The sequence below is a fragment of the Candidatus Edwardsbacteria bacterium genome, assembly GCA_031082425.1.
GTDB lineage: Bacteria > Edwardsbacteria > AC1 > AC1 > EtOH8 > UBA2226.
The window spans coordinates 1-57,671 of record JAVHLB010000012.1; the positions used below are offsets into that span (position 1 = coordinate 1).

Here is a 57,671-nt window from a genome sequence, read left to right on the forward strand (position 1 = left end):
GCTTCCCTCCCCGCTGCGGGGAGGGAGTGTGGGTGGGGTCTGCCCGGTCAGAAAGAACAGAGAAAAGGTTTTTAGTTAATAAGTCATTATATAATATTTCATTTAAAGGTATATCATGTCCAAAAGACGCAATGAGACCATCGTGGGCATGGTGGTGCTTTCGGCCATCGCCCTTTTGATAATCGGACTGCTGTGGTTAAACCGGGTGGACATCGGACGCCAGAGCTACCTGGTGAGCGTGGCCTTCGAGGACGCCGGCGGCCTGCGGGGCGGCGACCCGGTGACGGTGTCCGGCTTCGACAAGGGCAAGGTGAAATCCATCGCGCTGAACCCCGCCAAACCCGGCGTGATAGCGGTGCTGATGGTGGACCACGACGTGGCCTTGAAGAAGGACGCCCAGTTCTGGCTGTCTGACGCCAGTCTGATGGGCGACAAGCGGATCGCGGTCTACCCCGGCAGCTCCAGCCAGCCTTTCGATCCCATGCAGACCGTCGACGGCGACCGCTCCCCCGGGCTGATGGAGACCATGGTCAAGATGGGCTATCTGGCCAACGAGGCCGCCCAGCTGATCGGCAGGATGAAGAACGACCTGGCCACCCCGGAGAACATCAAAAACATCTCCTCCGCCCTGAAGAATCTGGACCAGGCCTCTCAGCAGCTGAGCCTGATGGCCTCCCAGAACCGGGCCGTCATCACCGAGACGGTCAAGGACATGAATAAGCTGATCTCCCCCAACAGGGAAAAGCTGGACAGCACCATTCAGCACCTGGCCCGGGCCAGCGCCAGGATGGATTCCATTGCCGATAAGATAAACTCCGGCCAGGGCACCGCCGGGCAGTTGGTGAATAATAAGGAACTGTACGAGCAGTTGAACAAGACCAACAAGGACCTGCAGGCGCTGATAGCCGATATAAAGGCCAACCCTAAGAAGTATTTGACGGTGGAGATATTTTAAGGAGAAAGACTATGCCGAAAGACAAACCCAACAATACGCCTGACATTGTCGAAGCAAAAATCGACATTCAACAATATTGCAAGAACGAAGCTTTGAAAAACAAGGATGAATTGAGAGATTATTTTATACAGGAGTATCGACATAAGACCAATAAAACAAATACAATATTTAGCATTATTTTAGCTTTGCTTGGGCTGTTTATTGGTATAATTGGTACAAATTTCATTAAAGATTATATAAGTGCTAAGACAAAAGAATCAATGAATCAAGCTATTACACAAAGTATAGATAAATATGTGCAACCGAAAATTGATAGTGCCTTCACTTTACCCAATATCAAAAGTTTGGTTAAAACAGCAGCGAAAGAAAATGTAGATTCTATAGCGCGGCCTTTTATATTAAGTCAACTCGAACCTTATAAATATAGTCTAAAGAAAGCAAATATATTTGCATTACAGACATCTGCTATAGCAGGCAATAGAAAAGCTTATGAAGAGTTAATTACATTATCAAAATTAAATAATTCCTTTTCGATAGATGCCAATAATTCCATCAAAGCCGTTGTCATTGCTTTCAATGATTATGAAGACCCGATTATGTCTTACCCAATTTCTCGTAATGGAGAAGAGATAGCCCCTGATTCAATAATAAAAAATATAGATTTATATTTTAAATTATTAAAAGACCCAAGCACGAAGAAAGAAGAACGTAAAACATTGATCGGTTATTCACTATCGTTTAATGCTCCGGATGCAAATAAAAAAGAAATCTTAAGACAATGTGAAAATATATTAAAACAATCTCAATCAATGGATATTTGTGCTTCAGCTTGCTCTATATTAAAACGTACTGTTGGAAATAAAGCCCCTTTCATGGATTTTGATGCTTGGTTAAAAGTAATCGACGAAGAACTAAAAAAACGATAGCTTTTGTGAAAAACAAACTTATACCAAAAACCAATTTCGTCTACGATTCCTGTGGGCTTTGACCGCCCCCCTACCCCCCTCCGCTGCGGAGGGGGAATCCCAAAACCCCTTCCCCAATGGGGAAGGGGCAGGGGTTAGGTCGGCAATAAAATTAATTACGAGTAAATGAAAAACAAACTCATACAAAAGACCAATTTCGTCTGCCAGTCCTGCGGCTTCGAAAGCTCCAAGTGGCTGGGCAAGTGCCCGTCCTGCGGGGGCTGGAACACCTTCGTGGAGGAGATCAAGCGGGCCGACCTCCGGCCCGGCAAGAACAAGGCCTCCCGCCAGTCCGCCCCCACCCTGCCCCAGACCCTGAGGGAGATCGAGATCCGGGACGACCAGCGTTTGATGTCCGGCATCTCCGAGTTCGACCGGGTCACCGGCGGCGGCCTGGTATCCGGCTCGCTGACCCTGATCGGCGGCGATCCCGGCATCGGCAAGTCCACCCTGACCCTGCAATTGGTGGACCGGTTGGCGGCGTCCGGCCAAAAGGTCCTTTACGTCTCCGGAGAGGAATCCCCGGCCCAGATCAAGCTGAGAGCCCAAAGGCTGAAGGTTGACTCCGACAATCTATTATTGCTGTCCGAGACCATATTGGAGAGCGTCCTGGAGACGGTGCACAAATTGAAGCCTGACATCCTGGTGATGGATTCCATCCAGACCATCTACCGGGCCGACCTGGAATCGGCCCCCGGTTCGGTGGGCCAGGTGCGGGAATGCGGGGCAGAGCTGATGCGGCTGGCCAAGACCGCTAACCTGGCTACCATTCTGATAGGCCATGTCACCAAGGAAGGCGTCATCGCCGGGCCGCGCACCCTGGAGCACATGGTGGACACCGTGCTGTATCTGGAGGGCGAACGGCACCACGCCTACCGCATCCTTCGTTCGGTCAAGAACCGCTTCGGCTCCACCAACGAGATCGGGGTCTTCGAGATGCAGGAGGCCGGCATGGTCGAGGTGGCCAATCCCTCCCAGGTGTTCCTGTCGGAACGGACCCGGGAGATCCCGGGATCGGCCGTGGTCTGTTCGCTGGAGGGCACCCGGCCGCTGCTGGTGGAGATCCAGGCACTGGTGGCCCCGGCCTCATACGGCAACCCCCAGCGGGTGCCCACCGGATTCAACCATCGCCGCCTTTCGATGCTGCTGGCGGTGCTGGAACGCCGGGCCGGATTGAACCTGGGGATGCACGACGTTTTCGTCAATATCGCCGGGGGGTTAAAGCTGGATGAGCCGGCCATCGACCTGGGCATCGCCGCGGCGGTGGCCTCGGCCTTCAAGAACCAGAATGCCGACCCGGACACCGCGGTGGTGGGCGAGATCGGCCTGGGCGGGGAGATCCGCAGCGTGGGGCAGTTGGACAAGAGGATCAACGAAGCCCAGAAGCTGGGCTTTAAAAGGATGATCGTCCCGGCTCATAATATCAAGGACCGATATTCGGACAAGATCAAGCTGGTTGAGGTCCGCTACCTGTCCGATGCCCTCCAGGCTTTGATAGTTTAAGCAACAAATCTTTTTTTACCGCCAAGACGCGAAGCGCGCAAAGTTTTATTTTTTATAATTCCTCAGTATCCTCTGCGTCTCCACGGTTCAAGAAAGGAATTCATATGAAGATCCGAAAACTCACCATAAAAGATTATCCGGAGCTGATGAAGCTCTGGGCCCGGGCCAAACTGCCGGCCAAGCCCAAAGGGCGCGACAGCCGGGCCCACATCGCCAAGGAGATGAAACAGAACCCCGATTTTTTCATCGGGGCCTTCGATAAGGACCTGATGATCGGATCTGTCATCGCCTCGCACGACGGGCGCAAGGGCTGGCTCAACCGGGTGGCGGTGGGCCCGGACTACCGGGGCCAGGGCGTGGCCCAGGCCCTGACAGTGGCCGGAGAAAAGGCTTTAAGGAAGCACGGCATAAAGATATTCGGGCTTTTGATACATGAATACAACCAGGCCTCACTCAATCTGGCCAAGAAGATGGGCTACCTGGTCCATACCGATATTCTTTACCTGACCAAGCGCGACGGGGATCATATTTAGATGGCTTATGTTTCCTGCATCATAGTGGCCGCCGGGAGCGGTCTCAGACTGGGAGCCAAGATCCCCAAGGCTTTCGTCAAGATCAATGGCAAACCAATGCTGGAATATTCACTTGAAGCATATCAGGATTGCAAGCATATAAAGGAGATCATCCTGGTCAAGCCTCCCTCCCATCAGTTCAAGGGCCTGAAATATTTCGACCGGTTCTCCAAGCTGGCCGCCATAGTCTCCGGAGGCAAAGAAAGGCTGGACTCGGTCAGGGCCGGACTCAATGCCATCTCTCCCCAAACCGATATGGTGATGATCCACGATGCCGCCCGGCCCCTGATCAAACTTGAACAGATAACTTTGGTCATCGCGGCAATAAAAAAACACGGCGCGGCCATACTGGCCTCGCCGGTGACCGACACCATCAAGAGTGCCGACAAGCATATCGTCAAAAGAACAGTCGATCGTGCCGGATTATGGAAAGCTCAAACCCCCCAGGGGTTCAGAAAAGAGGTCCTGGAAAGGTCGCATTTTGATCAGAGGATAAGATCCGTGACCGACGACAGCCAGTTGGTGGAGATGATAAAAGGAAAGGTTTTCATCGTCCCCGGGGACGACAGCAACATTAAAATAACCACCCCCATAGACCTGGAGATAGCGTCATGCCTGTTAAAAAAGAAAAGATCCGCGTAGGTTTCGGCTACGACATTCACAGACTGGCCAAAGGCCGCCGTCTGATCCTGGGCGGGGTGCCCATCCCCTTCAAACTGGGCCTGCTGGGACATTCCGACGCCGACGTGCTGTGCCATGCTATTGCCGACAGCCTGCTGGGGGCGGTGGCCGCCGGGGATATCGGCACCCATTTCCCCAATACCGATAAAAGATTCAAGGACATCTCCAGCCTGCTTTTATTAAAAACCGTTGCCGCCATTCTGAAAAAACAGGATTATCGGATCGCGAACATCGACAGTATGATAATAGCCGAATCCCCCAAACTGGCACCGTATATCGAAAAGATGCGCGCCAATATAGCTGGATCTTTGGGTATCAAAACCGGCCAGGTTTCAATAAAGGCCACCACCAATGAGGGGCTGGGGGACATCGGAAGGGGCAATGGCATCTGCGCTTTTGCCAATGCGCTGGTGGAGAGGATAAAATGAATCTGGATCTGGAGGGGATCACCAAGTCATTCGCCGCCCAGGGCGGGCTGTGGGCCTACCTGACGGTTTTCGCCGCCACCTTCATCGAGGGCATCTTCCCGATCATCCCCAGCGACGTGGTGGTGCTGTTCTGCGCCCTGCTGGTGGCTAAAGGAACCCTCCATTGGCTGCCGCTGTTCCTATCGGCTTTTGTGGGCGGGGCTTTGGGGGCCTTGTTGGTCTACTGGATCGGGGTCAGCAAAGGCCGAGAATTCTTTCTGGCCAAACCCCGGTTTTTCCTCTCCCCCCAAAGATTGCTGGAGATGGAGGGCCATTTTAAGAAATACGGCAACATCATCCTGGCCCTCAACCGGGCGGTGATCGGCGGCCGGTCATTCGGGTTCCTGATCGCCGGGCTGACCGATTACCAGTTCAGAAAAGTGGTCATCTACGGCACCCCCGGCATCTTACTATGGTATGCCCTGGTGATCGCCCTGGGTATATACTTCGGAGAGCGGGCCAAGCAGATGGTCAACGGGATCGTCATGGTGGTGATGATCATCATGGCCCTGTCGGTGCTGTCCCTGCTGGTCACCAAGAAACTCTTTAAGTGACGGTTCTTTCCCCGGTAAAATAAAAAGGGTCTTGTATCGGATGATACAAGACCCTAACTTTTCCAACGATAACTACCTTACGGTGTCTTTCAGCTCTTTGCCAGGCTTGAAGGCGGGGACCTTCTTGGCGGCGATCTTGATTTCCTTGCCAGTCTGGGGATTCCTTCCGATTCTGGCTTTTCTCTTCTTGACGCTGAAGGTACCGAAACCAACCAGGGTAACGGAGTCGCCCTTCTTCAAAGCTTTGGCAATGTTGTCGATCACGGCGTTAACCGCGTTGCCAGCCTCTGCCTTGGTGCAGGTAACCTTGGCCACTGCTTCGATCAATTCGGCTTTGTTCACTACTTTATCCCTCCTTTCGTTTAATGAAATATAAGAATGTTAGTTCAAACTTAACGATAGTATAGCATTTGCGGGCATTACCGTCAAGTATTTTTTTTAAATATTTTCTTTACAGCATGTTCACCGGGTCGATGTCTACCGATAACCTTATTTTTTCGTTCCGGCCCGGGGCGATCCCCTCCAAAGCTTTTTTGATCTCCGATGGCGAGCCGGCCTTTAACATCAGCTGCCAGCGGAATCTCCCCTTGATCTTGGCCAGCGGGGCCGGGGCGGGGCCCAGAACCTCGGCCCGGCCGGCGCCGGATCTTATTTTTCCAGCGACACTATCGGCGAATTCCTCCAGCTCGGCCTGGCTGCCAGAGGTGAAGGTCAGCAGGGCCAGATGCCGGTGCGGCGGATAGCCGCACTCCTCCCGGCCCGCCAGTTCATGCTCGGCAAAGGAACAATAATCGTTCTCCCGGCACCATTTGACCACCGGATTATCGGGCATTCTGGTCTGGATGACCACCTTTCCCGGATGCCGCCCCCTCCCGGCCCGGCCCGCCATCTGCACCATCAGCTGGAAGGCCCGTTCGGCCGCCCGGAAATCGGGCAGCCCCAGGATGTCGTCCAGGTTTATTATCCCCACCAGCGAGACGTTGGGAAAGTGGTGCCCTTTGGAAATCATCTGGGTGCCCAGCAGGATCTGCGAGCCGCCTGACAGAAAATCCTGCAGTATCCGCTGGTGCTCCCCCTTGCGCCCGGTGGTGTCGGCGTCCATCCGGCTGATCCTTCCCTCCGGGAAAACGTTCTTCAACTCCGCCTCCAGCCGCTGGATGCCATAGCCCCGGTGCTCCAGCATCAGGCTGCCGCAGGCCGGGCAGGTTTCCGGCAGCCTGGCCTGGTATCCGCAGTAATGACACAGCACCGATTCCCCGCTGCGGTGATAGGTGAGGCTGACGCTGCAATTGGGACAGGTTATCAGGCTGCCGCATTTCCCGCACTGAAGATAAGGCGCGAACCCCCGGCGGTTAAGAAGGATCATCGCCTGGCGCCCGGCCTGCAGGCAGGCGCCGATCTCCCGGCCCAGCAGGGGCGAGATCAGGCGGTCCTCCCGGGGCAGTTTTTTAAGATCCACCACCTCCACCATCGGCAGGTCGGCTGACCCCACCCGTTTTTCCAGCCGGAACAGTTTGAACTTGCCAGTCTTGGCTTTGTAGTAGCTCTCCACCGAAGGGGTGGCCGATCCCATCAGCACCACGGCGCCGTTCTTCCGGGCCCGGATGATGGCCAGGTCCCTGGCATGGTACAGGGGGGCCAGGTCGGATTGCTTATAGCAGGCGTCGTGCTCCTCGTCTATCACTATCAGGCCCAGATCATCAAAGGGGGTGAAGACGGCCGACCTGGTGCCCACCACCACCCGGAAGTCTCCGCGCCTCACCGCTCTCCAGGCATCATAGCGTTCCCCGCTTCCCATTTCGCTGTGCCAGACCGCCACCTGGCCCAGCCGGGACCTTACCCGGTGCAGCATCTGCGAGGTCATCCCTATCTCCGGCACCAGTATCAGCACCTGGCGGCCCTGGGCCAGGGCCCGTTCGGCGGCCTTCAGGTAGATCTCGGTCTTGCCGCTGGAGGTGACCCCGGATATCAGGTTCACCGAGAACCTTTGGGAATTGATGTCCCTTGACACCGAATCCAACACTTGCTGCTGCTCGGCATTCAGGGTGACCTTGGCATCCTCCTCGGCCCAGCCCTGTTCCTCCTGTCCCCTGAATTTCTCCCGCCACTCCCAGCCGGCCAGGCCCAGGGCCACCAGCCTGAGGGCCGCAGGTCTTTTACTTTTGATGGCTGACGGAGGCACCGCCCCATTCTGTTCAAGGAGATCCAATAGTTCGGCCTGTCCTTTGGAGAGCTTCAAGCTTGTTTTATCGGCCGGGCTGCGGCCAGCCAGCCAGCGTTCCTTTCTGACCGCGATCCTGGCTTTCTGCCACACCGGCTCGGAAAACAGCAGCCCCCTCCGACAGTATTCCTCAATGCCCTTTTCGGCGGAGGGGGCGAATTTCTTCATAAGATACTGGTGCGACACCGCGCCCTTCTCGATTATATGATCCAGCATAGGTTCGGCCGGGATCGGGCCGGAATAATTTCCGTTGACCCAGACCATCCTCAGCTGTTTAGCATCCATCCCCGGTGGCAGCGCCGCCCGGATGGCCTCCCCCCATCCGCAGCGATAATATTTGGAGACCCACTCGGTCAGCTCCAGCATCTCGCGGCTGATGACCGGCTTAATATCTATCACCTCCAGAATGGGCTTGACCGGGAAATTGCAGGTTTCCTTCAGATGCACCACATATCCGATGGCCTCCCTTTTGCCCAAGGGCACCCGCACCCTGACCCCCACGGCATCCACCGGCAGGTGGCCGGGGATCAGGTAGGTGAAACAGCGGCCTTGGGGGATGGACAGCGCCACATCAGCGTATTTTAAACTTTTGCTTGACAAATTTGTTTTTTTAAATTAACCTTATGCCTTGAACCAGTATTTATTGATGGATAAAATGACAGCTAAATATTTCTTCTGGGCGGCCCTATTGGCCCTCCTAGCCATAGGAAGCGCCTGGGCCGACTTCGGCGACGGGCCCGGCGAATTCATCTTTCCCAGCGGGATAGCCCTGGACCGGGAGGGGAACATCTATGTCAGTGAGATCGGCAATGACCGCATCCAGAAGTTGGACGCCGACCAGCAATGGCTGAACAGCTGGGGCCGCTTCGGGCGGGACAGTGCCGACTTTGACGACCCCACAGCACTGGCCTTCGGTCCCGACGGCAGCCTGTATATCGTGGACAGCGGCAACCGGCGGGTGGTGGTCTGCGACACCGCGGGAAATATGCTGCGGCACATCCCTCTGCCGGATTCCTCAAAGCCCTGGGGCATTGCTTTCGCTGCCGAATATTTTTATGTTTCGGACCGTCATAACAACCAGATCTATCTTTTTAACCAGAACCGGAATCTGATCTCGACCCTGGGGCAGAGCGGACCCCTTAACGGGCAGTTCCTTCAGCCCAAGGGACTGGCGGTGGATGGAGAGGGACGGCTGTATGTGGTGGATGCCGGGAACAACCGGATCCAGGTTTTCTCGCCGGAGGGCATTTTCATCCGCAGTTGGGGCGGTTATGGCGAGGGCGAAGGCGAGTTCGACAATCCGGGGTGCATTTCCAGCGGACCCTCGGGCCAGCTGATGATCACCGACTCCGGCAACGACCGTTTTCAGGAATTCTCCGCCGAGGGTCTCTTTTCAAGCTACGGCGGAGGTCCCGGCACCGAACCCGGCCAGTTCCTGAATCCCAACGGCATCGCCATAGACAGCCGGGGCACCCTCTATATCGTGGACACCGATAACCACCGGATCCAGGTCTTCAGTTCCCAGTGAGATTGGCCCGCCTACCAGGACTCGAAGGACTGTCTTATGATCTCGGCCGCCAGATTTTCGGCGGCTTTTTTCATTCCGGACTCCTCATCGGATTGGCTGACCTGATAGGTGCCCCACCCGGAGAGGCTGGCCGACTCCCACAAAACCTTCCCGGCCGCCGATCTCAGCTTGGCTTTGGCGGCGACGGTGATCTTGTACTGGTTGACCTGCTCCTGGCTGGTGTATTCAAAAGGAGTCCGGGTATATCCGGTCACCGCCAGCTCCAGCACGGCCTCCGCCTTTTCCGGGTCGCTGACCTTGACCCGGCCGTCGTTGTTTACCGCCGTTATCATGGTGGTGGTCATGATCTCCGACAGGCGGTATTCGGCGGTGGTGTTCTCGACCACCGGTATCCCCACCGTCTGGAAATCCAGCCGCCCTCCGCTGAAGGAGTAACAACCGGACAGCAAGGCCAGAGCGCCGGCCGCCATAAATAATATTCTGCCCCTGGTCTTCATTCTCTCACCTGGTTAAAATTGCCAGATTCTCTATGTGATAGGTCTGGGGAAACATGTCCGCCAGAAGAAGTTTCTGCAGTTTGTATCCCCGGCCGACCAGCAAGGCCGCATCCCTGGCCAGGGTCGAGGGATTGCAGGACAGATAGGCGATCCGGGAGGGGTTCAGATTGGCGATTGCTTCGATGACCCCGGGGGCGGCCCCCTGTCGCGGCGGGTCCAGCACCAAAGCGTCGGCGGATTTCAGTTTGACCAGCTGGTCCTCGGCCCGGCCGCAGAGGAACTCACAGTTGCCGATATTGTTAAGTGCGGCGTTGACCCTGGCATCATCCACCGCCGGGGCGAACTCCTCGATGGCCGTCACCCTTTTGGCCTGCCCCGCCAGCTGCAGGGCGATGGACCCCATGCCGGAGTACAGATCGGCCACCTCATCGCCGGGCGACAGCTGCAGGCTTTCCTTAATGTTTTGATAAACCATCTCGCTGGTCCGAAGATTTGACTGCAGGAAGGAGCCGGGCGACAGGCGGTAGGTTATCTGGCCGATCCGTTCCGACAGATATTCCACCCCGCCCAGATGGTTCCAATTTTTGCCCAGGATGACGTTGCCGCTGGCAGGATTCACATTCTGCCAGACAGATTTTATGGTTGGGACTTCAGTCAGTATCCTGTGCGCTATCATATGGAGGTCCGGCTGATACCTGGTGACCAGTACCAGGGACAGGGCCTCTTCGCTTTTGCTGTACCGCAAGATCAGATGGCGCAGGTTTCCGCTGTGCCCGGCCGGGGCGCTGCCCTTCAGCCCGCTTTTGTTGATGACCTCCTTCACTTTGCAGAAGGCCTGGGTTATCGGTTCCTCCAGCAGTGGACACTCCTGGATGTCGACCAGGTCGTGGCTTTTTAGCCGGTAATATCCCATCCCGTTGCCGTTTTTTGAGGCCTGTACAGGGTACTGGGCCTTATTGCGGTAATGCCACTGGCCGGCCGGCGGCAAAACGGCTATCTCATCGATCTCGATCTTCCCCAGCCTTTTGAATATCTCCCGGGTTATGTTCGTCTTCTGCTCCAGCTGGTATTGATAGTCCATCATCTGCCACTGACAGCTGCCGCAGATCCCGAAATGCCTGCAGCCAGGCTTTACCCGGTGGTCCGACGGCTTTATTATCTCATAGACCTCCCCCCGGCTGTAGGTCTGGTGCGGCTCGGTTATCTTCACCTTGAGTTCGTCGCCCGGAACGCCGTAGGGCACGAAGACCGCCTGGCCCTGATGATGCCCCACCGCATCGCCGCCGTAGGCCAGATTCTCCAGGGAGATATTCAGGACCTGCCCGGCCCTCAGCATGAGTTCACCGGAACGATATCGGACATCATAACCAAAGCATCCTCGTTGTGATAATATTTTTTCCGGATGGCGACCGGCCGGAATCCGAAAATTTTGTAAAGTTCGATGGCCGCTTGGTTGGAGCTTCTGACCTCCAGGCTGGCAATCCGGCAGCCCAGCTGATATACCTGCTGCAGGATCTCCTGAAGCAGACGCCGGCCGTACCCCGTCCCCCTTTTTTCGGCAGCCACGGCGATGTTCCCCAGATGGAACTCGTCCAGCACCACCCAGCCGACGGCATAGCCGGCGACCTTCCCGTCGCTTTCCAGCACCAGAAATATCCGGCGGCCGTCCTGTTTCATCTCCTCCCGGAACATATTCTCCGACCAGGGGTCGGAAAATGAGCTTCTTTCGATATCCAGTATCTCCGGCAGATGCTCCGGCCGCATTTTGACGATTGTTACGTTCATTTTTTTATTATGGCATCGGCCGGCCGCACATAGAAAGCATCCAACTGCCGGGGGTCCACCGCCTGATCCTCCTGGTACAATCGGTGGGCCAAAACCGCCAGGCCGGAAAGTATCCTGCCCGAGGAGAGAAAATCCTCATCCTGCCGGATTTTAGTGGCAGAGGACCTGAACAGCTCCCTATAGTTTGCCTCACCGCTGCCGAACAGCAGGGCATCCTCCGGCAGCATTGCCAGCCATTTCTCCGGCCCGATGGACAGATAATCGCTTTCCCGGACCGGCTGACCATCCTTCATTTTATATAAGGCGGTGTAGATCTCTTTTTTCTTGGCATCGATCATGGGCGACAAATATGCTTCTTTTGTTTCCTGTGAGCCGGCCATCACATCCAGGGTGTTAAGGGAAAGGGCCGGCAGCTTCAGCCCGGCGGCCAGGCCTTTTACAAAAGCTATACCCACCCTCAATCCGGTAAAAGATCCCGGCCCGGTGGCCGCCGCCAGCAGTCCGATATCTGACAACTTGATATCATGGCTCTTAAGCAGTGCCCCCGTTTCTGCCGCCAGGATCTCGGAATGCCCGGCGCCGACCTCCCGGGAAAGCCCCGCCAGCACCTTCCCCTGGCGGCAGACGGCGATATTGAGGTAGATCCCGCTGGTATCCAGGCACAGATACATCATAAAATGTCCCAATCCATCGGGAATCCGCCGACCGGGGTCATTTTGAATTCCCTTTCCTCCGGTGATCTGATGGTGATGAAAATATCCAGCCTGTCCCGGGGAAGCTGGTTTCCGGCATTCTCCGGCCATTCTATCAGCACCAGACCCTGTCCGTAGAGATATTCCTCATACCCGATGTTAAGCAATTCAGACGGCGATCTCAACCGGTACAGATCGAAATGATAAATGGGATGCTTGGCGGTGTATTCGTTGAGCAGGGTGAAGCTGGGGCTGACCACCGGCTCCTGCACCCCCCAGCCCCGGCAGATGCCCTGGGCCAGGCAGGTCTTGCCCGATCCCAGGTTGCCGAAAAGGCAGACCACCTGTCCGGGCTTGAGGTGGGCCGAAAGTTTCTGGCCGAAATCTTTTGTTTCCTGGGGGGAATGGGTGATTATAAATAATGTATTGCTTTTATCCGCCATGTTCTTAATTCGATTGTTTTAACCGGAATCCCCGATCCCCATTTCATCAGGACAAGTTTCTCGGGAATGATATATGGTTTAGTATGTTTAGCTGATCCTCATTTCGGAGTCATCACCGCCACCGGCAGGATCATCTCCTCCATGGATATCCCGCCGTGCTGGAAGGTGCCCTCGTACCGCTTGCGGTATTCCTCGTATTTGGTGGGGTACACCAGGTAGAAATCCTCCTTGGCGATCAGGTACTGCATCCCCTTGTACTCCTCCGGCAGGAGATACTCCGCCGGGTCCTTGATCCACAGCACCTGGCGATGATCCCCGGCGATGTTGTTGCCGGACTTGTAGCGCAGGTTGGCGGTGGTGTTCTGCCCGGCCTTGATCTCCGAGCCCCGCCGACCCTGGATGGAGCCATGGTCGGTGGTTATGATCACCTCCCGCTTCTGGTGGGCGGCCATCTGCAGGATGTGGAAGATGTCGGAATTGGCGAACCATGTCAGGGTCAGCGAGCGGAAGGCCTTCTCGTCCGGGGTTATCTCCTGCAGCACCTGGGAGTCGGCCCGGGAATGCACCAGGATGTCCATGAAATTCACCACCAGGCTGATCAGAGGAACGTTCTGGTAGGAGCCGAAGTTCTTGCGCACCTCCCGGCTCTCGTCGATGTTGAATATCTTTATATAGCGGGGATCGGGCGAGGTTTTGCATTTGAGCCGGGCTAGGTTGATGTCCAGCAGCTGATGCTCGTAACGGTTGCGGCTGGCCTCGTTGGCCGCATCGCTCTTCTCCCAGTACTGGGGATAGCTCCTGGCTATCTGGGACGGGAAAAGCCCGCTGAATATGGCGTTGCGGGAATACGGGGTGGCGGTGGGCAGCACCGAATAATAGTAATCGGTGTGGATGTCGAAATAATTCTTGATCACCGGCTCGATGGTCATCCATTGGTCCAGCCTCATGCAGTCCAGAATGAGGAACAGGCATTTTTTGCCGGCTTTGGCCGGAGGCACCACGTAGCGCTCCACGATGTCGGTGGACAGCAGCGGCCGCGACTGGCCATGCAGCCAGCCGGTATAGCTCTCCTCCACGAAACGGGAGAACTCCAGATCGGCCTCCCGCAGAGTGCCCTCATGGCTGGCATGCAGGCCATCGTCCCGCAACTGGGAGAGCCGCATGTCCCATTCTATCAGATTGCGGTAATGGCGGCACCATTCCTGCCAGTCCAGGGTGCGGTAGTCGAAGCTGCGCAGGTCCTGCGAGGCCTGAACGTACTCCCGGACCGTCTGCTCCTCCACCAGTTTGCGGCCGTCCAGCACCCGGCGGCAGGAGGCCAACACCTGGGCCGGATTAAGGGGCTTCAGCAGGAAATCGTCTATCCTCTGCCCCAGGGCCTGCTCCACCAATTCCTCCCGCTCGCTCTTGGTGGCCATGATCACCGGCAGGTCGGGGTTTATCTGCTTGAGCCGCGACAGGGTCTCCAGTCCGTCCATCCCGGGCATCATCTCATCCAGCAGCACCAGGTCGAAGTTTGATGTCCCGATCTTTTTTACCGCCTCCTCCCCGGAGGCGGCCGGCGTCACCTTGAAATTCTTGCCCTCCAAAAAAATGATCTGCGACTTAAGCAGATCTATCTCGTCGTCGACCCACAGGATCCTGTAACCCTCATCCATAAAACGCCTCTTCTTTCGATATTGCCCTGATAATCACTGGCCGTGCCTTTTGAGGGGCAGGGTTATCAGGAAGGCCGAGCCCTGTCCCGGACGGCTGCCAGCCAACTTGATTTTCCCCTGGTGGTAATCCTCTATGATCCGCCGAACCAGCGAAAGCCCCAGCCCCCAGCCCAGGGCCTTGGTGGTAAAGCCGGGGGAGAAGATCTTTTTCTGGTGCCCCGGCTGTATCCCCCGGCCGTTGTCGCTGACGGTGATCTCGATCTTTTTGGCGGAAACAACGGTGCCTATCGATATCACTCCGCCGGGGCCCTCGATGGCGTCGATGGCGTTCTTGATCAGGTTCTCCGCCGCCCAGGTGAACAGGTCCCGGTTCAGCAGGACCGCGGGGCCTGGGTCGTAGTTTTCCTCAAAACGGATGTTCTTGCCCATGTTGGCCGCCCGGTGGGTGAAATATCCCACCGCCTGATGCAACAGCTGGTTGATATCGGCCTCGGCCAGTTTGGGAATGGAGCCCACCTGGTTAAAACGGTTGAGCACCTTCTCCAGATGGGCCAGGTCGTTCTCCATCTCGGGGATTATCTCCGGCGGGGCCTTGGTGCCGTCCTTGAGCAAGGTCAGCCAGCCCATCAGGGATGAGATGGGGGTGCCCAGCTGATGAGCCGCCTCCCGGGCCAGCCCCACCCACACCGCCCGCTCCTCGCCGGCCTTGATGGCCCGGAACCCTATGAATCCTATCCAGACGAACAGGGCGATCATGCCGATCTGGATGAAGGGGACGTAGCCCAGCTCCTTCAATATCTGGGGATTGCCGTAATGCACGTAGCCCACCACCGTGGAATCGGAGTTGATCATCATGGGGATGGGTTGGTTCTCGCCGTCCAGCTTCAGGATGGCGGTCTTGACCCCGGCCAGCGGGTCGCCGGGCGGCAGCGAGTCCCACTGCTTCATCTGTTCGGTGGTCATGGGGTATGGCTCGATGCCGATATTCTTCCAGGCCAGGGGGACGCCCTTCCGGTCGGTGACCACCACCGGGAAGTTTATCTTCTGGATGATCTCCTCGAAGATGATGCCGGTCTCCGGAACGTCCCCCACCACCTCGGGCACCGCCGCGGTCATGCAGAAGCGGGCGAACACCCGGGACATGATCCGGGGCTCCTCCTCCAGCTTGCGGATCAGCAGGGTGGTGTAGATCAGGGAGACCAGCACCAGGCTGGCGGCGCCCACGAACAGGTAGGAGCGCCAGATCCCGGTCCATCTGGAATGGGGTTTTACGAAAGAGACCATAGATGATTTTAATTAATGAAATTTAATCCTGGGCACTAAATTCTAAACCATAACGACCGTACATTGCAAATATATTATTAGATCTTTACCTGGTTCCGCCCCCCGGCCTTGGCCCGGTACAGGGCCTTGTCCACCTTGTCTATTATCTCGTCCTTCTCGGAGCCATCCTCCGGAAAACCGGAGACCCCCAGGCTGATGGTCACCCGCCCGATATTCTTCGCTCCCTCGGCCTCGAACCGGTTCCTCTCCACCGCCACCCGGATCCGCTCGGCCAGCAGCCGGGCCTCGGACTTCTTGGTCTCGGGCAGCACCAGCATGAACTCCTCTCCGCCGTAGCGGGCCACCAGGTCCACGTCGCGGGCCTGCTCCCGGAGCAGCCGGGATACCTCTTTCAGGACTATGTCTCCCATCGGATGTCCCAGGGTGTCGTTGATCCTCTTGAAATGGTCGATGTCCATCATTATCAGGGACAGCGGATGATTGTACCTCCGGGCCCGGTTGAGCTCCCGTTCGAAGAAGGACTGGAAGAAGCGGTGGTTGTTCAGGCCGGTCAGGCCGTCGGTCACCGCCAGCTGTTCGGTCTCCTCGTACAGCCGGGCGTTCTCCAGGGCCACCGCCACCTGGCTGGCCAGGGTGGTCAGCAGCCGCTGGTCCACCTGGTCGAAGGCGTTGACATTGTCGCTCTCCACGTTGAGCACCCCCACCACCTGTTGTTTGATCTTCAGCGGCACCGCCAGCTCCGAGCGGGTCTTGCCGTCGATGCTGACGTAATGCTGGTTCTGGGTGACGTCCTTGACCATGATCGGCTCGCCGGTGGCCGCCACCATCCCAGTAATGCCCTCCCGGCCGATCTTCAGCCTTCGCCCCATTTCGTTCAGGATATCATGATACCCCAGGCTGGCCTTGAACACCAGCTCGTTGGCATTGCTGTCCACGATCATTATGGCGATCTTGTTGTAATGGAAGGTATCACTCAGGATGCGGCAGACCTGGTCCAGCAACACATCCAGCTTCAAGGTGGAGCTGACCGTAGTGCCCACATTATGCAGCGCCGAAAGTTCGCTGATCCGGCGCTTGGCCTCCTCATACAGCCTGGCATTATCCAGGGCTATCGATACCTGGCTGGCCAGGGTGGTCAGCAGCCTCAGGTCGGACTCGGTGAAGGCGTCGGTCTTGTCATCCTCGATGTTGAGCACCCCGATGGTCTTCCCTTCCCGTTTGATGGGCACCGCGATCTCCGAAAGCACCCGGGGGTCGATGGCGCTGTAGCGCGGTTCCTGACGGACATCGTTGACGATCTGGGGTTCACCATGCTCTGCTACCCAGCCCACCACGCTGTTGCCGCCCACCGTAAAGTAAAGCATATTAAGCTCCTCGCCGTATCCGGACTGGGCCCCGATGAAGATGCTCTTGCTCTGCGGCTCCACCGTGAAGATGGCCACCTTCAGATAATGCAGGGTGTCCCGGATGACCCCCACCACCTTTTCCAGCAGTTTTTCCCTTTCGATGGCCGAGGAGATCACTATTCCGATATTGTGCAGGGTGGAAAGTTCGCTGATACGGGCCTGGGCATCATTATAGAGCGTGGCGTTGGCAATGGCCAGGGCCGCAGTGTTGGCAAAGGCCTCCAGCGATCGCACCTTCCGTTTGTCGGGGACCTTGCCGTCGGTCGGCTTGTCTATCTGGATGATGGCCAGCAGCTTCTTCTCCTTGGAATACAGCGGCACTATCAGCAGGTTGCCGGCCTGCCAATCCCCGCCCTTGCCTTCCTTGTTGGGATGGGGGCTGTCCCCGTTGCCTTCATCTTTGCCGAAAGGCAGAAAAAAGGAATTTCCTATCCTGTATTCAGGTTTCATCAGGTTCAGATATTGCTCCAGGTTGGAATGCACCTGCCGGATGCTCTCGAACTCCTCGGGGCTGAAACCGGAGGCCGCCTTGTGGGTAAGCAACTGGCCGCCGCCCTCGACCAGGCTGATCAGGACCGCCTCAAAGCCCAGGCTGCTGTGAATGCCCTCCACGATCACTGATAGGATCTCCTCCAGTTTGAGCGAAGAAAGGATGGTGCTGGAAAGGTACTGCAGGGTGGAAAGCTCGGTGTTGACCTCGATCTGCCGTTTTAAGGCCAGATTAAGCCGAGTGTTGGTGTCGGCCAGCTTGTTCTCGCTGCTTCGTATCTCAGAGAACAGGGCCGCATTCTTCCAGGCCACTGCGGCCTGGTTGGTGAACAGCGAAGCCAGTTCGTACTCCCGGTCGGTAAAGCCCCGAGATACTTCCCGCCCTATGACCAGTACCGCCTCGGCCCGTTCCTGGACCATCAGCGGAAGCACCAGCAACGACTCGGCCTCCGCGGTGGTGCCAGGCACCACTTCGGTCCTCTGGTCCCTGTCGGTATTTTTGATCATCTCCGCCGCCCCGCTCCTGGCGATGGCCCCTGTCAGTCCGGTGTCCACAGAGAATGGCAGGTCGGCCATTATCTCCCGGGCGTTTGGCCCCCTGGCCAGGATGGGGCTGAGCTGTCTTCTCTCCCAATCGGCCCGATAGATGGCCAGCCGTTCAAACGGGATCAACTGTTCGATCTGGCCGGCGATCTGCTCCAGCATCTGGTTGACATCCAGCGTTCCCAGCAACAGGGAGCTGGTATCCAGCAGGGCCTTTTGGGCCGTGATCCTTCCATCCAGGGCCGCCACCAGTTCGGCCCTTTCCAGGGCCATGGCCAGTGAGTTGCCCAGGGTCAAGGCCAATTCCATATCTTTGCGGCCAAAACGGTGGAGATTGCCGGAATAGTTGTTGATGTTCAGCACCCCGATCACCCGGTTCTTGGCCATCAGAGGAACGGATATAGTGGAGGCCAAAGCTTCCTCCTGCCCGGTCAGTTTGAAACGCTGGTCCTGGCTCAGGTCCTCGGCAAGCACCGGCTGCATTTTCTCCGCCACCCAGCCGGCCAGCCCCTGCCCTACCGAGAAGGCCGCCTTGTCTATGGTTGCAGGTGACAGCCCCTTGGAAGCCTTTATTCTCAGCTTTTGGTCGTGGGGATCCATCAGCATTATCGAAAGGGTGTCGGCGGTTATCACCTGGGATACGGTATCCATCCCCAATTTTAATATCTCACTGGCGTCGGTGAACGAGGTGATGGCCTGGCTGAACTGGTACAGAATGGACAGTTGTTTCAGGCCCTCCACCATATCATGATACAAACCGGCGTTGTCCAGCACCAGGGCCGCCTGAAAGGCCAGGGCCTCGGCGGAAAGCACGTCCTGGTCCGAAAAATCGCCGCCATCCTCTTTGTCGGCCGCATAGATCAGCCCGATGATCCGGTTCCTGGTGGACAGCGGAATGACGATGACCTTGGATATCTCGAACAGCCTGGCGAAATCCCTCAGGATATACGGATCGTGGGCCACATCGTTGCTGTAGTACGAACGGCCCTTCTGGAAGACCGTCGCGGCGATGCCTCCCTGGTCCAGCCGGAAGCGGAAATGTCCGGACATGGTTTCGACATCCCCGTACTTTTCCTTCTGGGTCCGGGACAGCGGCGGAGAATAATAGACCGGAAGCTGGACCTTGACCTCGTCGGTCTCCTGGTTGTAAAGGCTTATCAGGCATTTCTTCACCGCCAGGGCGGAGGCGATCTTCTCCACTATCTTTCCGGTCACCGTTCCCAGGTCGCTGTTCACCGACAGGCTCTGGGAGATGCTGTTGATGTCGGAGAGCTCTCGGATCCTCCTCTCGGCCAGCTCCTCCAGCCTGATCTTGTTGATGGTCAGGGCGGCCTGCCCGGCAAAATTCTCCAGCAGCCTGATATCATCCTGGTCGAAAGCATCGACGGCGGGGCTTTCGATGTCCAGCACCCCTATTACTTCATCCTTATGCCAAAGCGGAATAGCCACCTCAGAACGGCAGCCCGGGACGCCCTCCAGATATCTCTGGTCCTTCAAAACATCAGGCGCATAAAGGGTCTTGCCGCAAGACGCCGCCCAACCGCATATGCCCTGCTGGCCTATCTTCAGCTTCAGCCCCATCTGTTTTTGAGGATACCCTACCGCCGCCTTGATAAAAAGATTTTGCCCGTTCTCGTCTTTTAACAGGATGGCGCAATTCGGGTATCCCAAGGAGTGGCTGATGATCTCCAGAATGGTATTCAGAACCTGCCCCAGGTTCTGCTGATTTACCGCGGCGTTGGTGACCTGGAAAAGGGTGGACAGTTCCTTGATGCTCTGTTTTGATTCTCCATGCATTTTAGCGTTATATATGGCCCCGGCCGCCTGGTTGGCCAAGATCTCGGACAGCTTCAAAGTATCGCCGGTCAGAGTGTCGTGGTGCTGGTCGTCCCAGATCATCAGGATGCCCAGGCAGAGATTCCCGGCCAGCAACGGCACTCCCAGCCAGGCCTTGGTTTCCGGAGCGGTGGTCTTCAGTCTGCGTTTCCGGCATTCCCTTTTATAGTCGTTGCTGAGGATCGGCTCCCTTTTCTCCCAGACATAGGTCGCCAGCCCCTGCCCCAGCGGAAAACTCTCCGGCCTCACTTTCCGGCCGTTCCGGTATTCGAAGATCACAGTGAATATTTTTTTCTCCGGCTCCGCCAGGGCCAGCAGCATGTTCCGGGGTTTGATGAACCTGATGATCCGGCTGTATATCTCCTCAAAGATGCTGTCGGAATCGGCGCAGGTGGCGGCGGCCCGGCTGACCTTGACGATGGTGTCCAGCAGGATGTCATTGTCGCCGGTTCCAGGAAGAGCACTGCAGGCAGCGGTCTTGGGCAATTTGCGCTGGACGGCCTTTCCCCGCAAAGGATGTTTGCCGCTTTTTTTCGAGATCATTTCACTCGCCCTCCTTGATGCCCGATTCCCGGCGGAACAGTTCGGTGAAGGCGTTGACTATCTTATGGTCGAACTGGGTGCCCGCGGCGTCCTGCAGCCGTTGCAGGGCCACTTGGAAGCTGAAAGCCTTGCGGTACGGGCGATCGGAGGTCATGGCCTCGAAGGCGTCGGCCACGGCTATGATCCTGGCCTCCAGGGGGATGTCGTCGCCCTTTATGCCGCGGGGATACCCCGAGCCGTCGTAATACTCGTGATGACAGTAGATGACCTCCCCGGTATGGCTCAGGGCGTCGATCTCCAGCACCAGCCGGCTGCCAATGACCGGATGCAGCTTGACCTCCTGGAACTCGGCGGTGGACAGCACATCCGGCTTGGCCAAAATGTCCTCCCTGATCCCCAGCTTGCCAATATCGTGAAGCAGCGAACTGTAATCGACCAGCCGGAGCTTGTCCTCGGACAATCCGATATGCCTGGCTATCTTCAGGGCATAATGCCTTACGTTCTCCGAATGCCCCTTGGTATAGGGGTCCTTGGCATCCATGGCGGCCACGAAGGCCTTCAGGGTATCGTAATAGCTTCTTTCCAGGTCGTTGTACAGCCGGATATTTTCGATGGCGATGGCCGCCTGATTGGCAAAAAGCTCCAGCAGGTGCACCGTTTCGATGCCGGGAATGTTGCCGTCCCAGGGCTCGTCCACCGACAGGTACCCTACGTTGACCCCCTTGATAACCAGGGGAACGATCAGCACGTCGTCCCGATGCCAGGTCCCGTTCGATTGGTAGTTTTGGCTTACGAACCGGGCGGCGAAATATTTATGGACCTCGGCATCGCTGTGGGGAATAAAATAGGAATTGCTTCTGCGGTATTTGTCCAGGAATATCTTGGCCTTGTGTTGGGCGTCATTGACCGGGGATTTTTCTATATTTTCCACCTCCTCCGCTCGCAGGCCGTATTGGGCGATATGGCTGCGGCACCCGTTGTCCTCCAGCACCATCACCGCCTTATGGAACAGCCGGCAGTCGGCTATGCCCTTGATGGTCAGGTCCAGTTTTTCCTGCAAAGTCTGGGCCCGGGCCACCGCCAGACCGACTTTGAACAGATGCTCCAGTTTATCTTTTTCGCTTTTCAGGGAAAGCTCGGCCTTCTTCCGGACGGTGATATCCTCCAGGGTCCCCTCGTAATAAAGGGGTCTGCCGCTTTCATCCTTTACCAGCCTGGCGTTCTCTCTCACCGTCCGAACCGTGCCGTCCTTGCTTCTCAGCTCGGCTTCAAATCCCATTACCTCGCCGTTCTGCTCGATCTGCCTGATAAACCTCTCCCTGGTCTTCTTGTCAAGATAGACGCTATTGTTGAGATCCAGTCCCTGGACATCCTCCGGGCTTTTATATCCCAGCATCCGGATAAGGGAGGGATTGGCAAAAAGAAGTTTGCCTTCGTTGGTGCTGCGGTAGATACCCTCGGAGATTCCCTCGAATATCTGGCGGTACTTTTCCTCCGAATCCTTCAGGGCGTTCTCCATGTTGATCCGGTCGGTAAGATCGCGGCACACCCCCATCACTTCATGGACCATCCCGCTCTCATCGTTCAGCGGCACCAGCCAGGTCTCCAGCCACATCATCCGGTCCCCCACCGGGGTGGGCAGTTCGTAGTGAGCCGCCCGGCCCTTTTCGAAGACCCCCAGCAGCTGCTCCTGCTGGACCTGGTTGATGTGCTGGGGGAAGAATTCGGCAAGGTTGCGGCCGATGGCCTGCTCCCCGGCCAGGCCCACCACCGACGCCGCCCGGTTGTTGGCGTACTTTATTCTGGCCCGGCGGTCTATCACGAACACCAGGTCCGGCGAGGAATCGGCCAGGATCTTGTATCTCTGCTCGTTCTGTTTTCCGGCAGATTCGGCCTCCTTCTGTTCGGTGATGTCCCTGATCATGGTGATCACCCTGATCACCCGGTCATTCTCCAAGATCGGCACCTTTCTGGTCTCGGTGAAAATGGATCTTCCGGCCACCTGATTTTTTTCCTGGGACACGAACACCTTCTGGGTGCGGAAAACCGTTTCGTATTCCTCCCTGACCTGCTGGGTCAGGAAGGGGCACACCTCGAAGACGTCCTTGTTTATGACCTCCGGGGTAAGCTTCAGGTCCCGGCACCACTGCATGAACAACCGGTTGGCTAAAATGATCCTCAGGTCGCGATCCACCACATGGATGGCATCCCCCAGCGAATCGATGGTGGTGCGGTACTGGTATTCGCTGGACCTCAGGGCTTCCTCGGCCCGGCTCTTCTCGGTGATATCCTCCACCGTGCCCTCGTAATACAAGGTATTGCCGGAGGGGTCCCTTACGGCATGGGCGTTCTCCCTGGAGACCATCAGGCTGCCGTCTTTGCGGCGCCATTCGCTTATCAAATTGCTTACCGTTCCGTCCTTTTCTATCTGATCCAGGAACTGCTGGCGTATCTTCATATCCGCATAACCCTCGTTGGCTATGTCCCGATGCATCAGCTCCTCTGCCGAGGAGTAGCCCAGCATCCGGACCAGGGCCGGATTGACCATCAGCACCTTCCCCTCCGGGGTGCTGCGGTAAATGCCCTCGGCCACTCCGTCGAAGATCTGGCGGTATTGGTTCTCCGAGTCCTTGAGTTTTTTCTCGGCCAGCTTGCGCCCAGTGATATCGCGACACAGCGTCAATATCACCGGGCCAGACCCTCTCTGCACAACCGTAGCATTGATCTCGATTGGGATGATGGTCCCGTCGCGATGCTGATAGTCTATCTCCAGCATCCGCACCGATCCCCCCCGGACGCAATTTTCAACTTCCTTCTGGTTACGCTGCAGGTCGTGGGGCGCAGTCCATTCCGTAACCGGCCGGCCTAGGATCTCATGGAGGGTGCTGAATCCGGCCATTCGCACATATTCCGCGTTGGCGTCTTGAACCCTGCCTGCGGCGTCTATGACCACAAACCCGGTATCGGTGGCCTCGATCAGGCCGCTGTACATCTCCTTGGTCTCCTGCAGGGCCTCCTCGGCCAGCTTGCGCTGGCTGATATCCTGATGGAAGCCTAAAAAGTATGATTGCTCCCCTACTCGAATGACGCTGCATGAAACCTGCAGGAAGAAGGGGTGGCCGTCCTTGTGGAAATGCTCCACCTCGAAGTGCAATGCCTCTCCGTCTATCATCCTCCGCAGGCGTTCCGGAGCCAGCTTCGCAGACCCTGGAGTGTCCAGGTCCTCCAGACGGATGTGCTCCATCTCCGCCCGGCTGCCGTAACCGTGCATTCGAGCGAATGAGTCGTTGACTATGAGCCGGGAGCCATCGATCGACATGAACATGATGCCGTCCGAGGCTTGATCGAAGAGGGCCCGGTAATTGGCCTCCGATTCTTTCAGTTTCTCCTGGGCCTGCTTGCTCTCGGTGATGTCGATCTCAATGCCGTCCCACAACAGGTGCTTATTGGGCAGCCGCCGGGGCGAGGATATGAAAAGAGACCACCGGACCATACCGGATGGCTTCCGCATGCGCACTTCGGCGCTTAAGGAGGACATCTGCTTCACGGCGGCCGCCTCGCGCTCGACAAGCATCTCCCTGTCCTCCTGGGCCACCTGCCCGTAAATGGCCTCGGCGTCTTCCATAACCTCCTGGGCAGTGACCCCGTGCAGGTGCTCAACCCCGGCACTGATGTAGGTGAAATTCCTTTGCTGTCCGTCCACCCCCGAATCTATCTGGTAGACCAAGCCGTTGGGGATATTGTCGCTCAGCGCCACCAGGCGGGTCTCGGTTTCCCGCAGCGCCTCCTCGGCCAGCTTGCTCTCGGTGATGTCCCGGACCGCGGTGATGACCCGGACCACTTTGCCGTTCTCTGATATGGGTATCTTCCTGGTCTCGGTGATTATCCGGTTTTTGTTGACGCTGTTCTCCTCGATGGTGACCATCACCTTGCCGCCCTGGAACACCTTTTGGTATTCCTTCAGCACTTTGTCCTTGGGCAGGTAGGGATAGATGTCAAAGATGTTCCGGCCCACCGCTTCGCTGGTCAGACCCATCCTTTTGTTCCAGTCCTTGAACGCCTGGTTGGTGAGCATTATCGACAGCTTGGCGTCCACCACATGGATGCTGTCCCCCAGGGAATCGATGGTGGAGCGGTACTGGTACTCCGAGGTGTGCAGGGCGTCCTCGGCTCTCTTGCGCTCGCTGATATCGCTGATGAACCCCTCCAGGGCCTGCAGGGATCCCTTGTCGTCATAGACCCCCTGGCCCTGCTCCCAGACCCATTTCTCGGTGCCGTCCCGGGCGATTATCCGGTAGATCAGCTGGTAGGCTTGCTTCTTCTGGACCGCGTTCTGGATCTCATCCCACACCATCTCCCGGTCCTGGGGATGTATCATCTGGGAAAAGGATACGGCCTTATTGGCGATGATCTCGTCCGGCTGGTAGCCGGTCAGCTCCCGGCAGCCCTGGTTGGTGATCTCCATGGGCCAGTCCTTGTCGTTCCGGCAGCGGTATACCATCCCCGGCAGGTTCCCCATCAGGGTCTCCAGCTTGCGCCGGCTCTCCTCCAGCTGCTCATGGGCCAAACGGTTTTCGGTGGCATCGTCGGCCACCGCCAGCAGGCCCCATTGGGTGGGATATACCGCTACCTTCAGGTAGCGGTTGTTGAATTTTCCCTCGACCTGCTGGGGCTGGCCGGTCTCCAGGCATTTCCGGTACGCCTGGTAGGACTTGGTGGCCTTGAAGCTGGGATACACCTCCAGAAGCTTCTGGCCCACCAGCTCCCGGATCTGCTTGCCGATGATGTCGAAATATCCTTTGTTGCAGTACAGCACCCTCATCTCCTGGTCCAGCGCCAGGATCGGGGAATGAATGCTGTCCAGCAGCAACCGGTGCTTCTCCTCGCTGTCCTTGAGGGCCGCCTCCATCCGTTTCCGCTCCCCCACGTCCCTGATGGTGCTGACGAAGAAGGCCGAATCGCTGCCGGCCTCCCGCACCAGGCTGATGGTGGCCTCGGCCAGTATCCGGGCGCCCTTCTTCCCGACCAGGATGAAGGACAGGTCCCGGAAGGAGCCGTTCTTCAGGATGTGCTTTTTGATCTCCGAGAACCTTTCCCGGCTGATGTTATCCACCATGGAGATGATGTTGGCCTGGCCCGGCTCCAGCGGCCCCGCCATCCCCAGCATCTTCAGGGCGGCCTGGTTGCAGTCCCGGATGTTGCCGTCCAGGTCGGATACGATCAGGGCGTCGGGGGAGGAATCGAAGATGCTTTTGACGATGTCCCGTTCGTCCACCAGGCGGTCCTCGACCTGCTTCAGGTCGGTGATGTCCACCAGATACCCGATGCCCTCGGAAGGCTGCCCCTTGTTCCCGAAGATTATCCTCATGCCGTCCCGGATCCAGCGGTAGCCTCCGTCCTTGTGGCGCAGCCGGTATTCGAATATGTGATGCCCCTGGCGCAGCAGTATCCTCTCGTCCGCCTTGAACTTTTTGATGTCATCGGGATGGATCCGCTCGGTCCAGAAGTGGTCCTCCTTCAGGAATTCCTCGGCCCCGTAGCCCAGCACGCTGCTGACGTTCTCGCTGACGTAGGTCACCTGAAAGTCCTTCTCGGGAATCACGCTGTAGATCACGGCCGGGCTGGCCGTCAGCAGGTGCTTCAGCCTTAGCTGGATCTTTTGCAGCTCGTCGCTGTATGCCTTACTGTCGCTGATATCGACCACCACCCCCCGGAATCCGTCAAACTTCCCGTTCTTTAAAATCGGGGTGGCATAGATGCTGGCGGAGAACCTCCGTCCGTCCTTGGTCAGGGCGGTGTATCCCTGTTCCTCGGCCTCGCCCCCCTGGGCCCGCCGGTTGAAGTTCTCCCGGGCCCTTTTCCGGTCCTCGGGGATGACCATCTGGAATATGTTCAGCCCCCGGTCCAGGTCGGCCCGGTGGTAGGCGAATTTTTCCAGGGCCACCAGGTTGCCGTAGGTCAAGTTCCCGGAGCGATCGGTCTCGAAGACCGCCTGGGGCAGAGAGTCGGCCAATTCCCGGTATTTCAGCTCGCTTTCCTTAAGGGTGGCCTGGGATAGTTTGAGCGCCAGCTCGCTGTTCTTCCTTTCGGTGATGTTGCGCGAATTTATGACCAGGCCGTTTACCGCTGGATTGTTTAACAGATTGATGCCGGTGGCGTCCAGGGTTTGCCAGGATCCGTTCTTGTGCCTGAACCTCAGCTCCAGCCTGATTGATTTCCCGGGAGCCAGCAGCTCCTGGTTGAACCTCACTATCAACCCCGGGACATCCTCGGGATGGATGAAATCGAACACATTTTTTCCCACCAGCTCCTCGGGCTGGTAGCCCAGTTCCTGGGCGGCCGAAAGACTTTTGAATTTGATGATGCCTTCGGCGTCCAGAATGGTGATGATCTCGGAGGTGTTGTCTATGATAGCCTTGAAATAATCCTGGGTGAATTTGATATCCTCCTCGGTCCTGACCCTAGCCAGGGCCATGGCCGACTGGTTGATGAAATTCTCCATCAGGTCCTGGCTCAGTTCATCGTCCCTCCCCAGTTGGCAGATGATCACGGCCCCCAGGATATGCTGCCCGCAGTAAAGCCCCATCCCGTAGACCTGGGCGATCCCCAGGCCCGAGATCAGGGCATTTATCAGCTTGGCGGTGAACCCGCCGAAGGAGGCCTCGGACAGCCCGCCCTTAAGCGTTTGCAGCCGCCCCATCCGGAAATTCTTGATGATCCTGGGCGGGATGTCACTGAATTTCAGCCGGCCGGCCTTTTTTCCCAAAAGCTCATTGATCTTTTTAAGGCTGGCCAAGGATCCCCCCAGCTCCCTGACGGTCAGGCTGGAATCACTGCTGTCGAATGAGCTGACCGCGGTGACCGCATTGCCGGCCAGTTTGCTGATGCCCTGGCTGATCAGCTTGAATATCTGCCCCTCGTCCGTGGTCTTGGCCAGCTGCATGGCGATCTCCGAAATGGCGCCCTTGTCTTTCAACAGCCTGGTCTCCCGTTCCAATATCCTCATGTTTTCGGTAATATCCCGGCTGACCTCCACCACCGATACTACCTTGCCCTTGTCATCCTTGATGGGGTGGCTGCTTACCTGCCATACCCGGCCGTCCTTCGAGACCATCTCCTTTGACTGGATGGTGCCTGACTTGCGGGCCAGCACCGTGGGGCAATCCCGGCAGTCGGAGGAGGTCCTGCCCCAGAGTCTATAGCATTGCTGGCCTATGATATCATCGGCTTTCCTGCCCAGAGAGGCAACCGCTGCCTGGTTGGCCCAGGTAACCCTGTTGTGCATATCAAGCTGAATGATATTATCCGAGATATTGTTCAGCACCACATCGGAACAGGGGACAACGGCCGCGGCAACGGCCGTTTTCTTTTTCGACTGGCCCTTGGCAGAGCTTGTCGCTTTGGGTCTTTTTGCCTTGGGGTCTTTTTTCTTCATGACAGGCCCTTTCGACCGATATCCTTGCGGAAATGCATATCCTTGAAATGTATTTTCGACAATGCGCTGTATCCTTTTTCTAAAGATTCTTTCAGGGCTTTCGCCACGGCGGTCAGACCCAGCACCCGGCCGCCGGAGGTAACTATGTTACCGTTCCCCCTTTTGGTCCCGGCCTGAAATATCACGATGCCATCCTCAGCCCCGGCCTGATCCAGGCCGCTGACTTCAAACCCTTTTTGATAACTGCCGGGATACCCGCCCGAGGCGGCCACGATGCAGCAGGCGGAATCATTGCTCCATTTGATATCCAATTCGGGCAGCCGCCCGTCGATGCAGGCTTTTATTATCTCCAGCAGATCCGTCTCCAGCAGCCGCATATAGCTCTGGGTCTCGGGATCTCCGAACCGGGCGTTGAACTCCAGGACCTTGAAACCCTCTTTGGTATATATCAGCCCCGGGTACAGACAGCCGGTGAAAGGGTTGCCGTCGTCGGCCAGGGCTTTGATGATGGGATCGACGATGCTGGTTTGAATATTGCCTATCATCTCTGCGCTGACCCACGGCACCGGGGCATAGGTCCCCATCCCGCCGGTGTTCGGCCCCTGGTCGCCGTCATAGGCCGCCTTGTGATCCTGGGCGGCGGGGAACGATTTGGCGGTATGACCGTCACAGAAGGCATGGATGGAGACCTCCTGCCCCTGCAAAAATTCCTCGATGATCACTTTCCTGCCGGCTTTGCCGAAACTATCATCCACCATCATGGATTTGATCGCCTGCCCGGCCTGGTCGGAGGAATGGCAGATAATCACGCCCTTGCCCAGGGCCAGTCCGTCGGCCTTTATCACCAACGGGTATTTCTGCGAAGCAAGATATTCCAGTGCTTTCTGATGGTCGTCGAACTCGGCATATTTCGCCGTGGGAATGCCGGCCTGGGCCATCAGCCGCTTGGCATAGCTCTTGGAGGATTCTATCCGGGCGGCCTTTTGGGTCGGCCCGAATATTTTCAGCCCGGCCTTTTGGAAGAGGTCCACCACCCCGGCGGCCAGGCAATCGTCCGGCCCCACAATGGTGAAATCCACCTGCTGTTTCAGGGCAAAATCCCTTAAGGCTTCCAGCTTGTCAGCTGTAATGTCCACACATTCGGCGATCTGGGCCATGCCGGGATTGCCCGGGGCGCAGTATATTTTCTTTATTTTGGGGCTTTGTGCCAGCTTCCAGGCCAAGGCATGCTCCCGCCCCCCGGAGCCGATGATAAAAATTTTCATAACATTTTATGATATCACGAATTAACTGGCAATGTCAAACAAAAAAGTCATCGAAAAGCCAATAAGAAAAGCCCTGGCAAAATACCAGGGCCCGTCAAGAGTATTTTTACTCTAATAATATGAATCCTGACCACGCCCATTGCCCCATCTAACACTTGCCACGACCTGAAGGTCGTGGCAAGTGTTAGATGGGGATGCGGCTTCAGCCAAAATCATTTCACCTCAAACCCATACGCCTTTATAAACTCCTCATATTCTTCCGAAAACAGTGTTTTCCTATGATGCTCCTCCTGGTTGGCAATATACATTCTCACCTTTTCCACCCCCGACTGGCTGACCGACAGGGCGATATACTCATCCTGCCATTCAAATTTATGTTTCAACAAACCTTGTTTGTTTACCCAAAACGAAGATTCACCTTTTATCAGCATTACCGTTTTGGCAATGGTCTGCTCCGTGCCGAGCGAGACAAGAATGTGAATATGGTCCTTTACGCAGTTTATAGCGTCTATGTAAATGCCCTTTTGCCTGCTGTTTTCCTTGATGTGCTGAAGCAACAGGGGCCTTATTTCGGCTGTAATTATCGGCTGCCGGTTCTTGGTGGACCAGATCAGATGTATCATTACCTTGGTGTAGGGCATGTCCCCTCTCTTGCTCCTGCGGTTCAGGCTGGTTTCGGCTAAAGCCGGTGTAATTCCTTTTCCATTGCCACGATCTGAAGATCGTGGCAATTCATCATATTTTGCCCAATAAAAGTCCCTTGTTTTCCCTTTTTGCCCCAAGCTATTTGTTAGTTGCCACGCGTTTACGCCTATAAGCCCTGTGTTTCCCCAAATTGCCGTGGCCTTCATTTGCCACGACCTTTAGGTCGTGGCCCCTTTCCCCCAAAAATATATTCGGCTTTAGCCGAAATTCCATCTCCTTCTGTCTGCCCGTTTATTTGTGCAATTGTAATTATCCCGCCTGTTTTTGTCAAGACAAATAAACGCATCGGACATTTAACATTTTCGTTGAGTTTCCCCGGCTCCTTATGCTACAATCAGGGCTATGCGAAAACTGAAGATCAAGGCCTACGCCAAACTCAACCTGACCCTCAAGATCCTGGGGCTTCGCCCCGACGGATATCACGATATCGATTCCGTCTTCCACTGCATATCACTGCATGACGAATTGGCCCTATCCCCCCGAAAGGACGGCAGGATAATCCTCAAATGCAATGACCCCAAACTGCCGACCGATGGTTCCAATCTGGCCTACCGGGCAGCCCTGACACTCAGGACCCTGGCGCTAAAAAAGCACCCTGATAAAAGGGCCCTCGGCGCAACCATCTCACTTAAAAAGAACATTCCGATAGGAGCCGGCCTGGGCGGCGGGTCGTCGGATGCCGCCGCGGTCCTGCTGGGGCTTAAAGAACTGTGGGGGCTGAAAGATCTGGCCCCGTCCCGCCTGAAGAGAGCGGCTGCATCCCTGGGATCGGATGTCCCCTTCTTTTTGAGGGGAGGCACCGCCCATGTCACCGGAAGAGGCGAAAAGGTCAGGGTCCGGAAATGCTCCCAGGAATACCATTTCGTTTTAGTATATCCGGGATTTCCGGTATCCACCGCCTGGGCTTATAAAAATCACAAAATCACAAAAAACAGGTTGACAAAAGAACCTAAATTTAGTAAAATGTTTCTGGAGTCATGCGGAATGGGAAAACCCGCCGTTGACATCTTCGGTTATTTGAGCAACGATCTGGAACCGGCTGTTATCCCATATCATCCGCGGATCTCCAGGGTAAAAGCCGATCTGCTGAAAGCCGGAGCTTTAGGCAGCCTGATGTCTGGCAGCGGCTCTTCTGTTTTCGGCCTCTTTTCCGATGCCGTTTCGGCCGAGAAAGCTTATAGTAAAATTTCAAAGATCTGGCCCGGCAGTTTCCTGGCCCACAGCCTATCCTCGGGAAAACAACTCGATAGATTTATACCGAACCAATCCAAATAACTCAACTACTAACATCGGCTACGGAAGGTAAAACATCTATGCAGATCACCGAGATCAGGGTATCGCTGCGCCAGGGCGGCAACGACAAGCTGTTGGCTTTTGCCAACGTGACTTTCGACAACGCCTTTGCAGTGAGGGGCATCAAGATCATCCAGGGGAACAACGGGCCGTTCATCGCCATGCCCAGCCGCAAGATGGCCGACGGAACCTACAAGGATGTGGCCCACCCCATCAACGCCGAGACCCGGCAGATGTTGGAAAAGGCCATCCTCGACGAGTATCACAAGACCCTCAAAGAAGCTCCGGCCGCCGCCAGGGAGGAAGTTCCGGTAGACTAAATTCGTTGATCTTTGGATTGAAATAAATTTCCGGACCGGGAAACCGACGGTTGACAGTAGGTCGTCGCGTTCCCTGCTGTTATGCAGGAAACATCTCCATGCGGCTTACTTAATAGCTTGACTATTTCAAGCAGCCTGTTGTCAGCTTTTTTATTGCCCCCGGCATGGTTTAACCGCAAAGGCACCAAGAGAAATTGATCCCTTGGGCGGCAAGTCCGACAGCGGCTTAACCCCGGCAAAATATTCAAAACCGGCCAGGGCCGGGAGTTCTTGGATAAAGTAATAAAATAAAACTATTCGGGGGTCGTCCAATTGGCAGGACACCAGCCTTTGGAGCTGAGAACCAGGGTTCTCCGCCGGCTGGGATGATAATAGTAAAGCGGCGGCGGATCTGCCGTCGCTCTGCGGCAAAGCTTGTCTGCCGGCAGAGAGTCCCTAAAAAATGCCATATTTTGCTTATATTTTAAAAAGCGTCTCTTTGGGCACTAGATATATCGGGTCTACCGCCGATATTGATAAGAGATTGACGGAGCATAATGACGGAAAGTGCCCTTACACTAGGAATAGGCGGCCGTGGGTTTTGGTTTACAGCGAAGAATTTGCGTCCTTGGCTGGTGCCAGGAAACGCGAAAGATTTCTCAAAACTGGCCAGGGCAGGGAATTCTTGGATAAAATAATCAAATGATCATTCGGGGGTCGTCCAATTGGCAGGACACCAGCCTTTGGAGCTGAGAACCAGGGTTCGAGTCCCTGCCCCTGAGCCATAATTAAGATACATTTAGCGAGGATCGAAAAGTGAACGGTGCTTTGAAAGTATTCTCCGGGACCGCCAACCCCGACCTGTCGGTGGATATCGGCCGGGAACTGGGCCAGGCCCTGGGCGAATGCACCATCGGAAGGTTCTCGGACGGTGAGATCAGGGTTCAGATCAACGAGAATGTCCGGGGCGCCGATGTGTTCATCCTCCAGCCCACCTTCATGCCATCCGACAACCTGATGGAACTGCTGATCCTGATGGATGCCGCCCGCCGGGCCTCGGCCAAGCGGATCACCGCCGTCATCCCCTATTTCGGCTATGCCCGGCAGGAACGCAAGGACATGCCCCGGGTGCCCATCTCGGCCAAACTGGTGGCAAATTTGATAACCGTGGCCGGAGCCCACCGGGTTCTGAGCATGGACATGCACACCGAGGCCATTCAGGGGTTCTTCGATATCCCGGTGGACCACCTCTATGCCTCGCCGGTACTGATCAAACATTTTCAGCAGCTGGGGGTCCAGGATTTCGTGGTGGTGTCCCCCGATACCGGCGGCGTCAACCGGGCCAGGGCCTTTGCCAAGCGGCTGGGAGACCTTCCTCTGGCCTTCATCGACAAGCGTCGGCCGGGGCCCAACAAGATCGAGGTGCTGAATATCATCGGCGAGGTGGCCGACAAGAACTGTCTGATCGTAGATGATGTCATGGACACCGCCCGCACCATCTGCGAAGTGGCCGGCATATTGAAGCAGAACGGGGCAAAGTCCATCTACGCCACCGCCACCCACGGGGTGCTGTCCGGCCAGGCCATAGCCTCCATCTCCGATTCCCCCATCACCGAAGTGGTGCTGACCAACACCATCCCCCTGCCGCCGGAGAAGCGGATAGCCAAGATCAAGGTGCTTTCCATATCCAAGCTCCTGGCCGATGCCATCAAGCGGATCCACAACGAAGAGTCCGTCAGCAGCCTTTTCAACTGATCTGAGAAAAACGAACTTAATAAACTGCCAAACCATTAATATTAGGAAGAAAATCAACCATGCATGAAGTCACTTTAATTGCTCACCGCAGGGAGGAGCAGGGAAAACAGAGGGCCAAGGCCTTAAGGAAGAACGGCAAGATACCGGCCGTGGTCTACGGCCAGGGCAAGCCGGCCATTCCCCTGATGTTCGAGGCCAAGGACCTTCTGCCGCTGTTCAAGTACGCCTCCAGCGAGAACGTCATCATCACCCTCAAGCTGGCCGAAGAAAAAGGGGAGATCAAGGCCATCATCAAGGAGGCCCAGACCGAGCCCATCCACAATGTGCTGCTGCATCTGGACCTGCAGGAGATCCAGCTAAAGGAGAAGATCCGGGTAAAGATACCCCTGGCCCTGACCGGGGTCCCTGACGGCGTCAAGAACGGCGGGGGGATACTGGAGCATATTCTGGACCTGGTGGAGATCTCCTGCCTCCCCACCGATATCCCCGATCAGATAACCCTCGACGTGCAGCACCTCAAGGTTGGGCAGTCCCTTCATGTCAGCGACATCAAGCTGGAGAACGGCGAAGTGGTCTCCGATCCGTCCAAGGTCATCACCACGGTCATCGCCCCGCTGGTGGAAGCTGCAGTGGCCGAGACCCCAGCCACCGCCGAAACAGCCAAGGAACCCGAGGTGATCGTCAAGGGCAAGAAGGACGAGGAAGCGGCAGAATAGCCGGCTGGCCGCATAAATGCCTAACAGATATCCCGACAGCAACACCTGGTGCATAGCCGGTCTGGGAAACCCGGGCCGGGAATACGGCAGCACCCGTCATAACCTGGGATTCTCGGTGCTTAATCATCTGGCCAGCCAGAACGGCATCTCCTGGCGTTATAAAGATAAATTCAGCTACGGCATCAGCCGGACCCACCGGTTCTTTTTATTGCGCCCCCTGACCTATATGAATTTAAGCGGGCAGGCGGTCAAACAGGTTATGAAGGAACGCCATTTCGGCACCGATCGGCTGCTGGTGGTCTGCGATGACATCAATCTGCCTTTGGGGCAGCTGCGCTTAAGGCTGGCCGGATCACACGGCGGGCAGAAAGGCCTAAAATCGATCATCGACAGCCTCAAGACCGATAATTTCGCCCGGCTGCGACTGGGGGTGGGTCCCCTGCCATCCTCCTGCGATGCCAGCGACTTCGTGCTGGGCAAATTCACCGCCCCGGAATACCCGGTGGCCAAAGAGATGACCGCCAGAGCGGCCGACTCGATAATAAAAGTAATTAACCTAGGCCTGGAAACGGCCATGAATTCCATCAATCAGAAAACCATTTAGGGAGCAACACCTTGAACGCATACGAAACAGTGATCATTTTTGATCCGGCCACCGACGATGCCGGACTGGAGACCGAGATCCAGAAGGTCTCCGAACTCATCAAGGAACAGGGCGGAGAGACCGTCAACGTGGAGCGTTGGGGCCGCCGGAAGATGGCCTATCCCCTTAACAAACGACATGACGGCAACTATTTGTGCATCCAGTTCAACGCCCCGGCCGGCGCCCCCAAGGCTCTGGACCGGATATGCCGACTGAACGAGAACGTGGTGCGGCATCTGATAATCAAGGGGCATATCGCCACCACCACCCCGGTGCCCGTCGAAGCCGTCCCGGTTGAAAGCAAAGCCCCGGCCAAAGACAGCGAATAATTTAGGAGGGTAAAATGCCTGACCTCAAACTTGCCGAATTAAACCGGGTTTTTATCATCGGCCGGCTGACCAAGGATCCGGAGGTCCGCCAAACCTCCAACGGCACCCCGGTCACCAATTTCACCATCGCCATCAACCGCAAATACAAAAGCCTCTCCGGGGAACTCAAGGAGGACACTACCTTTGTGGGCATAGTGGCCTGGCAAAAGCTGGCCGAGCTGTGCAAGCAGTTTTTGGCCAAAGGCCGGGCGGTGCTGGTAGAGGGCAAGATGCAGAACCGTTCCTGGGAGACCGAGGACGGCCAAAAACGCAGCACTTTGGAGATCAGGGCCGACCGGATAGAATTTTTGGACCGCGAGCCCCGGGCCGCCGGAAGCTCCGCCCCCTCGCCGGACGGCGGCAGTCCCGAGGGACAGCCCACCGGACCGGAGACCTCCCCGGACAAAAGCGACGACGATCTCCCCTTTTGATTTAAGAGGAAAGTAACATGAGTGAACTACGCATTCCCACCCTTAACCGGGTACTGCTGTCGGGCCGGCTGACCCGCGATCCGGAGCTGAGATATACCCCCAACGGAAGTGCGGTCTGCAATTTCTCGCTGGCGGTCAACCGGAGGCATAAGGACCAGTCCGGGCGCTGGCAGGATGACACCACCTTCATCAACGTGGTGGCCTGGCAGGCCGTAGCCGAGAACGTTAACAAGTACCTGCACAAAGGCAGCCCGGTGATGGTGGAGGGCCGGCTGGAAAGCCGTTCCTGGGAGACCGAAACCGGCCAGAAGAGGACCGTCATCGAGATCAGGGCCGACAGCGTCCGCTTTTTGGAAAAAAGCGAAACCGGCCAGGACTCTGCGCCCGAGGCCGACTGACAGCCTCCGTCCGACCTTAAGAAAAACTCAATCTAACATATATTTAAGGAAGACATTCAAATCATGTTGAAAAGAGAAACCAAAGACAATCCCCGCAATCCCAAAGAACGCAGGGTATTTCACCGCAAGGACTGCAAGTTCTGTTTGGATAAGGCCGTCCATATTAACTACAAGGACGACAAAAAGCTCCGCCACTTCATGACCGAACGAGGCAAGATAGTCCCCCGCCGGGTCTCCGGCAACTGCGCCAAGCACCAGCGGATGCTGACCACCGCCATCAAAAGAGCCCGCCATTTGGCGCTGCTCCCGTTCATTTCCGAACACCGTTAATCAAGCATTTTTAGGAGTAACAATATGAAGGTCATACTGACCCAGGATATTCCCTCCCTGGGCAAAAAAACCGAAGCTGTGGAGGTCAAGCCGGGCTACGCCAGGAACTACCTGATCCCCCAGGGCAAGGCTCTTCCGGCCAACGAAAACAGCCTGAAGCAGCTGCAGATCAAGATCAAGAAAGAGGAATTGCACCTCAGCAAAAAGAAGCAGGAGGCCGAAGAACTGGCCAAGAAACTCAACGAGGTATCCTGCACCGCCACCGTTCAGGCCGGCGAGGACGACAAGCTCTACGGATCGGTCAGCATCCCCGATATCGTGAAGCTGCTGGGCGACCAGGGGGTGGATATCGATAAAAACAAGATTATACTGGAGGAGCCGATCAAGGCCCTGGGGGTCTACAACATACCGATCAAGCTCCATCCGGAAGTGGAGGCCACGATAAAATTATGGGTAGTGCGTCAGTAAAAATATCGTCCTTGCTCAAGGCGGAACGGATTCACCTGAATCTCAAGGCCGCCGGGCGTGATTCCGCCCTCAAGGAGCTGGTGGGCCGGACCGGGCTGGAGGAGAAAGAGCAGAAGATCCTGCTGGTCAGCCTAAAACAGCGGGAGGAACTGGGCTCCACCGGGATCGGAAAGTCCGTGGCCATCCCGCACTGCCGCTCCCTGCTGCTTAATTCCCTGACCCTGATCGTGGGACGGTCAAAAGCCGGGGTGGATTTCGAATCCATCGATAAAAAGCCGGCCAAGCTTTTTTTCCTGATCATAGCCCCGCCCCACGACCCCCAGAACCAGTACCTGATCACCTTGGGCAGGATCGCCCAGCTGGCCAAGGAGCTGTCCCCCGCTGATGCCCTGTTCACGGTTGACCAGCCGGCGGAATTCATCTCCCGGATAACAGAGTTAGAAAAAAATATTTAACGATGAGGTCATCATGCACCCCCAAATGGAATTACTGGTTACCCTGCACGATCTGGAGCTAATGATCAAGGAGACCACCGAGGACGCTGCCAAGGAGAAAGCCATGGGCTTCAAGATCGACAGCCTGGAGCATCTCACCAAGGCCCAGTCCGACGTGGCCAAACAGGTGGACAAGGATATCTTCTCCCGTTACCAGAAGCTCAAGATCAGATACGGCCGCCCGGTGGTCCCGGTGATCAACGGGGTGTGCTGCGGCTGTTACATCAGAATGCCGACCGCCCAGGCCACCAAGGTGGGCAAAAACCAGTCTCTGACCACCTGCGGCAATTGCGGCCGTTTTCTTTACTGGCTTTCCGAATAAAACAATCACGAAAGGAGCATACATTGTCTCAAATATGCAACATCTGCGGCAAAGGGGTGGACTTCGGCCACACCGTCAGCCATGCCCATAATGTAGGACCCCGCCGCTGGAATCCCAATATTCAAAAGATCCGGGTCCTGACCGACGGCAAGGTGAAGCGCATTTCCGTCTGCACCCGCTGCATTCGTTCCGGCAAGGTTCAAAAGGCCAAATAGCACCCTCACCTTTGGGCTGCAAGGACCATAACTTGCAGCTCTTTCACATCATTTGAGGACCACCATAGCGGCTTATGAAATATAAATTCTGTCCCCTCTGCAAATCGCCCCTGAAGCATAAAAAGATCGACGCCCATAAACGGCAGGTCTGTCTGGACTGCGGTTTCATCTATTACCAGAACCCCACCCCGGCGGCCGCCGCCATCATTTTGATCGACGGAAAGCTGGTGCTGGTCAAGAGGAAATACGAGCCTTACGCCGGATTATGGTCCCTGCCCTCCGGGTTCATGGAATACGGCGAGAGCGCCCAGGAATGCGCCGTCCGGGAGTCCAAGGAGGAGACCAACCTCAAAATAAAGCCCGGTCCGCTGGTGGGCGTATACAGCGGGGTCGACGATCCCCGGTGCCACGTCATCCTGGTGGTCTACCAGGGTCAGGCCTTGACCGGTAATATGATGGCCGGGGACGATGCCAGCCAGATCGAGCTGTTCAATCCCAAAAATCTCCCCCGGGACATCGCTTTCAAGGCCCACCGCTACGCCATCCGGGACTTCCTGGCCCGCCAGAAATGAGCGGCCGGATCCTGGGCCTGGACCTGGGGCGGCGCCGGGTGGGCCTGGCCCTTACCGACGAATTGCTGATCACCGCCCAGCCCCTCCCTCCCCTGGAGATCAGGGGGGTTCCCGACCTGATGAAACAGCTGCTTCCCATAATAACTCAGAACAATGTCACCGAGATTGTAATGGGAAGACCGACCGGGTTGGACGGCGGCGATACCCATCTGACCGGCTTGGTGGATAAAGTCAGGGCCCGGCTGGAGGATGAATTCAAGCTGCCGGTGCATCTGTACGACGAACGGTTCACCAGCAAAATTGCCCAGCGATCGATCCATCTGGCCGGGCAAAAATTAAAGGACAATAAGAAAGCCCTGGACAGCATGTCCGCGTCATTGATATTGGGCGACTTTTTAAAACTTCATGCTAAAAAAGACAGCGATTAAAATAACCATGGCGGCCTTGTCAGGCCTTTTTATTTATCTGCTGGCGATAACCTTCGGCACCAGATCCATCGACCGGGAATGGCAGCCCAAAATTATCACCGTCAGGCGCGGGGCTTCGGCCGGGCAGATAGGCAGCCTGCTGCATCGCAACGGCGTCATCGGACATCCCGCCGTGTTCAAATACCTGGCGCTGGCCGGCGGACTGAACCGCAGGCTGAAGGCCGGACGCTATCGTTTTGACTACCCCCTTTCGGCCTGGGAGGCATTGGACAAGATCCACAGCGGCGCGGTGGTCTACCATAAGGTCACCATTCCCGAGGGCCTGACCATGGCCCGGATCGCCGGCATCCTGGCCAGCGAAGCCGGGGCCGACAGCCTGGAAATGATCCGGGCTTTCCGGGACACAGCGCTGATGAATTCCTACGGAATAAAGGCCGCCTCGCTGGAGGGTTACCTTTTTCCGGAGACCTATGATTTTGAGTGGGGCTCTTCGGCCGATCTGATCGCCCGGAGGCTGGTGAATAGCTTCTTTGTCAATTTCAAAGCGGAATGGGCGGATGAGATTCAGCGGCAGAAACGTGACCTGCGCCAGGCGGTGACCATGGCCTCGCTGGTGGAGCGGGAGGCCCAGGTGGATTCGGAGAGGCCGGTGGTGGCCTCGGTGTTCTACAACCGCCTTAAGGCCAGGCGGCCTTTGGAATCATGCGCCACCGTTGAATACGCCCTGCCCCGGCACAAGAACCGCCGATTGACCTACGACGACCTGGAGACCGACTCCCCCTACAACACCTACCGACGGCAGGGCCTGCCGCCCGGCCCCATCTGCAACCCGGGCCGAAGATCACTGGAGGCCGCGGTCTACCCGGCCCAAACCAATTACCTCTATTTCGTTTCCAAGGGGGACGGCAGCCATATTTTCACCAGGACCCTGGAGGAGCATAACCGGGCCAAACGCCTGGTCCAGGAACTGAAAGACCGCCGCTGATACAGCGGCGGTCTTTTTATTATCCCAGCCCCAGGTCCCTCAGATCGCTCTCCCGGGAACGCCATTTCTCCTTGACCTTGACGAACAGCTCCAGGAACACCGGCCGGTCCAAAAACTTCTCTATGTCCCGCCGGGCCGACGAGCCGATGGCCTTCATCTTGTGGCCGCCCTGGCCGATCAGGATGGGCTTCTGCGACTCCTTCTCCACCCAGATGGTGGCCGAGATCACATCCTTGCGGCCGGGCTGCTCCTTGAACTGCTCGATGACCACCGCCGTGGCATAGGGCACCTCGGCCCCGCACAGCTCGAAGATCTTCTCCCGGATGATCTCCGATACAAAGAATTTCTCCGGCTGGTCGGTCAGGGAATCCTGGCCGTAGAAGGCCGGGCCCTCCGGCAGTTTGTCCAGGATGCCCAGGCGCAGTTCGTCAATGCCGAATCCTTTCAGGGCCGCAATGGGGTATATTTCTTCAATGGCTGTCAGACGGTGAAATTGTTCTATGGCTTTCAGCACCCCCTCCTTTTCCAGCAGGTCGATCTTGTTCAGGACCCCGATCACCCTGCCCTTCTTGTTTTTTCCCAGAAAGACCGCATCCTCGGGGGAGATCCCGGCCTTGGCGTCGGTCATGAACAGCAGCAGGTCGGCCTCCTCTATGGAGCGGTGGGCGATCCTCAGCATTTTCTCCTGCAAGGCGTAGCCGGGATCCAGCAGACCCGGGGTGTCCAGGAAGATTATCTGATAACCTTCGCCGTTGTCTATCCCCAGCACCCGCTGCCTGGTGGTCTGGGGCCGGCGGCTGACGGCCGAAAGCTTCACCCCCAGAAATTTGTTCAGCAGGGTGGATTTGCCCACGTTGGGCCGGCCGGCGATGGCCACATAGCCTGTCTTCATGGACGGCTCCGGTAAGGCCGGAGGGAACGCAGCTTTGATCGATCGATCCTCCGGACAGCCGGGTTAAGATTATTATTGTTCATTTCTTGTTGGGCAGAAACATTTCGGATATCTCTTTGCCGCCGTCCACATCATAGCCGGACAGTCTGATCGAATCGGGTTTGGAATCCCCCTTGGCATAGATGAACATCTTTTCGAAATAGGCCGGCCGGCAATTGATGGTCATCTCGGCCCTGGCCACATTGTCCTTAAGATAGACCTTGATCAGACGCTCCTTAAAAGGCTTAAGCGTCATTTTGAATATCCTCCCGGTGCTGTCGGCATTGATGTTATACCCGTAGACCTTGGCCCGCTCGATGAAATTCATGCCCTCGGTGGTCTTCCCGGTGGAATCCTTGGCCCACATGATCCAATAGACCTTGATGGGATCCTCGGCGTCTATCTTTCCGTCGGGGCCGATCCGGGCCTCGTAGTAAAGTTTATTGGCGTTCTTGGTCCGCTCGATATGGAACAACGGCTGGGTGCTTTGAGCCAGAGCCAGGCCGCCCAGTACGGACAGCGCCAGGGTTGCTATCATCAACTTTCTCATTAGGCCTCCTTTTATTGTTTTTTATTGGATCGGTCCCATTTTATAGCCTTTACCGGACAATTACCGATGCACCGGCCGCAGGCGAAGCAGTCGGCGTGGATTTTCCGGTCATCATAGATCCCCTCCATGGCCCGGGTGGGACATACCCTGACGCAGTTAAGGCACTTGATGCATTCCCGGCGGTCTATCCGGGGGGATAACAGGCTGAACTGTTCCACCACCCACCCAGCCAGGCCGAACGGGCAGAACAGCTGGCACCAGGGCCGGTAGAAAAACAGGCTCAGGATCAGCATCAGCGATATGAAAAGCACCCCCCCCAGGCCGATATCCGCCATTTTAAGATTGAACACCTTGAACGGATCTATCAGGCCGACCCAATCCAGTCTCCAGGCAAAAACAGCCAGGATAATTCCGGCCAGCACCGTTATCCTGAGGCCATTGGTCAGCCAGAATGGCAGCTTGAATTTTTTGACCGGGCTGAAGCTGACGGCATCCTGTAGGGCCCCGAAGTGGCATCCCCATCCGCAGATGGACTTGTTGGAAACGAACACCAACAGCAGGAATACCCCCAGGGCCGCCATCCGGGGAGGGAATACGACCCCTTCTGTTCCATACAGTACGATGGCATCTTTGACAGTGCCCATGGGATTGGGATCGCTGCCCAGGATGAATCCGTAGAGGAGAGCCGTGCCGATCATCCATATCAGGCGGATCCGGCCGGTGACCCCTTTTTTCATCAACAGGATCGTCGCAACCTTCAGGCCGATGATCCACAGGGCGAACTTGGACAATATCAGCCGCCAGTCCTTGGCGTTCTCGGTGGCCTGCACCACCTTTATTTTGCGGATCACCGATGATGCCTGCTCAGTGCTGCGGCCGGCCTGGGATAATTTCAGCAACGTTGCACCCGGTTCCAGTTTCAGCCCCTTGAGTAGTTTTGCCTCCGGGATCCCATTGGCCTGGGCTATCCCCGAAATGGTCAGCGCGGTGTCGACCAGGATTTCCCCGGTTCTGATCTCTTCGGCAGATGCAGCAACCCAGAAAAAGGCCGCTGCCAAAAACGCAGGAAGGAACAGCTTTCTGATCATATATTGTAAACCTATCACTCGGTGAAGGCCTTGGCGGAGGCGCTCAAACTATCCAGCAGTTTTTGGTAAGCGGCCAGATCGGTCAATACCTTTTTCTCCTGGTAGGTGATGCCCTGATCGTCGACCCTGATGCCGGGATACTTATTATAAAGGGACAGCAACGCCTGCTGGAACTCGGAGCGCTTCACCAGATACTTGATCTTCATCTCATCCTGGCCGGAGATGTAGACCTTGTTGTCAAGGTCGGGGTTGCCGGTGCTGATGGATTGCTTGCCGAAAATATTTTTGCCCATCTTGGAGAGGAAGTTGCCCACCACGATGTTCAAACCCATTCCCAGTGATCGGCTGAACAGCAGCTGCACCACCGTAAAGCTCTTCTTGTCCTTCTTCTCGGTCCGGATGATGACCTGATAGCCTTGGTATTTTCCGGCCACCCGCCAGGGGGAGAATCCCGACACCACCTTTTTGACCAGCCCCTGGAGGTCGATCCCGGCATCTCTGGGACGATGATAGGCGGGACGGACCGGTTTGCCCTGGCCCATGAATGACAGCGGGTCGGTCTGGCTGAACTCCAGCCCCAGCTTCAGGGCGATATCCCTCATCTTCTCCTTCTGTTTTTTCAGGCTGAAATAGCTTCCCACCAGGGCCACAATAAATATCACTGAAAAGAGAAGAAATGGGAACAGATCATTTATCATCCCGGGATCGATCTTCATAAACCACCTCTATTCGGTTATCTCCTTGGTCTGCTCCAGATGTTTTCCCTCCACGCTCTCCAGCCGCTCCTCGAAGCGGACCAGCCTCTTCTCGGCCTCCTCGTATTTCTTCCAGGCGTTGCCGATATGGGTGCCCACCACGTCGAACTCCCCCCGGAATTTGCTCAGGTCCCCCGCCAGGCGGGACAATGATTCGATTATCTCCTGGGCTCTCTCCTCCACCTTCATGCCACGCAGGCCCAGGATGATGGCCTGCAGATAGGCATAGAGCGAGTTGGGCGAGACCGGGATCACCTTCCGTTCGATGGCATAGGTGGAGATGGATTTTTCCTCGCCGAAGTTCTCGTCCTTGATGATGGTCTCGTAATAGACGTTCTCGGCCGGGATGTACATCAGGGCGAAGTCGAAGGTCCCCTCGTCCGGCAGGATGTATTTGGAGGCTATGGCATCGGCGTGCTTTTTGACGTCGGAAACGAATTTCCGGCGCCAGGTCCTGCGTTCCTCGTCGCTCTGGGCCGTCAGCATTTTCTGAAAATTCTCCAGCGGGAACTTGGCGTCCACCGGCACCAGCTTGTCGGACAGCCTGACCACGGCGTCCACCTTCTCTCCGGAGCGGAAGGTGTACTGCAGTTCGAAATGGTGGGGAGGCAGGATCTGGGCCAGCAGGTCGCCCAGGAAATATTCCCCCATCCCGCCCCGCAGCTTGGGCGACCGGAGGATATCCTGCAATGACGAGATATCCTTTCCCATCTCCTGCATGGCGTCGGTGGCCTTGGAGAGCACCCCCAGCTGTTTCTGGACCTCGCCGATCACCCGGGCGGCGCTGTCCAGCCGGTCCCCCACCGTTTTGGTGTTGCCCTCCAGCCGCTGGCTGACCGATTCCATGGAATTGCCGATCTTGCGGTCCACCTCGGCCAGCCGGGAATCCAGGGTCTGCCGGGTCTCCTGCAGGCGGCCGTCCAGGGAGGTTTTGGTGTCCTGCAGCCACTGGCTCATCAGGTTGAGGGACTGGTCATTCTTGGTGGAATCCTTGAGCTCCCGCAGGGCCCGGTCGGTCCGTCTCTGCATCAGGAACATCCCCAGCCCGAATATCACAATAACAGCCGTCAATAGAACATACAGCACGGTCATCTTGCGCCCTGCCCCAAATTGATTTTCTTGTTGTCGCAGCACCCCTTCAGCTTGTCGATGTTCTGCCGGGCGGCTTCGTAGCCCACATCGATCAGCTGGACCGCGGTCTTCAGGTCCCAGCTGGATATCTCGCCGGTCTGGCATTTTATCAGCACATCCAGCTCCTGCTCGTAGACCTCCAGGATCTTGTCGTTGGCCAGCATCATGGAGCGGACCCCGATCTCGAAGAGATTGGTGGGTTCGTACTTGCCGGTGGCGAAGGCCACCCCGATCATCAACTGGGGTTGGTACTTTTTCAGCGGCCTGACCGGCAGGGGATCCTTGATCCCCCCGTCCGACAGCAGCCACTGGCCTATCTTGACCGGGGCGAACACCACCGGCACCGAGCAGGAGGCCCGCACCGCCGGGGCGATCAGGTCGTCGGGGCTGTTGGGGAATATCACCTCGTCCCCCGAGATCAGGTCCACGGTGGACACCGAGAGGGGAAGCTTGAGCTCGCTGAAGCGGCGGTCCTTGCCGATCAGCTCCTCCACCAGTTTCTCTATCGGCTCCGAGGAGACCAGACCCTTGTTGCGGAAGATCATGGTGGGGGTCATCAGCTGGCTCCAGGAGATGTTCTTGGCGATCACCTCCAGCCGACCGGCGCCTATCCCCGAGGCATACAGGGCGCCGATCAGGGCCCCGCCCGAGGTCCCGGATAGCACGTCGACCTTGACGTTTTCCTCCTCCAGGGCCTTCAGCACCCCGATATGGGCCAGGCAGTATCCCACCCCTCCGGCCAAAGCCAGGCCGATCTTCGGTTTGTCATTCATAGTTGATTAATTGTGTGGTAATTAAAAAATGAATTTTTGATCATGTTTCCGCGTATTCCTTTATTTTTCTCATCGCCCAATCACTTTTATTAAGCACTTCCTCATTGCTAAAGCGGATGACCTTGATTCCATACCGATTTATTATCTTTGTCCGCAGTTGATCATAGTCCTTCTGCTGTTCGTGGATGCCTCCGTCCACTTCCACCACCAGATTGAGTGCTTCACAGTAAAAGTCAGCGATGAAGCCGTGTATGATCTGTTGTCTCCTGAAGTGAAGGCCCATGAACTTATCCGTTTTAACACCATTCCAAAAACATTTCTCGGCCAAGGTCATGTTACTCCGCATCCACTTGGCCAGTTTAAGCTTGTCGGAAGCTACTTTTTGTAAACGAATAAGTCCGGTCGGCATGTTTTAAACTCGTTGTTTTTGACCTAACCCCTGCCCCTTCCCCATAGGGAAGGGGTGAGGCAAAGTCCCTTCCCTTGTGGGGAAGGGATTTAGGGTTAGGTCACTCCCTTATTGCTTTGATCTTTTCGCCGTTCTTGGCCAGGATATCCTCGGCCGCCATCCGGCCGACTTTTATCAGGTCGGTCGCGGCCGCCAGGTCCCAGCGGCTGCCCCCGCCGATATGGCTCTCGATCATGATGTCGGCGGCCTTCATGGCATCATCCACCCTTTCCTGGTTGGCTATCCGCAGGGTGCGCAGGGCCACGTCGAACATGTTCTTGGGCTCGTCCCGGGCCGCCTTGAAATCGGCCGCGATCACAAAATCCGCTCCGGCCGCCTTGAGCTCGCGCACCGGCAGCGGCACCAGCATCCCGCCGTCAACCAGCAGCCGGTCCTGGTAGCGCACCGGGGAAAATACCAGCGGCAGGCTGCAGGAGGCCCGGACCGGCAAGGAGATGGTCTGGGATTCATCCTCGGGAAACATGATCTTCTGTTCGCTGACCAGGTCCACCGCCGAGACCAGCAGCCGGGTATTGAGATCGGCGAACCGCCGGCCCTTGCCCAGCAGTTCATCCATCAGGTCCTCAATGGGTTTGGAAGAGCCCAGGCCCTGGAACAGGAAATGCGGCCCCATCAGCTTGTTCCACTTGATGGATTTGGCGATCTCCTCTATCCGGTCCAGCCGGATGCCCGAGGCATACAGGGCTCCGATCAGGGCCCCGCCCGAGGTTCCGGCGATGATGTCCGGTTTAAGGTTGGAATGCTCCAACGCCTGCAGGACTCCGATATGGGTCATGCAGTAGCCCACTCCGCCGGCCAGGGCCAGGCCGATCTTTTTCTTATCAGTCATTAGAAATCACCTTATAATAATTTACTCTGGCCTTGATGACCAATTCATTGTACCATTGTGAATAATCGGTTGCCCTGCTGGTGAGTCCTTTTGCCACTTTAGATCTTTCGTTTTGTTTATTGATTACACGGTTTATTATGTTTGTTTTATATTATTGAATGTCTTTAGAAATAATTTAGAGTTGATATATAATTGTGTCTGATTTGCATATTGGCTGCCTCTAATTTCTTGTGTCGCATTCCTCATGGTTTCAATATTATTAAATGATTCTTCTTCAAGCGACTTAATTGCGCGCTCAAGACTTTCTTTGGTTGGATTTATTTGTTCTTTTTTATAAGCATTAAATAATATCCTTTCACGATACTTTGTGTCATGCATTTTAAATTCAATCGCATCTCCAACACCAAATAATATTTTTAATTGTTCTGATCCTAAAATTAAATAACCAAAAGAATGAGCCTTTTCACCATTTCTGAAGCATTTATCTTCGATAATAACCAAATAACCATTGGGCTTTAATTTACTTTTAATTTGATTTATATTTTCAATCCACATATCTGGGACAATTTCATGCAATACATTGCATAATAGAACACAATCAAAATAATTATCCGGAACATCCTTTAAATCTTGATAAATACCTTTTATATTTGGTATTTTTTTTATAAATTCCAGATCATTTGCTACTGGTTCATAAAGATATGCGTGATAATTTACTCTTATACTTACCTCACAATCTTCTTGGATCGTGTACCCCATTCTTCCTTTGCCAGCCCCATAGTCTAATATCTCTAAAATCGATTCTTGCGTTATAAATTGTTTAAATAATTTGAATTCCGGATCTGTTGTATCATTGCTAAAAACAACTTCAGGATCCCTAAAGCATTGCATCATAAAATTACCATATGCCCATTCTGAAGTTGAGTTAACAAAAGATCGCAATTCGTTTATATGTTCCTCTATACCCATTAGTTCGTTATAAGAATTACCGGGGGTTACCAGGGATGGCAATATAACCTCATTATCCTTCATCATTAATATCTCATCGCACTCGAGATGTGCAAGTATATTTATTGAATGTGTAGCAATCCACAACTGCCCGGACTCTTTAACAATGTCTTTTAAAGATGAAATCAATCTTATTTGGGCCTCTGGATGTAAATGTTTTTCAGGCTCATCAAGTATTATTATACTATCCCTTATATTTGTTTTCATACAATTATCTAAAAAGAAAAATAAAATCGCATAAGCAAACAGTGACTTTTGACCGGGCGATAAAAGGTTTATATTAAAAGGAACTCCATCAAAATGGAGAACACTACTTATCTCCCTTCCTACCTTGTGAGATTGATAACTAAATTCTTTGCCCAAAAATATTTCAACGTATCGTTTAATATTTGCAAATTGCCTAAATGATTCTTTCACCTCAATATTTTGTTTAATACTAATTGGATCTTCTTTATGCTTTAAATAAAGATTAAATTCATCATTAACTAGTTCTAAAGTAATTTCATTGATGTAATCAATGGTGCTTTGACTACTAAATACTGAAAATTCGTTTATATCATTTATATTAGATTTATCTTTATACTTATTTGCTAAAACTTTTTTAAATGTTATACCATTAGCTATGGCTTCTTTAATTAAAACCAAATCATCATTGCTAATAACTTTAATATATTTACTACCATGGGTTCTCAATTTTTCTAAATTTGGTTCAATATTTAGTCGAATCGATTCCCTCAATTGAAATTTCTGTGCTTCAGCAAATATCTGTGTTTCAATTTGATGCTTGGTATTAACTGCTGATCTGATTCTCTCATGCCAATCTGCGCTCTCAATATCTTTTGGTATATTTGTAATATAACCATTAAGAAATTCATCTGTCGTAATATTATGGATATAAGTATTAATAAAATTCAATAATCTTGTTTTCCCAGCGCCATTCTTACCTATTAACGCAACAGTTGAACCCAGTGGCTTTTTGGTTAAATTAATTTCTTTTAGATGCACTGCGTGTGCTTTACTGTTCGGTATAAATATTTTTGATATTCTCATTTTATTATTACATAATATAAGTTTTAAAGGAAAATCTTGTTTTCTGTCTTTTTACTTACAGCATTTCCGTTTGCTTTTTCATTGGTCTCAACCCCAAATGCATGTATGCTCTCTCTGTAGCCTCCCGGCCTCTGGGGGTCCTCATCAAAAAGCCCTCCTGGATCAGGTACGGCTCGTAGACCTCCTCCACCGTATCGGACTCCTCGCCCACCGCCACCGCCAGGGTGTTCAGGCCCACCGGCCCACCGTTGAACTTCTTGATGATGGCCTCCAGTATCCTTTTGTCCATCTCGTCCAGGCCCACCTCGTCCACCTCCAGCCGCAATAATGACCTCTGGGCGATGGCCGCGGTGACGTTGCCGTCGCCCTCCACCTGTGCGAAATCGCGCACCCGGCGCAGCAGGCGGTTGGCCACCCGGGGTGTTCCCCGGGAGCGCTGGGCGATCTCCCGGGCCCCGCCGGGATCGATGCTGACGCCCAGGATCCTGGCCGAGCGCATGATGATCTGCTCCAGATCGCCATGGGTGTAATAGTCCAGCCGGTTGATCATGCCGAAACGGGCCCGCATGGGGGCCGTTAAAAGCCCGGCCCGGGTGGTGGCCCCGATCAGGGTGAATTTGGGCAGATTAAGCCGCACCGAGCGGGCGCTGGGGCCCTTGTCGATCATGATGTCTATGCAGTAGTCCTCCATGGCCGGGTAGATGTATTCCTCCACCATCCGGTTGATGCGGTGGATCTCGTCGATGAACAGCACATCGTGTTCGCCCAGGTTGGTCAGTATCCCGGCCAGGTCGGCCGGGCGCTCCAGCACCGGTCCGGTGGTGGCCTTGATCTGGGCCCCCATCTCCTTGGCGATGATGTGGGCCAAAGTGGTCTTGCCCAGCCCCGGAGGCCCGCAGAACAGCATGTGGTCTATGGCCTCGCCCCGGCCCTGGGCGGCCTGGATGAAGACCTTGAGGTTGCCCTTGATCTTGTCCTGGCCCACGAACTCGTCGAAGCTTACCGGCCGGACCGAGGAATCGAACTCAAGATCGCCCTCCAGGACATCTGGTATGGTGATTTTATCTGTCATATCTGTATTTTAGAATTTAACTTTTTTACCACCAAGACACCAAGGCACAAATACCATTAACGATTTCCGATTAACTATTAACGAAAGTAGTGCCTTAGTGGTTACTGTCCCAATCTTTCCAGCAGAAGTTTGGCCTCAGCGCTGCCCAGCTGGGCCGCCTTCCGGGCATCGGCCAGGGCCGACTCCATGTCCCCCCTGATGGCATGCACCCCGGCCCGGTTCAGGTAGCCGTCGCTGAAGGTCGGGTCTATTTCTATCATTTTATTGAAATCAGATACGGCCTTGGCATAAATCTTTTGCTGCAGGTAGACCGCTCCCCGGTTGTTGTAAGCCTGAACGTCAGTTGGATCAAGTTTTATTGCCTTGCTGTAATCCGATTGAGCCAATTTCCAATTTCCCATTTTTTCATAAGTCAACGCCCGGTTGAAATAGGCCTTGCTGTTGTCCGGTTTCAGCAGCAGCGAGCGGTTGAAGTCATTCAAAGCCTTGGCGTATTCACCCAAATGATAGTAGGCGATGCCGCGATTGTAATATATCCTGTGATCCTTGGCCGATGCTTTAAGCGCCCGGTCATAATCAGGCACGGCCTTTTTATGGTCGTTCAGGCGGGCATAGGCGATGCCGCGGTTGACCAATGAGATGGCGTCGTTGGGATCTGCCTCCAGCGACCGGGTGAAGGCGGTCAGGGCCGTGGTGGCATCGCCCGATTCCAGGGCCGCCAGCCCCTGCTGGGCCGACTGGGCGGCCGACAGCTTCTGGGCGCTTTGCAGATATTTTATCTGGTCGGCAAATTTGGAATTATCCGAGCTGGCCCTTTCCAAGGCCTTGTTGAGCTTGGCTATCTCGGCCAGGGCTTTTTGGGAGGAGGTCTTCAGGGCTTCCAGCTCCCTGGTCTTGGCCTTGTCCTCCCTCAGCCGGGCGACCGCAGTTGATACGCTGTCGGGATCGGCCTGTATCTGCGCTTTCAGCCAGTAGGTCTGGCCGTTCCATCTCTGGTCCATGATCTTGGTCTGCACCGCCCCGGCGGTATAGACCGAGATGTCATCCGACACCACCATGCCGTTCTGGACCGTGGTCCCGCTGACCAGGTAGGTGCCGATCTCCTCCAGCAGAAGGCGTTTGACCTCGCTCAGGGCTATGGCCTGGCAGGTCAGCCGGCTGTCATAATCGCTGGCCTGGTAGGTGTATTCGCGGATGAAGGTTTTCTTTTCAGCCTGACCGTAGTTGGCAAACAGAAGAATTGTTATAAATATTATAATAAATTTCATTTGAAGATCAATTTACTTTGATTAATTTGATATTGGAATTTCTGCCGCCGCCGGATAGCCGGCAGATATAAACCCCGGCCGCAGCCCTTTTCCCGGCGTCATCACAGCCGTTCCAGTTTAGCTGGTAATTGCCGGGTGGCGTTTTGTCATTATACAATACTTTTACCAACTGGCCCAGCGAGTTATATATCGATATATTTGCATTGCACATTTTATCAACAGCAAATGTGACTTTGGCATTTTTTTTGAACGGGTTAGGACCGTTGATTTTTAATCCAAAAATAAAATTAACAGGTAAATCGGACGGCTTTCCGGCTATGCCTTGCGGAGATACCAAAAACCAGCCGGTGCTGTCAACGGCTTCGTTCCAGCCCGAATCTATCGCCTCGGCCTTAAAACGATAATTGGCCGAATCATCCGGCACCGTCCAATTTACCAGGGAATCCTTCGATATCATATCGAAGATATTCTGCCATTCACTCTGTCCTTCTCTCTGGCAATATACATTCAAAAAAGCCACATCATTTGAATGATTGAACTGCAATTGTATATTTTGGCCTTTATAATATGTCGAATCGGCAACAGGCGAAGTTATCTGCACCCAGGGGGCGATGGTATCCCGGCAATAGATGGCAGAATAAAATATATTGCTATTGGACCATAGAATGCAAGGGTTGCCCATCTGATCCAAAGCCAACTGGCTGATAGCACCAGTAGCAACTGGTTGACTGCCATCCCAATTTGAACCGTTGAACGAATTGACATAAACCAAACTATCAGCATGCCAACCTACCCAGATGATCCCATTTTTATCCGTTACGGATTGTACATTATAACCCGCTAATAATAATTCTTTATCGTTCCATAAACCACTTTCATTTACTCTGTAGAAAAGGTTACCATTTTTCACCCAAAATGCCCATACTTTACCAATACTATCTGCCGTTAAACTTAAAGAAGAATAATATTCGGTATAGCTTGTATCAATAGTTTGAAAATTAACAACCAAAATATTTTTCCTATCAAACCACGTTTCATCCTCCCAGCCAATCCACCATTTTCCGTTTTTATCACATGTTATTTTGGGGTTGCTTTTACCTTCCTCCCCGGAAACAATAGTTGTTCCGGACCCCCAGCCTTGGTTATATGATTTTGATTGGATAGAATGTTCAAAACTATAATAAAATTGCCAAACAAACACAGTGCTATCGAAAGAATTTGCCGATGCACCAACAACCGCCTTATCATCGAATATTAATTGGCTCCAAATAGTGTCAAAACGGCTACAGTCCATTCTGTTAGGCCCCAACAATGTATCTTTAGAAGGTATTACACCTGTAAACGCTGTAGTAACATGTGCATTTTTATTTATATTCGTAAATACGCTGAATTCTTCACCAACATGGTGACACAGCTTTCGTGTCATACCCCATCCAGAAGGTTTAAAACGTGCTGCAAATATAAAAGCAGTATCGCTGCTATAAACATGATCACTCCAAACTGCCCATAAGTTATTTGCTGTATTTACCAATTTACATTGCAGGGATATAGCTGTATCCGGGTTTATCTGGCTGAAATGCCGCCACTGGCCTTCCTGGCCCAATGCCACAACAGAAATAATGGCAAGCAATAGAGAAACCAATCCTGTTTTCTTAAACATGGGTTCCCCTTTAAAATAGATTATTACCCCTTCAGCGCTTCCCTTACAACCTGCTCCACCGGAGCCTTATCTCCCAATTTGCCCTTGGCCTTCTCTACCGCCCCTTTGGCCTCGGCATAATTCAGCCCCAGCGACATCAAAGCCTCTATGGCCGGATCGCTGATCCCTGTCCCCTGTCCCCTGATGGTCGGCAAACCCTCCACCACCGCCTCGGCGATCTTGCCTTTCAGTTCGACCAAAAGACGCTCGGCGGTCTTCTTGCCCACCCCGGAGATGGCCGTCAGCATGGTCATGTCCTGGTTGGCCACCGCCTGCTCCAAGTCCTCCGGAGCCATGTGCGACAGCACCGTCAGCGCCAGCTTGGGCCCGATGCCGGAGATGCCTATCAGGACCTTGAACACCTTGCGTTCCTTCTCGCTGGCAAAGCCGAACAACTGCAGGATGTCTTCCTTGACGTGCAGGTAGGTCAGCAGTTTGGCCTGGTTGCCGGCCTCGGGCAGCTTGTCGAAGGTGTTGAGCGAGATGTTTATCTGGTATCCCACCCCACCGGCCTCGATCACCGCCTCGGCCGGGTATTTTTGAACCAGCGTCCCCTTGATGTGATGATACAACGTTTCAAACCTTTCGAACAATTTCCAACATTTCAAACCTTGTTAGACACCCTTGATCTGCCTTAATGTCCTTCTCTGCAGATGGCATATCGCCACCGCCAGGGCATCGGCCGCATCCTCCGGCGGAGTGGCCCGCAGTCCCAGCATGGCCCGGATCATGAAGCCCACCTGTCCCTTGCCGGCCCGTCCCTGGCCCACCACGGACTTCTTCACCTCCAGCGGCGAGTACTCGAACAGCTGGCACCCGGCCTGCTGCACCGCCAAAAGGCAGACCCCCCGGGCGTGGCCCATCACCAGCGCGCTGTGGACGTTCTTGCCGTAAAAGGTGGCCTCCACCGCCACCTCGTCGGGCTGATACTGTTCCAGGACCCCCTGAAGCCCGGCGTAGATCACCCCCAGCCGGACGGAAAGAGAAACCCCCGGCCGTGCCTTGAGGCATCCGAGGGCTACCACTTTGCGATTTCGGCCGTCGCTTTCCAATACTCCGTATCCGGTGGTCTGGCTTCCGGGATCTATTCCTAATATTATCATGCTCTCACCACTAAGACACCAAGGCACAGAAATAATCAACGTTCAAAAGCCTTGAAGTTTGGTGTCTTCGTGCCTTTGTGGTTCATCTGTTACTTGTCCAGTTTGGCCAGGATCTCGGGAGAGATGTCGAAGTTGGCATAGACCTTCTGGGTGTCGTCGAAGTCCTCCAGCATGTCCATCAGCTTCAGCATGCTCTCGGCGGTCCGCTCGTCCAGTTGGACGGTGTTCTGCGGGATCTTGTTCATCTCGGCCGAAGTTACCGGGATGCCCTTGGCCTCGACGGCCGACCTCACCGCTTCCAGATTGGACGGCGCGGTGTAAACCTCGAAGACGCCCTCCTCGGCCTTGACATCATCGGCCCCGGCCTCCAGCGCCACGTCCATCAGGGTATCCTCGTCGGTCTTGGATGAGTCTATGGTGATGACCCCCTTGGCCTCGAACATCCAGGCCACGCAGCCCTGGGCCCCCATGTTTCCGCCGTATTTGGAGAACAGGTGCCGCAGTTCGGAGGCGGTGCGGTTCTTGTTGTCGGTCACGCAGTCTATCAGCAGGGCCACCCCGCCCGGTCCGTAGCCTTCGTAGGTGATCTCCTCGTAGGTAACGCCCTCCAGCTCGCCGGTGCCCTTTTTGATGGCCCGCTCGATGTTGTCGGCCGGCATATTGCTGGCCTTGGCGATGGCAATGGCCGTGCGAAGACGGGGGTTGCCGTCGGGGTCGCCCCCGCCCTGCCTGGCGGCGATGGAGATCTCCTTTATCACCCGGGTGAAGACCCGGCCCCTGGCGGCATCGATCCCGGCCTTTTTCCTTTTAATGGTGGCCCATTTTGAATGACCTGACATGCTGAACCTCCTTGGCAAACGGCCATGTCCCATTGAAACATGGCGTATATTTGGGTTGAAAGATTAACAGTTAAAACCTTAATATATATGATTTTACCGTAAAAGGCCCGGGCTTGTCAAGGAATAAGAAATCTTAGGCCTATGAACGGTGATCTTCCATCAAAACGGATAGCGGTTCGCTTAAAAGGTCGGCGGTTCTTATTGCCGGCGGCTGTCCGCCCTCTTTGAATTTGGCCGACAGCAGGCCGAAGGAGACCCTCTCGATCCCGGCCGCCTTCAGCCCCGCCCGGTAGATCTGATAGGTCCGCTGAAAGGTCCCGTAGTCCCGGGGGCCGGATTTCTGATAGGCCTCCTGCAGGGCATATTCCGCCGCTTCCTTCTCATCGCTGTGCCTGAGGATGAGATTCCGGAAATCATTTTCCGGCAGATATTTTCCCAGCCATAACAGAATGTCCTTATCCTCGTTGTAGCCCAGGTGCAAAGTGGTCTGGCAGATCCCGCCGTATTCCAGGTGTTCCTTGGCTCCGGCCAGAATATCTTCGACCAACTCCCGCCCGCTGATCCCGCCCTCCCGGTTCCAGGCCTTGACCAGCCCCGGGGCTGAAGGAGGATTGGAGACTATCCGGTCGAATTTATCCTTGCCCGTCGGTTGGTACAGGTCCCCGCAAACGAACTCCACGTTTCCGATGCCGTTAAGCAGGGCATTGAATTTCGCCAGATCTATAGCCCGGGGGTTGATATCCACCCCGGTCACTTTTTCGGCTGATTTTGACAATATCAGCGACTGCAGGCCGGAGCCGCAGCCCAGGTCCAGCGCGGTTTTGCAGGAAGTCCGGACCAGCCACCGGGCCATGATATAGGAGGTCTTGTCCAGCCGCCACACCAGATTGTCGGACGAAAGGTATTCATTCTTGGCATGACCATCGATATTAAGGAAGACCTTGTCGGTGGCGATCAGAAGGTCCTCGAACGGCAGCAGGGTGAAATTGGCGTGGATATCCTCCTGATCCGTTGTGCAGAGACCGAGATTGCACAGCAATCCCAGATCGGCAGTTCCCAAGGCTTGTTCGATAATATCCTTTTTGCCCGGCAGGCCTAAAACCAAAAAGCTTATGATATGACTTAAGGGAGCTGGATTATCCGCCAGCCTTTCGACAAACAACGGGAGATATTTGTATTCCAGCGGATAAAGGGCGAAAATATTATCCAGGCCCAAAGCTTCTTTGACCTCCCCCACAGAAAACCCCAGACCTTTTAATTTTTGCCCCAGTTGTTCAACCCGGACCGGATCGATGTTTTCGTATGATAAGGGTTTTTCAAGGTTCATGGATATACCCCTGATTGGTTTTATTGATCGAAATCATAATAGGGTTTATTCGGCGAGTTCGTTCCCCTTATGCTTCAGCGTCTTGAATGAGAGTATGTGCCAGGTTACCCCGGCTGCTATCAGAAACAGGATGGCTCTCACTGCCATCAGCTTGATAACAAACCAGACCGAAAATGTTATGGTGATCCACAAAGCCGAGACCGACAGTATTTTTAGTTTGAGCGGGATGCCCCGGCGGTCCCGGTAGTTTTTTATATAGCTCCCAAACCACCGGTTGGACATCAGCCAGTCATGGAATCTCTGTGAGCTTCTGGCATAACATACCGCCGCCAATAAAAGGAACGGCGTGGTGGGCAGTAAAGGCAGGAATATGCCGATGACGCCCAGCAGGACAAAAAGAGTGCCCAGAATCACCAATATTATGCGAAGGGACTTGTTTTTAATCTTCGTCATTTTTAAAATAACCCTTGGCTATCGTATCCTCGATCAGAACTTTGGCGTGATCCCACAGTGTTTTTGAGCCTTCGCCGATCCGGCTGTTTATTTCCATCACTTTTACCGCCGGCACATTATGTTCCTTCCAGGAATGACCCCGAGAACGACAATTTTGGATCACCGGACCCAAGCGATCCAATGCCATAGCGAATTTTGCCTCCGATGTGTCCTGCCTCTCGTATTCTTCCCATAACGAGATCATTTCATCCCGTTGCTCAGGCGGCAGCAGACCGAATATCCTTTCGGCAGCTGCTTTTTCGTTTTGGTATTTATTTTCCTTCAAATTTTCATCATATATAAAAGTGTCCCCGGCGTCTATCTCCACGATATCATGTATCAAACCGATTTTCAGGACCTTGAGGATATCTATATTCGGATCATTGGCATGTTCCTTTAGGATCAAGGCCATCATGGCAAAGTGCCAGGAATGCTCGGCGTCATTTTCATAACGGGAGTTGTCCAGTATTTTCGTCCGGCGAAAAACGGATTTGAGCTTGTCGATCTCTATTATGAATTCTATCTGCTGTTGCAATTTGTTGTCTGCCATTTTACTCCTATAAATTTTAACAAACGACCCAGGCTTTCGCCTGGGTCATCAATTTATTCACCGAACTTTTTGGGCCGAACCGTCTGCCCCTTGGGCCCATCCTCCACCACATATCCCAAGTTAGATATCTCATTTCTCAACCGGTCGGATTCGGCCCAGTTCTTGGCCGCCCGGGCTTCCTGGCGGTTCTGCATCATATCCTCAACCTCTTTGGGAATGACATATCCCCCGGCGGATTCGGTTAATTTCAGCCCCAGAACCCGGTCAAAATCCCTGATTAGATCTATCTTCTGCCCCGGGATCAGATTATTGTCTTTCAGTATATCCCAAAGAATGGCCAGCACCTGCGGCATATTCAGGTCGTCATTTATGGCAGATAGGAATTTATCCTTATATCCGCTTATCTCCGATCCTCCAAATTTCTTATCCTCTCCATTCCCAATAGGGGTGGGGTCAAGCCTCTTCACCTCTGCTCTCAGATTCTCCAGGGCCCGCTGGGCCGCAGTCAGCGACTCGTAGGTGAAGCTCAACTGTGAACGGTAGTGTCCGGTAAAACAGAAATAACGGTAGGCCAGCGGGTCATATCCCTTGCCCATCAGGGTCTGGAGGGTAAGGAATTCCCCGGAGGACTTGGCCATCTTCTCCTGCCCCAGTTGCAGAAAGTACCCGTGCAGCCAGTAATTGGCCAAGTTGGTGCCGTGGCAGGCCTGGGTCTGGGCGATCTCGTTGGTGTGATGCACCGCAATGGCATCCTCCCCGCCGCAGTGGATGTCGAACAGCGGACCCAGGTATTTGGCGGCCATGGCCGAGCACTCTATATGCCAGCCGGGGAACCCCTTGCCCCATGGGCTGTCCCACTCCATCTGCCTCTTGGTCCCTTCGGGGCTGAACTTCCAGAGGGCGAAGTCGGTGGGATGCTTCTTCTCGCCCATCTCTATCCGGGCTCCGGCCAACAGGTCCTGCACCACTATCTTGGTAAGCACCCCGTATTTT

At 55.0% G+C, this 57,671-nt stretch carries 57 protein-coding genes and 1 tRNA gene (1 of these 58 running past the window's edge); 26 read left to right on the forward strand and 32 right to left on the reverse strand.

Translation table 11 applies throughout. The features are described from left to right. Positions 1-115: 115 nt before the first annotated feature. The 7 genes from RDU76_10605 to RDU76_10635 all read left to right on the forward strand — a co-directional run bounded on the left by RDU76_10605 (position 116) and on the right by RDU76_10635 (position 5,697). Positions 116-955, forward strand: coding sequence for an MlaD family protein (locus tag RDU76_10605; protein ID MDQ7799368.1), 840 nt, complete (start codon positions 116-118; stop codon positions 953-955). An 11-nt stretch (positions 956-966) separates the two neighbouring features. Beyond that, complete coding sequence (locus RDU76_10610) at positions 967-1,881, forward strand: hypothetical protein (GenBank protein MDQ7799369.1); 915 nt, start codon at positions 967-969, stop codon at positions 1,879-1,881. Between the two features lie 165 nt (positions 1,882-2,046). Then, entirely contained in the window at positions 2,047-3,423 is a 1,377-nt protein-coding gene (radA, locus tag RDU76_10615; protein MDQ7799370.1) for a DNA repair protein RadA, read from the forward strand. Between the two features lie 104 nt (positions 3,424-3,527). After that, the gene (locus tag RDU76_10620) at positions 3,528-3,956 is read left to right on the forward strand and encodes a GNAT family N-acetyltransferase (GenBank protein ID MDQ7799371.1); all 429 of its coding nucleotides are present in this window, start codon (positions 3,528-3,530) and stop codon (positions 3,954-3,956) included. Beyond that, positions 3,957-4,637, forward strand: a complete 681-nt coding sequence (gene ispD, locus RDU76_10625) for a 2-C-methyl-D-erythritol 4-phosphate cytidylyltransferase (GenBank protein ID MDQ7799372.1) — start codon at positions 3,957-3,959, stop codon at positions 4,635-4,637. Further along, complete coding sequence (ispF, locus tag RDU76_10630) at positions 4,628-5,104, forward strand: 2-C-methyl-D-erythritol 2,4-cyclodiphosphate synthase (GenBank protein MDQ7799373.1); 477 nt, start codon at positions 4,628-4,630, stop codon at positions 5,102-5,104. Before ispD ends, ispF begins: the two co-directional genes overlap by 10 nt. Next, positions 5,101-5,697: a DedA family protein gene (locus tag RDU76_10635; protein ID MDQ7799374.1), complete on the forward strand. Its 597-nt coding sequence runs from the start codon at positions 5,101-5,103 to the stop codon at positions 5,695-5,697. The genes ispF and RDU76_10635 overlap by 4 nt, the downstream gene beginning before the upstream one ends. A gap of 72 nt (positions 5,698-5,769) precedes the next feature. Here the strand turns inward: RDU76_10635 and RDU76_10640 are convergent, their stop codons facing one another. Together RDU76_10640 and priA are read right to left on the reverse strand one after the other, a co-directional pair. Then, complete coding sequence (locus RDU76_10640) at positions 5,770-6,039, reverse strand: HU family DNA-binding protein (protein MDQ7799375.1); 270 nt, start codon at positions 6,037-6,039, stop codon at positions 5,770-5,772. Between the two features lie 109 nt (positions 6,040-6,148). Further along, positions 6,149-8,518: a primosomal protein N' gene (gene priA, locus RDU76_10645; protein ID MDQ7799376.1), complete on the reverse strand. Its 2,370-nt coding sequence runs from the start codon at positions 8,516-8,518 to the stop codon at positions 6,149-6,151. Positions 8,519-8,573: 55 nt separating this feature from the next. On the opposite strand from priA, the gene RDU76_10650 reads away from it, so the two are divergent. Then, complete coding sequence (locus tag RDU76_10650) at positions 8,574-9,446, forward strand: NHL repeat-containing protein (GenBank protein ID MDQ7799377.1); 873 nt, start codon at positions 8,574-8,576, stop codon at positions 9,444-9,446. Between the two features lie 11 nt (positions 9,447-9,457). Here the strand turns inward: RDU76_10650 and lptE are convergent, their stop codons facing one another. The 11 genes from lptE to tnpA form a co-directional block, all read right to left on the reverse strand. Next, positions 9,458-9,943 carry an LPS assembly lipoprotein LptE gene (gene lptE / locus RDU76_10655; GenBank protein MDQ7799378.1) on the reverse strand — a complete coding sequence of 162 codons (486 nt, stop codon included), beginning with the start codon at positions 9,941-9,943 and terminating at the stop codon, positions 9,458-9,460. Positions 9,944-9,947: 4 nt separating this feature from the next. Beyond that, positions 9,948-11,279 (reverse strand): 23S rRNA (uracil(1939)-C(5))-methyltransferase RlmD, encoded by a 1,332-nt coding sequence (rlmD, locus tag RDU76_10660; GenBank protein ID MDQ7799379.1) that lies wholly within the window; start codon positions 11,277-11,279, stop codon positions 9,948-9,950. After that, a complete protein-coding gene (gene rimI, locus RDU76_10665) occupies positions 11,273-11,728 on the reverse strand; it encodes a ribosomal protein S18-alanine N-acetyltransferase (protein ID MDQ7799380.1) in 456 nt (151 codons plus the stop codon). Before rimI ends, rlmD begins: the two co-directional genes overlap by 7 nt. Continuing rightward, the gene (gene tsaB, locus RDU76_10670) at positions 11,725-12,402 is read right to left on the reverse strand and encodes a tRNA (adenosine(37)-N6)-threonylcarbamoyltransferase complex dimerization subunit type 1 TsaB (GenBank protein ID MDQ7799381.1); all 678 of its coding nucleotides are present in this window, start codon (positions 12,400-12,402) and stop codon (positions 11,725-11,727) included. The genes rimI and tsaB overlap by 4 nt, the downstream gene beginning before the upstream one ends. Beyond that, positions 12,399-12,863 carry a tRNA (adenosine(37)-N6)-threonylcarbamoyltransferase complex ATPase subunit type 1 TsaE gene (gene tsaE / locus RDU76_10675; GenBank protein MDQ7799382.1) on the reverse strand — a complete coding sequence of 155 codons (465 nt, stop codon included), beginning with the start codon at positions 12,861-12,863 and terminating at the stop codon, positions 12,399-12,401. Before tsaE ends, tsaB begins: the two co-directional genes overlap by 4 nt. A 98-nt stretch (positions 12,864-12,961) precedes the next feature. Continuing rightward, positions 12,962-14,521: a bifunctional response regulator/alkaline phosphatase family protein gene (locus tag RDU76_10680; GenBank protein MDQ7799383.1), complete on the reverse strand. Its 1,560-nt coding sequence runs from the start codon at positions 14,519-14,521 to the stop codon at positions 12,962-12,964. Between the two features lie 33 nt (positions 14,522-14,554). Then, entirely contained in the window at positions 14,555-15,805 is a 1,251-nt protein-coding gene (locus RDU76_10685) for a HAMP domain-containing sensor histidine kinase (protein ID MDQ7799384.1), read from the reverse strand. Between the two features lie 77 nt (positions 15,806-15,882). Then, positions 15,883-20,622: a GAF domain-containing protein gene (locus tag RDU76_10690; GenBank protein ID MDQ7799385.1), complete on the reverse strand. Its 4,740-nt coding sequence runs from the start codon at positions 20,620-20,622 to the stop codon at positions 15,883-15,885. 1 nt (position 20,623) lies between these two features. Next, positions 20,624-28,057 carry a PAS domain S-box protein gene (locus tag RDU76_10695; GenBank protein MDQ7799386.1) on the reverse strand — a complete coding sequence of 2,478 codons (7,434 nt, stop codon included), beginning with the start codon at positions 28,055-28,057 and terminating at the stop codon, positions 20,624-20,626. Continuing rightward, positions 28,054-29,322: a phosphoribosylamine--glycine ligase gene (gene purD, locus RDU76_10700; GenBank protein ID MDQ7799387.1), complete on the reverse strand. Its 1,269-nt coding sequence runs from the start codon at positions 29,320-29,322 to the stop codon at positions 28,054-28,056. The genes RDU76_10695 and purD overlap by 4 nt, the downstream gene beginning before the upstream one ends. 212 nt (positions 29,323-29,534) lie before the next feature. Then, positions 29,535-30,173 (reverse strand): IS200/IS605 family transposase, encoded by a 639-nt coding sequence (gene tnpA / locus RDU76_10705; GenBank protein MDQ7799388.1) that lies wholly within the window; start codon positions 30,171-30,173, stop codon positions 29,535-29,537. 196 nt (positions 30,174-30,369) lie between these two features. Here tnpA and ispE point away from each other — a divergent pair, with 196 nt between their 5' ends. The 18 genes from ispE (at position 30,370) to mltG (ending at position 39,744) form a co-directional block, all read left to right on the forward strand. Further along, positions 30,370-31,302: a 4-(cytidine 5'-diphospho)-2-C-methyl-D-erythritol kinase gene (ispE, locus tag RDU76_10710; protein ID MDQ7799389.1), complete on the forward strand. Its 933-nt coding sequence runs from the start codon at positions 30,370-30,372 to the stop codon at positions 31,300-31,302. 38 nt (positions 31,303-31,340) lie between these two features. Beyond that, positions 31,341-31,640 (forward strand): septation regulator SpoVG, encoded by a 300-nt coding sequence (spoVG, locus tag RDU76_10715; GenBank protein ID MDQ7799390.1) that lies wholly within the window; start codon positions 31,341-31,343, stop codon positions 31,638-31,640. A 442-nt stretch (positions 31,641-32,082) separates the two neighbouring features. After that, complete coding sequence (locus RDU76_10720) at positions 32,083-32,325, forward strand: GIY-YIG nuclease family protein (protein MDQ7799391.1); 243 nt, start codon at positions 32,083-32,085, stop codon at positions 32,323-32,325. A gap of 4 nt (positions 32,326-32,329) precedes the next feature. Continuing rightward, a tRNA-Gln gene (locus tag RDU76_10725) sits at positions 32,330-32,404 on the forward strand. A 31-nt stretch (positions 32,405-32,435) separates the two neighbouring features. Continuing rightward, positions 32,436-33,374, forward strand: coding sequence for a ribose-phosphate pyrophosphokinase (locus RDU76_10730; GenBank protein MDQ7799392.1), 939 nt, complete (start codon positions 32,436-32,438; stop codon positions 33,372-33,374). 59 nt (positions 33,375-33,433) lie between these two features. Further along, a complete protein-coding gene (locus RDU76_10735; protein ID MDQ7799393.1) occupies positions 33,434-34,090 on the forward strand; it encodes a 50S ribosomal protein L25 in 657 nt (218 codons plus the stop codon). Between the two features lie 16 nt (positions 34,091-34,106). After that, complete coding sequence (pth, locus tag RDU76_10740; protein MDQ7799394.1) at positions 34,107-34,694, forward strand: aminoacyl-tRNA hydrolase; 588 nt, start codon at positions 34,107-34,109, stop codon at positions 34,692-34,694. Between the two features lie 11 nt (positions 34,695-34,705). Next, a complete protein-coding gene (rpsF, locus tag RDU76_10745) occupies positions 34,706-35,062 on the forward strand; it encodes a 30S ribosomal protein S6 (protein MDQ7799395.1) in 357 nt (118 codons plus the stop codon). A 14-nt stretch (positions 35,063-35,076) separates the two neighbouring features. Continuing rightward, complete coding sequence (gene ssb, locus RDU76_10750; GenBank protein MDQ7799396.1) at positions 35,077-35,532, forward strand: single-stranded DNA-binding protein; 456 nt, start codon at positions 35,077-35,079, stop codon at positions 35,530-35,532. A 17-nt stretch (positions 35,533-35,549) separates the two neighbouring features. After that, a complete protein-coding gene (locus tag RDU76_10755) occupies positions 35,550-35,930 on the forward strand; it encodes a single-stranded DNA-binding protein (protein MDQ7799397.1) in 381 nt (126 codons plus the stop codon). Between the two features lie 63 nt (positions 35,931-35,993). Next, positions 35,994-36,260 (forward strand): 30S ribosomal protein S18, encoded by a 267-nt coding sequence (rpsR, locus tag RDU76_10760; protein MDQ7799398.1) that lies wholly within the window; start codon positions 35,994-35,996, stop codon positions 36,258-36,260. Between the two features lie 24 nt (positions 36,261-36,284). Further along, positions 36,285-36,728 carry a 50S ribosomal protein L9 gene (gene rplI / locus RDU76_10765; GenBank protein MDQ7799399.1) on the forward strand — a complete coding sequence of 148 codons (444 nt, stop codon included), beginning with the start codon at positions 36,285-36,287 and terminating at the stop codon, positions 36,726-36,728. Further along, a complete protein-coding gene (locus RDU76_10770; protein MDQ7799400.1) occupies positions 36,710-37,183 on the forward strand; it encodes a PTS sugar transporter subunit IIA in 474 nt (157 codons plus the stop codon). The genes rplI and RDU76_10770 overlap by 19 nt, the downstream gene beginning before the upstream one ends. Positions 37,184-37,196: 13 nt before the next feature. Beyond that, on the forward strand, positions 37,197-37,544 hold the full coding sequence (locus tag RDU76_10775) for a hypothetical protein (protein MDQ7799401.1): 348 nt from the start codon (positions 37,197-37,199) through the stop codon (positions 37,542-37,544). 23 nt (positions 37,545-37,567) lie between these two features. Next, complete coding sequence (gene rpmB / locus RDU76_10780) at positions 37,568-37,759, forward strand: 50S ribosomal protein L28 (GenBank protein ID MDQ7799402.1); 192 nt, start codon at positions 37,568-37,570, stop codon at positions 37,757-37,759. Positions 37,760-37,833: 74 nt separating this feature from the next. Further along, the gene (locus RDU76_10785; GenBank protein ID MDQ7799403.1) at positions 37,834-38,331 is read left to right on the forward strand and encodes an NUDIX hydrolase; all 498 of its coding nucleotides are present in this window, start codon (positions 37,834-37,836) and stop codon (positions 38,329-38,331) included. Next, a complete protein-coding gene (gene ruvX, locus RDU76_10790; protein ID MDQ7799404.1) occupies positions 38,328-38,759 on the forward strand; it encodes a Holliday junction resolvase RuvX in 432 nt (143 codons plus the stop codon). The genes RDU76_10785 and ruvX overlap by 4 nt, the downstream gene beginning before the upstream one ends. Then, a complete protein-coding gene (gene mltG, locus RDU76_10795) occupies positions 38,737-39,744 on the forward strand; it encodes an endolytic transglycosylase MltG (GenBank protein MDQ7799405.1) in 1,008 nt (335 codons plus the stop codon). The genes ruvX and mltG overlap by 23 nt, the downstream gene beginning before the upstream one ends. 19 nt (positions 39,745-39,763) lie before the next feature. Here mltG and era read toward each other — a convergent pair whose 3' ends face one another. From era to cysS, 19 genes are all read right to left on the reverse strand, one after another. Next, positions 39,764-40,636, reverse strand: coding sequence for a GTPase Era (era, locus tag RDU76_10800; protein MDQ7799406.1), 873 nt, complete (start codon positions 40,634-40,636; stop codon positions 39,764-39,766). Positions 40,637-40,715: 79 nt separating this feature from the next. Then, positions 40,716-41,225: a DUF4833 domain-containing protein gene (locus RDU76_10805; protein MDQ7799407.1), complete on the reverse strand. Its 510-nt coding sequence runs from the start codon at positions 41,223-41,225 to the stop codon at positions 40,716-40,718. A gap of 11 nt (positions 41,226-41,236) precedes the next feature. Further along, complete coding sequence (locus RDU76_10810; GenBank protein ID MDQ7799408.1) at positions 41,237-42,313, reverse strand: 4Fe-4S binding protein; 1,077 nt, start codon at positions 42,311-42,313, stop codon at positions 41,237-41,239. Positions 42,314-42,327: 14 nt separating this feature from the next. After that, a complete protein-coding gene (locus tag RDU76_10815; protein ID MDQ7799409.1) occupies positions 42,328-43,029 on the reverse strand; it encodes a hypothetical protein in 702 nt (233 codons plus the stop codon). 9 nt (positions 43,030-43,038) lie between these two features. Then, complete coding sequence (gene rmuC / locus RDU76_10820; GenBank protein MDQ7799410.1) at positions 43,039-44,160, reverse strand: DNA recombination protein RmuC; 1,122 nt, start codon at positions 44,158-44,160, stop codon at positions 43,039-43,041. Continuing rightward, positions 44,157-44,972 (reverse strand): patatin-like phospholipase family protein, encoded by an 816-nt coding sequence (locus tag RDU76_10825; GenBank protein MDQ7799411.1) that lies wholly within the window; start codon positions 44,970-44,972, stop codon positions 44,157-44,159. Before RDU76_10825 ends, rmuC begins: the two co-directional genes overlap by 4 nt. A gap of 40 nt (positions 44,973-45,012) precedes the next feature. Beyond that, positions 45,013-45,381: a DUF559 domain-containing protein gene (locus tag RDU76_10830; GenBank protein ID MDQ7799412.1), complete on the reverse strand. Its 369-nt coding sequence runs from the start codon at positions 45,379-45,381 to the stop codon at positions 45,013-45,015. Between the two features lie 100 nt (positions 45,382-45,481). Beyond that, a complete protein-coding gene (locus RDU76_10835) occupies positions 45,482-46,270 on the reverse strand; it encodes a patatin-like phospholipase family protein (protein MDQ7799413.1) in 789 nt (262 codons plus the stop codon). A gap of 135 nt (positions 46,271-46,405) precedes the next feature. Continuing rightward, a complete protein-coding gene (locus RDU76_10840; GenBank protein MDQ7799414.1) occupies positions 46,406-48,328 on the reverse strand; it encodes an AAA family ATPase in 1,923 nt (640 codons plus the stop codon). 55 nt (positions 48,329-48,383) lie between these two features. Then, positions 48,384-49,400: a Holliday junction branch migration DNA helicase RuvB gene (ruvB, locus tag RDU76_10845; GenBank protein ID MDQ7799415.1), complete on the reverse strand. Its 1,017-nt coding sequence runs from the start codon at positions 49,398-49,400 to the stop codon at positions 48,384-48,386. A 101-nt stretch (positions 49,401-49,501) separates the two neighbouring features. After that, positions 49,502-50,668 carry a tetratricopeptide repeat protein gene (locus tag RDU76_10850; GenBank protein ID MDQ7799416.1) on the reverse strand — a complete coding sequence of 389 codons (1,167 nt, stop codon included), beginning with the start codon at positions 50,666-50,668 and terminating at the stop codon, positions 49,502-49,504. A gap of 7 nt (positions 50,669-50,675) precedes the next feature. Continuing rightward, on the reverse strand, positions 50,676-52,328 hold the full coding sequence (locus tag RDU76_10855; protein MDQ7799417.1) for a FlgD immunoglobulin-like domain containing protein: 1,653 nt from the start codon (positions 52,326-52,328) through the stop codon (positions 50,676-50,678). A gap of 23 nt (positions 52,329-52,351) precedes the next feature. Continuing rightward, positions 52,352-52,975 carry a Holliday junction branch migration protein RuvA gene (gene ruvA, locus RDU76_10860; protein MDQ7799418.1) on the reverse strand — a complete coding sequence of 208 codons (624 nt, stop codon included), beginning with the start codon at positions 52,973-52,975 and terminating at the stop codon, positions 52,352-52,354. A 6-nt stretch (positions 52,976-52,981) separates the two neighbouring features. Next, positions 52,982-53,470, reverse strand: a complete 489-nt coding sequence (gene ruvC, locus RDU76_10865) for a crossover junction endodeoxyribonuclease RuvC (GenBank protein ID MDQ7799419.1) — start codon at positions 53,468-53,470, stop codon at positions 52,982-52,984. 89 nt (positions 53,471-53,559) lie between these two features. Continuing rightward, positions 53,560-54,309, reverse strand: a complete 750-nt coding sequence (locus tag RDU76_10870) for a YebC/PmpR family DNA-binding transcriptional regulator (protein MDQ7799420.1) — start codon at positions 54,307-54,309, stop codon at positions 53,560-53,562. Between the two features lie 139 nt (positions 54,310-54,448). Then, positions 54,449-55,636: a methyltransferase gene (locus RDU76_10875; protein MDQ7799421.1), complete on the reverse strand. Its 1,188-nt coding sequence runs from the start codon at positions 55,634-55,636 to the stop codon at positions 54,449-54,451. A 45-nt stretch (positions 55,637-55,681) separates the two neighbouring features. Continuing rightward, complete coding sequence (locus RDU76_10880; GenBank protein ID MDQ7799422.1) at positions 55,682-56,089, reverse strand: YbaN family protein; 408 nt, start codon at positions 56,087-56,089, stop codon at positions 55,682-55,684. Continuing rightward, positions 56,076-56,678 (reverse strand): HD domain-containing protein, encoded by a 603-nt coding sequence (locus RDU76_10885; GenBank protein ID MDQ7799423.1) that lies wholly within the window; start codon positions 56,676-56,678, stop codon positions 56,076-56,078. Before RDU76_10885 ends, RDU76_10880 begins: the two co-directional genes overlap by 14 nt. A 53-nt stretch (positions 56,679-56,731) precedes the next feature. Continuing rightward, on the reverse strand, positions 56,732-57,671 hold the 3' portion of the coding sequence (gene cysS, locus RDU76_10890) for a cysteine--tRNA ligase (protein MDQ7799424.1). It continues 479 nt past the right edge of the window; the window shows 940 of its 1,419 coding nt (coding positions 480-1,419); its start codon lies beyond the right edge, outside the window — the gene reads right to left on this strand; the stop codon is at positions 56,732-56,734.

Excerpts from the sequence above, each read along its gene's own strand:
- RDU76_10605 (MDQ7799368.1), top strand. The coding sequence starts at position 116 with ATGTCCAAAAGACGCAATGAGACCATCGTGGGCATGGTGGTGCTTTCG.
- RDU76_10610 (MDQ7799369.1), top strand. The coding sequence starts at position 967 with ATGCCGAAAGACAAACCCAACAATACGCCTGACATTGTCGAAGCAAAA.
- radA (MDQ7799370.1), top strand. The coding sequence starts at position 2,047 with ATGAAAAACAAACTCATACAAAAGACCAATTTCGTCTGCCAGTCCTGC.
- RDU76_10620 (MDQ7799371.1), top strand. The coding sequence starts at position 3,528 with ATGAAGATCCGAAAACTCACCATAAAAGATTATCCGGAGCTGATGAAG.
- ispD (MDQ7799372.1), top strand. The coding sequence starts at position 3,957 with ATGGCTTATGTTTCCTGCATCATAGTGGCCGCCGGGAGCGGTCTCAGA.
- RDU76_10635 (MDQ7799374.1), top strand. The coding sequence starts at position 5,101 with ATGAATCTGGATCTGGAGGGGATCACCAAGTCATTCGCCGCCCAGGGC.
- RDU76_10650 (MDQ7799377.1), top strand. The coding sequence starts at position 8,574 with ATGACAGCTAAATATTTCTTCTGGGCGGCCCTATTGGCCCTCCTAGCC.
- lptE (MDQ7799378.1), bottom strand. The coding sequence starts at position 9,943 with ATGAAGACCAGGGGCAGAATATTATTTATGGCGGCCGGCGCTCTGGCC.
- rlmD (MDQ7799379.1), bottom strand. The coding sequence starts at position 11,279 with ATGCTGAGGGCCGGGCAGGTCCTGAATATCTCCCTGGAGAATCTGGCC.
- rimI (MDQ7799380.1), bottom strand. The coding sequence starts at position 11,728 with ATGAACGTAACAATCGTCAAAATGCGGCCGGAGCATCTGCCGGAGATA.
- tsaB (MDQ7799381.1), bottom strand. The coding sequence starts at position 12,402 with ATGATGTATCTGTGCCTGGATACCAGCGGGATCTACCTCAATATCGCC.
- tsaE (MDQ7799382.1), bottom strand. The coding sequence starts at position 12,863 with ATGGCGGATAAAAGCAATACATTATTTATAATCACCCATTCCCCCCAG.
- RDU76_10680 (MDQ7799383.1), bottom strand. The coding sequence starts at position 14,521 with ATGGATGAGGGTTACAGGATCCTGTGGGTCGACGACGAGATAGATCTG.
- RDU76_10685 (MDQ7799384.1), bottom strand. The coding sequence starts at position 15,805 with ATGGTCTCTTTCGTAAAACCCCATTCCAGATGGACCGGGATCTGGCGC.
- RDU76_10690 (MDQ7799385.1), bottom strand. The coding sequence starts at position 20,622 with ATGATCTCGAAAAAAAGCGGCAAACATCCTTTGCGGGGAAAGGCCGTC.
- RDU76_10695 (MDQ7799386.1), bottom strand. The coding sequence starts at position 28,057 with ATGAAGAAAAAAGACCCCAAGGCAAAAAGACCCAAAGCGACAAGCTCT.
- purD (MDQ7799387.1), bottom strand. The coding sequence starts at position 29,322 with ATGAAAATTTTTATCATCGGCTCCGGGGGGCGGGAGCATGCCTTGGCC.
- tnpA (MDQ7799388.1), bottom strand. The coding sequence starts at position 30,173 with ATGAAGGCCACGGCAATTTGGGGAAACACAGGGCTTATAGGCGTAAAC.
- ispE (MDQ7799389.1), top strand. The coding sequence starts at position 30,370 with ATGCGAAAACTGAAGATCAAGGCCTACGCCAAACTCAACCTGACCCTC.
- spoVG (MDQ7799390.1), top strand. The coding sequence starts at position 31,341 with ATGCAGATCACCGAGATCAGGGTATCGCTGCGCCAGGGCGGCAACGAC.
- RDU76_10720 (MDQ7799391.1), top strand. The coding sequence starts at position 32,083 with ATGCCATATTTTGCTTATATTTTAAAAAGCGTCTCTTTGGGCACTAGA.
- RDU76_10735 (MDQ7799393.1), top strand. The coding sequence starts at position 33,434 with ATGCATGAAGTCACTTTAATTGCTCACCGCAGGGAGGAGCAGGGAAAA.
- pth (MDQ7799394.1), top strand. The coding sequence starts at position 34,107 with ATGCCTAACAGATATCCCGACAGCAACACCTGGTGCATAGCCGGTCTG.
- ssb (MDQ7799396.1), top strand. The coding sequence starts at position 35,077 with ATGCCTGACCTCAAACTTGCCGAATTAAACCGGGTTTTTATCATCGGC.
- RDU76_10755 (MDQ7799397.1), top strand. The coding sequence starts at position 35,550 with ATGAGTGAACTACGCATTCCCACCCTTAACCGGGTACTGCTGTCGGGC.
- rpsR (MDQ7799398.1), top strand. The coding sequence starts at position 35,994 with ATGTTGAAAAGAGAAACCAAAGACAATCCCCGCAATCCCAAAGAACGC.
- rplI (MDQ7799399.1), top strand. The coding sequence starts at position 36,285 with ATGAAGGTCATACTGACCCAGGATATTCCCTCCCTGGGCAAAAAAACC.
- RDU76_10770 (MDQ7799400.1), top strand. The coding sequence starts at position 36,710 with ATGGGTAGTGCGTCAGTAAAAATATCGTCCTTGCTCAAGGCGGAACGG.
- RDU76_10775 (MDQ7799401.1), top strand. The coding sequence starts at position 37,197 with ATGCACCCCCAAATGGAATTACTGGTTACCCTGCACGATCTGGAGCTA.
- RDU76_10785 (MDQ7799403.1), top strand. The coding sequence starts at position 37,834 with ATGAAATATAAATTCTGTCCCCTCTGCAAATCGCCCCTGAAGCATAAA.
- ruvX (MDQ7799404.1), top strand. The coding sequence starts at position 38,328 with ATGAGCGGCCGGATCCTGGGCCTGGACCTGGGGCGGCGCCGGGTGGGC.
- mltG (MDQ7799405.1), top strand. The coding sequence starts at position 38,737 with ATGCTAAAAAAGACAGCGATTAAAATAACCATGGCGGCCTTGTCAGGC.
- era (MDQ7799406.1), bottom strand. The coding sequence starts at position 40,636 with ATGAAGACAGGCTATGTGGCCATCGCCGGCCGGCCCAACGTGGGCAAA.
- RDU76_10805 (MDQ7799407.1), bottom strand. The coding sequence starts at position 41,225 with ATGAGAAAGTTGATGATAGCAACCCTGGCGCTGTCCGTACTGGGCGGC.
- RDU76_10810 (MDQ7799408.1), bottom strand. The coding sequence starts at position 42,313 with ATGATCAGAAAGCTGTTCCTTCCTGCGTTTTTGGCAGCGGCCTTTTTC.
- RDU76_10815 (MDQ7799409.1), bottom strand. The coding sequence starts at position 43,029 with ATGAAGATCGATCCCGGGATGATAAATGATCTGTTCCCATTTCTTCTC.
- rmuC (MDQ7799410.1), bottom strand. The coding sequence starts at position 44,160 with ATGACCGTGCTGTATGTTCTATTGACGGCTGTTATTGTGATATTCGGG.
- RDU76_10825 (MDQ7799411.1), bottom strand. The coding sequence starts at position 44,972 with ATGAATGACAAACCGAAGATCGGCCTGGCTTTGGCCGGAGGGGTGGGA.
- RDU76_10830 (MDQ7799412.1), bottom strand. The coding sequence starts at position 45,381 with ATGCCGACCGGACTTATTCGTTTACAAAAAGTAGCTTCCGACAAGCTT.
- RDU76_10835 (MDQ7799413.1), bottom strand. The coding sequence starts at position 46,270 with ATGACTGATAAGAAAAAGATCGGCCTGGCCCTGGCCGGCGGAGTGGGC.
- RDU76_10840 (MDQ7799414.1), bottom strand. The coding sequence starts at position 48,328 with ATGAGAATATCAAAAATATTTATACCGAACAGTAAAGCACACGCAGTG.
- ruvB (MDQ7799415.1), bottom strand. The coding sequence starts at position 49,400 with ATGACAGATAAAATCACCATACCAGATGTCCTGGAGGGCGATCTTGAG.
- RDU76_10850 (MDQ7799416.1), bottom strand. The coding sequence starts at position 50,668 with ATGAAATTTATTATAATATTTATAACAATTCTTCTGTTTGCCAACTAC.
- RDU76_10855 (MDQ7799417.1), bottom strand. The coding sequence starts at position 52,328 with ATGTTTAAGAAAACAGGATTGGTTTCTCTATTGCTTGCCATTATTTCT.
- ruvC (MDQ7799419.1), bottom strand. The coding sequence starts at position 53,470 with ATGATAATATTAGGAATAGATCCCGGAAGCCAGACCACCGGATACGGA.
- RDU76_10870 (MDQ7799420.1), bottom strand. The coding sequence starts at position 54,309 with ATGTCAGGTCATTCAAAATGGGCCACCATTAAAAGGAAAAAGGCCGGG.
- RDU76_10875 (MDQ7799421.1), bottom strand. The coding sequence starts at position 55,636 with ATGAACCTTGAAAAACCCTTATCATACGAAAACATCGATCCGGTCCGG.
- RDU76_10880 (MDQ7799422.1), bottom strand. The coding sequence starts at position 56,089 with ATGACGAAGATTAAAAACAAGTCCCTTCGCATAATATTGGTGATTCTG.
- RDU76_10885 (MDQ7799423.1), bottom strand. The coding sequence starts at position 56,678 with ATGGCAGACAACAAATTGCAACAGCAGATAGAATTCATAATAGAGATC.